The sequence below is a fragment of the Pseudomonas lini genome, assembly GCF_964063345.1.
GTDB classification, from domain to species: Bacteria; Pseudomonadota; Gammaproteobacteria; order Pseudomonadales; family Pseudomonadaceae; genus Aquipseudomonas; species Aquipseudomonas lini_B.
This window is the reverse complement of record NZ_OZ061318.1, coordinates 4,993,145-5,050,815: the sequence shown is the minus strand read 5'-3', so window position 1 is coordinate 5,050,815 and position 57,671 is coordinate 4,993,145. Positions and strand designations below refer to the sequence as shown.

The 57,671-nt window shown below is 58.9% G+C and carries 52 protein-coding genes (2 of these 52 running past the window's edge); 8 read left to right on the top strand and 44 right to left on the bottom strand.

All coding sequences use genetic code 11. The features are described 5' to 3' along the window. The 38 genes from AB3226_RS22840 to AB3226_RS22655 all read right to left on the bottom strand — a co-directional run. Positions 1 to 67, bottom strand: the beginning of a protein-coding gene (locus tag AB3226_RS22840; RefSeq protein WP_367374719.1) for a PAS domain-containing sensor histidine kinase. Its footprint begins 1,139 nt before the window's first position; only the first 67 of its 1,206 coding nucleotides appear in the window; it begins with the start codon at positions 65 to 67; its stop codon lies off the left edge, out of view. A gap of 129 nt (positions 68 to 196) precedes the next feature. Further along, positions 197 to 1,672 (bottom strand): sigma-54 dependent transcriptional regulator, encoded by a 1,476-nt coding sequence (locus tag AB3226_RS22835; protein ID WP_367374718.1) that lies wholly within the window; start codon positions 1,670 to 1,672, stop codon positions 197 to 199. Positions 1,673 to 1,844: 172 nt separating this feature from the next. Then, positions 1,845 to 2,141, bottom strand: coding sequence for a flagellar protein FliT (locus AB3226_RS22830; RefSeq protein WP_367374717.1), 297 nt, complete (start codon positions 2,139 to 2,141; stop codon positions 1,845 to 1,847). 11 nt (positions 2,142 to 2,152) lie between these two features. Then, positions 2,153 to 2,548, bottom strand: coding sequence for a flagellar export chaperone FliS (gene fliS, locus AB3226_RS22825; protein ID WP_367374716.1), 396 nt, complete (start codon positions 2,546 to 2,548; stop codon positions 2,153 to 2,155). Between the two features lie 127 nt (positions 2,549 to 2,675). Beyond that, positions 2,676 to 4,118, bottom strand: coding sequence for a flagellar filament capping protein FliD (gene fliD / locus AB3226_RS22820; RefSeq protein WP_367374715.1), 1,443 nt, complete (start codon positions 4,116 to 4,118; stop codon positions 2,676 to 2,678). Positions 4,119 to 4,200: 82 nt separating this feature from the next. Then, positions 4,201 to 4,569 (bottom strand): flagellar protein FlaG, encoded by a 369-nt coding sequence (locus AB3226_RS22815; RefSeq protein WP_367374714.1) that lies wholly within the window; start codon positions 4,567 to 4,569, stop codon positions 4,201 to 4,203. Positions 4,570 to 4,640: 71 nt separating this feature from the next. Next, positions 4,641 to 5,486 (bottom strand): flagellin domain-containing protein, encoded by an 846-nt coding sequence (locus AB3226_RS22810; protein ID WP_367374713.1) that lies wholly within the window; start codon positions 5,484 to 5,486, stop codon positions 4,641 to 4,643. A 249-nt stretch (positions 5,487 to 5,735) separates the two neighbouring features. Continuing rightward, positions 5,736 to 6,002 carry a hypothetical protein gene (locus AB3226_RS22805; RefSeq protein ID WP_367374712.1) on the bottom strand — a complete coding sequence of 89 codons (267 nt, stop codon included), beginning with the start codon at positions 6,000 to 6,002 and terminating at the stop codon, positions 5,736 to 5,738. Then, positions 5,999 to 7,291, bottom strand: coding sequence for a motility associated factor glycosyltransferase family protein (locus AB3226_RS22800; protein ID WP_367374711.1), 1,293 nt, complete (start codon positions 7,289 to 7,291; stop codon positions 5,999 to 6,001). The genes AB3226_RS22805 and AB3226_RS22800 overlap by 4 nt, the downstream gene beginning before the upstream one ends. An 82-nt stretch (positions 7,292 to 7,373) precedes the next feature. Continuing rightward, positions 7,374 to 8,300, bottom strand: coding sequence for a ketoacyl-ACP synthase III (locus AB3226_RS22795; RefSeq protein ID WP_007894181.1), 927 nt, complete (start codon positions 8,298 to 8,300; stop codon positions 7,374 to 7,376). Between the two features lie 229 nt (positions 8,301 to 8,529). Next, positions 8,530 to 9,582 carry a pseudaminic acid synthase gene (gene pseI / locus AB3226_RS22790; protein WP_367374710.1) on the bottom strand — a complete coding sequence of 351 codons (1,053 nt, stop codon included), beginning with the start codon at positions 9,580 to 9,582 and terminating at the stop codon, positions 8,530 to 8,532. Next, positions 9,579 to 11,078 carry a UDP-2,4-diacetamido-2,4,6-trideoxy-beta-L-altropyranose hydrolase gene (gene pseG, locus AB3226_RS22785; protein ID WP_367374709.1) on the bottom strand — a complete coding sequence of 500 codons (1,500 nt, stop codon included), beginning with the start codon at positions 11,076 to 11,078 and terminating at the stop codon, positions 9,579 to 9,581. The genes pseI and pseG overlap by 4 nt, the downstream gene beginning before the upstream one ends. Beyond that, positions 11,075 to 11,770, bottom strand: coding sequence for a pseudaminic acid cytidylyltransferase (gene pseF / locus AB3226_RS22780; RefSeq protein ID WP_367374708.1), 696 nt, complete (start codon positions 11,768 to 11,770; stop codon positions 11,075 to 11,077). The genes pseG and pseF overlap by 4 nt, the downstream gene beginning before the upstream one ends. Before the next feature lie 6 nt (positions 11,771 to 11,776). Continuing rightward, positions 11,777 to 12,940 (bottom strand): UDP-4-amino-4,6-dideoxy-N-acetyl-beta-L-altrosamine transaminase, encoded by a 1,164-nt coding sequence (gene pseC, locus AB3226_RS22775; RefSeq protein ID WP_367374707.1) that lies wholly within the window; start codon positions 12,938 to 12,940, stop codon positions 11,777 to 11,779. Beyond that, complete coding sequence (gene pseB / locus AB3226_RS22770) at positions 12,937 to 13,938, bottom strand: UDP-N-acetylglucosamine 4,6-dehydratase (inverting) (RefSeq protein WP_367374706.1); 1,002 nt, start codon at positions 13,936 to 13,938, stop codon at positions 12,937 to 12,939. The genes pseC and pseB overlap by 4 nt, the downstream gene beginning before the upstream one ends. Before the next feature lie 30 nt (positions 13,939 to 13,968). After that, on the bottom strand, positions 13,969 to 16,905 hold the full coding sequence (locus tag AB3226_RS22765) for a TIGR00180 family glycosyltransferase (RefSeq protein WP_367374705.1): 2,937 nt from the start codon (positions 16,903 to 16,905) through the stop codon (positions 13,969 to 13,971). 52 nt (positions 16,906 to 16,957) lie between these two features. Beyond that, complete coding sequence (locus tag AB3226_RS22760) at positions 16,958 to 17,695, bottom strand: cephalosporin hydroxylase family protein (RefSeq protein ID WP_367374704.1); 738 nt, start codon at positions 17,693 to 17,695, stop codon at positions 16,958 to 16,960. Positions 17,696 to 17,712: 17 nt separating this feature from the next. After that, positions 17,713 to 18,783: a class I SAM-dependent methyltransferase gene (locus AB3226_RS22755; protein ID WP_367374703.1), complete on the bottom strand. Its 1,071-nt coding sequence runs from the start codon at positions 18,781 to 18,783 to the stop codon at positions 17,713 to 17,715. Next, complete coding sequence (locus AB3226_RS22750) at positions 18,773 to 19,630, bottom strand: NAD-dependent epimerase/dehydratase family protein (RefSeq protein ID WP_367374702.1); 858 nt, start codon at positions 19,628 to 19,630, stop codon at positions 18,773 to 18,775. Before AB3226_RS22750 ends, AB3226_RS22755 begins: the two co-directional genes overlap by 11 nt. After that, positions 19,627 to 20,853 (bottom strand): methyltransferase domain-containing protein, encoded by a 1,227-nt coding sequence (locus AB3226_RS22745; protein WP_367374701.1) that lies wholly within the window; start codon positions 20,851 to 20,853, stop codon positions 19,627 to 19,629. The genes AB3226_RS22750 and AB3226_RS22745 overlap by 4 nt, the downstream gene beginning before the upstream one ends. Next, positions 20,850 to 21,410 (bottom strand): dTDP-4-dehydrorhamnose 3,5-epimerase family protein, encoded by a 561-nt coding sequence (locus tag AB3226_RS22740; RefSeq protein ID WP_367374700.1) that lies wholly within the window; start codon positions 21,408 to 21,410, stop codon positions 20,850 to 20,852. The genes AB3226_RS22745 and AB3226_RS22740 overlap by 4 nt, the downstream gene beginning before the upstream one ends. After that, the gene (gene rfbG / locus AB3226_RS22735; protein ID WP_367374699.1) at positions 21,407 to 22,489 is read right to left on the bottom strand and encodes a CDP-glucose 4,6-dehydratase; all 1,083 of its coding nucleotides are present in this window, start codon (positions 22,487 to 22,489) and stop codon (positions 21,407 to 21,409) included. The genes AB3226_RS22740 and rfbG overlap by 4 nt, the downstream gene beginning before the upstream one ends. Beyond that, positions 22,471 to 23,244, bottom strand: coding sequence for a glucose-1-phosphate cytidylyltransferase (gene rfbF / locus AB3226_RS22730; RefSeq protein ID WP_367374698.1), 774 nt, complete (start codon positions 23,242 to 23,244; stop codon positions 22,471 to 22,473). Before rfbF ends, rfbG begins: the two co-directional genes overlap by 19 nt. Before the next feature lie 294 nt (positions 23,245 to 23,538). Continuing rightward, entirely contained in the window at positions 23,539 to 26,652 is a 3,114-nt protein-coding gene (locus tag AB3226_RS22725) for a beta strand repeat-containing protein (RefSeq protein ID WP_367374697.1), read from the bottom strand. Between the two features lie 222 nt (positions 26,653 to 26,874). Next, entirely contained in the window at positions 26,875 to 30,447 is a 3,573-nt protein-coding gene (locus AB3226_RS22720; RefSeq protein WP_367374696.1) for a glycosyltransferase, read from the bottom strand. A gap of 124 nt (positions 30,448 to 30,571) precedes the next feature. Then, a complete protein-coding gene (locus tag AB3226_RS22715) occupies positions 30,572 to 32,140 on the bottom strand; it encodes a flagellar hook-associated protein 3 (RefSeq protein ID WP_367374695.1) in 1,569 nt (522 codons plus the stop codon). Positions 32,141 to 32,153: 13 nt separating this feature from the next. Then, positions 32,154 to 34,214 carry a flagellar hook-associated protein FlgK gene (gene flgK, locus AB3226_RS22710; protein WP_367374694.1) on the bottom strand — a complete coding sequence of 687 codons (2,061 nt, stop codon included), beginning with the start codon at positions 34,212 to 34,214 and terminating at the stop codon, positions 32,154 to 32,156. Positions 34,215 to 34,237: 23 nt separating this feature from the next. After that, positions 34,238 to 35,548 carry a flagellar assembly peptidoglycan hydrolase FlgJ gene (gene flgJ, locus AB3226_RS22705; RefSeq protein WP_367374693.1) on the bottom strand — a complete coding sequence of 437 codons (1,311 nt, stop codon included), beginning with the start codon at positions 35,546 to 35,548 and terminating at the stop codon, positions 34,238 to 34,240. A gap of 11 nt (positions 35,549 to 35,559) precedes the next feature. After that, positions 35,560 to 36,669 carry a flagellar basal body P-ring protein FlgI gene (locus tag AB3226_RS22700; RefSeq protein WP_367374692.1) on the bottom strand — a complete coding sequence of 370 codons (1,110 nt, stop codon included), beginning with the start codon at positions 36,667 to 36,669 and terminating at the stop codon, positions 35,560 to 35,562. 6 nt (positions 36,670 to 36,675) lie between these two features. After that, positions 36,676 to 37,371 (bottom strand): flagellar basal body L-ring protein FlgH, encoded by a 696-nt coding sequence (gene flgH, locus AB3226_RS22695; RefSeq protein WP_367374691.1) that lies wholly within the window; start codon positions 37,369 to 37,371, stop codon positions 36,676 to 36,678. A gap of 52 nt (positions 37,372 to 37,423) precedes the next feature. Next, positions 37,424 to 38,209, bottom strand: a complete 786-nt coding sequence (flgG, locus tag AB3226_RS22690; protein ID WP_008011001.1) for a flagellar basal-body rod protein FlgG — start codon at positions 38,207 to 38,209, stop codon at positions 37,424 to 37,426. A 45-nt stretch (positions 38,210 to 38,254) separates the two neighbouring features. Next, positions 38,255 to 38,995: a flagellar basal body rod protein FlgF gene (locus AB3226_RS22685; protein WP_367374690.1), complete on the bottom strand. Its 741-nt coding sequence runs from the start codon at positions 38,993 to 38,995 to the stop codon at positions 38,255 to 38,257. 211 nt (positions 38,996 to 39,206) lie between these two features. Beyond that, positions 39,207 to 39,803, bottom strand: a complete 597-nt coding sequence (locus tag AB3226_RS22680; RefSeq protein WP_367374689.1) for a cytochrome c3 family protein — start codon at positions 39,801 to 39,803, stop codon at positions 39,207 to 39,209. Between the two features lie 9 nt (positions 39,804 to 39,812). Continuing rightward, the gene (locus tag AB3226_RS22675; RefSeq protein ID WP_367374688.1) at positions 39,813 to 40,304 is read right to left on the bottom strand and encodes a nitrate reductase cytochrome c-type subunit; all 492 of its coding nucleotides are present in this window, start codon (positions 40,302 to 40,304) and stop codon (positions 39,813 to 39,815) included. Between the two features lie 11 nt (positions 40,305 to 40,315). Next, positions 40,316 to 42,820 (bottom strand): nitrate reductase catalytic subunit NapA, encoded by a 2,505-nt coding sequence (napA, locus tag AB3226_RS22670; protein ID WP_367375834.1) that lies wholly within the window; start codon positions 42,818 to 42,820, stop codon positions 40,316 to 40,318. Next, a complete protein-coding gene (locus tag AB3226_RS22665; protein ID WP_367374687.1) occupies positions 42,811 to 43,077 on the bottom strand; it encodes a chaperone NapD in 267 nt (88 codons plus the stop codon). The genes napA and AB3226_RS22665 overlap by 10 nt, the downstream gene beginning before the upstream one ends. 39 nt (positions 43,078 to 43,116) lie before the next feature. After that, positions 43,117 to 43,284: a periplasmic nitrate reductase, NapE protein gene (locus AB3226_RS22660; protein WP_367374686.1), complete on the bottom strand. Its 168-nt coding sequence runs from the start codon at positions 43,282 to 43,284 to the stop codon at positions 43,117 to 43,119. Between the two features lie 171 nt (positions 43,285 to 43,455). Then, positions 43,456 to 45,009 (bottom strand): sigma-54-dependent transcriptional regulator, encoded by a 1,554-nt coding sequence (locus tag AB3226_RS22655; RefSeq protein ID WP_367374685.1) that lies wholly within the window; start codon positions 45,007 to 45,009, stop codon positions 43,456 to 43,458. A 317-nt stretch (positions 45,010 to 45,326) separates the two neighbouring features. Between AB3226_RS22655 and phhA the strand changes: the two genes are divergently transcribed. From phhA to AB3226_RS22625, 6 genes are all read left to right on the top strand, one after another. Next, positions 45,327 to 46,118, top strand: coding sequence for a phenylalanine 4-monooxygenase (gene phhA, locus AB3226_RS22650; protein ID WP_367374684.1), 792 nt, complete (start codon positions 45,327 to 45,329; stop codon positions 46,116 to 46,118). Positions 46,119 to 46,187: 69 nt separating this feature from the next. Then, positions 46,188 to 46,544 (top strand): 4a-hydroxytetrahydrobiopterin dehydratase, encoded by a 357-nt coding sequence (locus AB3226_RS22645; protein WP_007902503.1) that lies wholly within the window; start codon positions 46,188 to 46,190, stop codon positions 46,542 to 46,544. Beyond that, positions 46,541 to 47,737 (top strand): amino acid aminotransferase, encoded by a 1,197-nt coding sequence (locus AB3226_RS22640; RefSeq protein ID WP_367375833.1) that lies wholly within the window; start codon positions 46,541 to 46,543, stop codon positions 47,735 to 47,737. Before AB3226_RS22645 ends, AB3226_RS22640 begins: the two co-directional genes overlap by 4 nt. Before the next feature lie 314 nt (positions 47,738 to 48,051). Continuing rightward, positions 48,052 to 48,183, top strand: a complete 132-nt coding sequence (locus AB3226_RS22635) for a hypothetical protein (RefSeq protein WP_007902501.1) — start codon at positions 48,052 to 48,054, stop codon at positions 48,181 to 48,183. A gap of 72 nt (positions 48,184 to 48,255) precedes the next feature. Beyond that, on the top strand, positions 48,256 to 48,450 hold the full coding sequence (locus tag AB3226_RS22630; RefSeq protein ID WP_217858386.1) for a hypothetical protein: 195 nt from the start codon (positions 48,256 to 48,258) through the stop codon (positions 48,448 to 48,450). Positions 48,451 to 48,554: 104 nt separating this feature from the next. Continuing rightward, positions 48,555 to 49,754 (top strand): MFS transporter, encoded by a 1,200-nt coding sequence (locus AB3226_RS22625; protein WP_367374683.1) that lies wholly within the window; start codon positions 48,555 to 48,557, stop codon positions 49,752 to 49,754. Here AB3226_RS22625 and arfB read toward each other — a convergent pair. Continuing rightward, on the bottom strand, positions 49,751 to 50,164 hold the full coding sequence (gene arfB / locus AB3226_RS22620; protein WP_367374682.1) for an alternative ribosome rescue aminoacyl-tRNA hydrolase ArfB: 414 nt from the start codon (positions 50,162 to 50,164) through the stop codon (positions 49,751 to 49,753). The genes AB3226_RS22625 and arfB overlap by 4 nt on opposite strands. 222 nt (positions 50,165 to 50,386) lie before the next feature. Beyond that, a complete protein-coding gene (locus AB3226_RS22615) occupies positions 50,387 to 51,808 on the bottom strand; it encodes an amino acid permease (protein WP_367374681.1) in 1,422 nt (473 codons plus the stop codon). 947 nt (positions 51,809 to 52,755) lie between these two features. Between AB3226_RS22615 and AB3226_RS22610 the strand changes: the two genes are divergently transcribed. Next, positions 52,756 to 52,893: a hypothetical protein gene (locus AB3226_RS22610; RefSeq protein ID WP_038979531.1), complete on the top strand. Its 138-nt coding sequence runs from the start codon at positions 52,756 to 52,758 to the stop codon at positions 52,891 to 52,893. Positions 52,894 to 52,960: 67 nt separating this feature from the next. Beyond that, positions 52,961 to 53,926 (top strand): leucyl aminopeptidase, encoded by a 966-nt coding sequence (locus tag AB3226_RS22605; protein ID WP_367374680.1) that lies wholly within the window; start codon positions 52,961 to 52,963, stop codon positions 53,924 to 53,926. Between the two features lie 232 nt (positions 53,927 to 54,158). On the opposite strand, the gene rluB is transcribed toward AB3226_RS22605, so the two are convergent. The 4 genes from rluB to AB3226_RS22585 form a co-directional block, all read right to left on the bottom strand. After that, entirely contained in the window at positions 54,159 to 55,427 is a 1,269-nt protein-coding gene (gene rluB / locus AB3226_RS22600; RefSeq protein ID WP_367374679.1) for a 23S rRNA pseudouridine(2605) synthase RluB, read from the bottom strand. Positions 55,428 to 55,794: 367 nt separating this feature from the next. After that, positions 55,795 to 56,811, bottom strand: a complete 1,017-nt coding sequence (gene scpB, locus AB3226_RS22595; RefSeq protein WP_367374678.1) for an SMC-Scp complex subunit ScpB — start codon at positions 56,809 to 56,811, stop codon at positions 55,795 to 55,797. An 11-nt stretch (positions 56,812 to 56,822) separates the two neighbouring features. After that, entirely contained in the window at positions 56,823 to 57,581 is a 759-nt protein-coding gene (locus AB3226_RS22590) for a ScpA family protein (RefSeq protein ID WP_258700775.1), read from the bottom strand. A gap of 60 nt (positions 57,582 to 57,641) precedes the next feature. Continuing rightward, positions 57,642 to 57,671, bottom strand: partial view of an L-threonylcarbamoyladenylate synthase gene (locus AB3226_RS22585; RefSeq protein ID WP_367374677.1) — the 3' end only. Its footprint extends 600 nt past the window's final position; only the last 30 of its 630 coding nucleotides appear in the window; its start codon lies off the right edge, out of view; its stop codon occupies positions 57,642 to 57,644.

The window sequence follows — 57,671 nt, the reverse complement described above, 5'->3', positions numbered from 1 at the left end:
CAAGGCCAAGCCGGCTTGCCTGCTCTACGGACGACGGTTGCCCCGAAGCATCTGGGACAGGAGACATCTGGGCGGCTTGGGGCATTGTGCTCTCTCGCGTGGTTGACCGTCAGTTAAACGGAACGTTGCGAGGGATGTAGCAATACCCGTGCCTAAAAAAAAAATGCCTATAAATGAAGGAGTTGAAAAACAGGCGTCAATCATCCGCCTGTTCATCACCGTCACGACGGCTCATGCCGTACTTGCGCATCTTCTCCACCAGCGTGGTGCGACGAATCCGCAGCCGTTCGGCCGCCCGCGCCACGATGCCATTGGCATCATCCAGCGCCTGCTGAATCAGCCCTTGTTCCAGACCGCCGAGGTAGTCTTTCAGGTCCAGGCCTTCCGGTGGCAGCAGGGCACTGGCGGTGAAGTCCGGGGTATGACCGTTGATGGCCACCCGCTCTTCAAGATCGCTGCGCAGGCTGTCGACCAGTTGTTCGTCTTCGTCATCGACGTAGCGGAATTTCTTCGGCAACTCGACCACGCCGATCACCCCGTACGGGTGCATGATCGCCATGCGTTCCACCAGGTTGGCGAGCTCACGAACGTTGCCCGGCCAGCCGTGACGGCACAGCGACATGATTGCCGCCGAGTTGAAACGGATCGAACCGCGCTTCTCGTGCTCCATGCGCGAGATCAACTCGTTCATCAGCAGCGGGATGTCTTCGACGCGTTCACGCAATGGCGCCATCTCGATCGGGAACACGTTCAAGCGATAGTAGAGGTCTTCGCGGAAAGTGCCGATCTCGATCATGCTTTCGAGATTCTTGTGGGTCGCCGCAATGATCCGCACATCGACGCTTTGGGTCTTGTTGCTGCCCACGCGCTCGAAGGTGCGTTCCTGCAAGACGCGCAGCAGTTTGACCTGCATCGGCAGCGGCATGTCGCCGATTTCGTCGAGGAACAGCGTACCGCCGTTGGCCAACTCGAAACGCCCGGCGCGGCTGGTAATCGCTCCAGTGAAGGCGCCCTTCTCGTGGCCGAACAATTCGCTTTCCAGCAACTCGGCCGGGATCGCCCCGCAGTTGACCGGCACGAACGGCGCGTCACGACGCTTGGAGTGGTAGTGCAGGTTACGCGCGACCACTTCCTTGCCGGTCCCGGACTCGCCGAGGATCAGCACGCTGGCGTCGGTGTCGGCGACTTGCTGCATCATTTGACGGACGTGTTGAATCGCCCGGCTGGTGCCGACAAGGCTGCGGAAAAGATTGGGTTCACGGTGACGACCGCGCTCACGGGCCTGGTCATACATCTCGCGATAGACCTGGGCACGGTGCAACGAATCGAGCAATTTGCTGTAGCTGGGTGGCATTTCGAGAGTCGAAAGCACTCGGCGACGCTGGTCTTCCGGCAAGTCAATGGAAGAATTATCGCCCATTAACAAAACTGGAAGGAACTCATCCCAGGTTGAGAGTGTCTTTAACAAGCCCAAAAGTGCACCAGGAGCATTTACCGTCCCGATGAGGACACAGATTACTTCACGACTTGATGACAGAGAGCCGACCGCCTGCTGCCAGTCATGGCTGCCACAGGGTAAATTTTCTTCGCCGAGAAAATTTAAAATCACCGCCAAATCGCGGCGACGGACGCTATCGTCATCAATCAGCAGAATTTTGGTTTCACGCCACATGCAATAGCAACTTCCCTAGTCAACTCAATGCCCAAAATGAGGGGCAAGCTAGACGCTTGCAGACACGTTATGCCTGTAGACGCCTGAAATCTGGAACCAGCCACTAGTTAAGTCAAAAAACCGTGCACAGTCAAATTTATGGCGCACTATGTTTGGATTAACTGGGGATTAACTAACCAAACAGATGGTAAACCTTTGCCGCGCTCTGTGCTTGGTGGATCTGCGACATCTCGTCGACTATCGCCTGCCGCTCTCCCGTCGCCGCCTCCAGAAGCTGTTTATACACTCCCAGCAACTCCTCAAGGTTGTCGCGCAACGCGACCTCGTCCACCGTAGCTTCACTCAAGACGTCTTCCATGCAGGAACGGCAAGCCAGGTCCAATTCACCAATGGCTTCCCAGTTGCGCTCGGCCAATGCACCGACGAGGGCATCGCGGGTTTGTTCGATTCGCTGCAAGACAAGACTCATGAGTGATCTCCTTAAAACTGGGGAGCAGGTGCGCCAATGGCGTCCCAACCGTCTTTGACCGTACGGAGCAGGTCGGCGACTTCGTCGAGGATTTTCGGATCGGTCTTGAGGTTGGCTTCCACCAGGCGTTTCATCATGTAAGCGTAGAGACTATCCAGCTCACTGACCGACTCCGCCTGCTTTTCCAGATCCAGCCCCTCTCGCAAACCACCGACAATGCCGATGGCCTTGCTGATCAGAACACCCTTGTTGGCGATATCCTTGCGCTCCATGGCACCTTTGGCCTGAGCGATGCGATCCAGAGCGCCTTCCATAAGCATTTGCACCAGACGATGAGGACTGGCCTCGGAAGTCTGGGCTTGCGCACCAATCTTCTGGTACTGCCGAAGGGCTAACATCGGGTTCATGTTTTACCTCATCCAAAACTCTGTGATTCGTATAATCAGGCTATCGACACGGCGTCAAAAATCTTTAGACCAAACCAAAAAAAGCCCGACAAGCGGAATCCGCTGCCGGGCTTTTGGCGTTTATGTGTTACGAGGCGTTTTTCTGCGCGTTCATCGCCTCGAACATCGAGGTGATGTTGCTGGCAGTTGCCTTGAGTTTGCCAACCAGAGAATCCATGTCGTTGTACTTCTTGGTCAGCACAGCAGTCAGCGTCTCGATACGGCGATCCAGGGCTGCCTGCTGGTTGGCCAGATTCGACTTGGCCTTGGCCAGGTTGGTCGAGCGGGTGTCGAGGATCCCCTCACTGCCTGTGACCGTGTAAGGGGTGATTGCATCATTCATGCGCGTCAACAGGCCCTTGGCGGCATCGCCAGTGGCCGTCGGATCACCCAGGAACAACTTCTGAACCTCACCACCGAGCTTCTGGGTATCCATCGCGGTCGTGAACTTGGTGCTATTGAAATCCAGCGCACCGGTTTTCTGATTGGTGGTGATACCCAATTGCGACAGGACAGTAAGCTTGTCACCCGCGCCGGTAGTGACCAACGGCGAACGAATCGATGCCATGATACCGCGCGCCAACGGGTCACCGGTCAGTGCTGCAGCACCGGTCAGCTTGCCGTCGCCATCCAGGGAAGGCTTGGTCAACGTATTAACACTGGTCACAACCTGGTTATAAGCGTCAACGAAAGCTTGAATGGACTTTTTCAGACCATCACTGTTCGGACCGACCGTCACCGTCGTGGTTGCATCACCACCGGCGACCAGATTCAGGGTCAAGCCGGAAACGGCCGCGTCAACCTTGTTGCTTTTGCTGGTCAGCGCGAGCCCGTCCACGGTGAACTTGGCGTCTACCGCGAATTCGCCGATGGCACCCGCCGAAGTAGCTGTCGGTGTTGCGCCCAGTTGCTGGCCGGCATTGATCTCCAGACCCGCGATACCGCTGAGGGTGATATCGGAACCGGCACCTGTCACCGTGGAACCCAACACCAGACGCGAGCCAAACGAGTCGGTCACGATGTTGGCACTGAAGCCGTTCGCGCCTTGCTGGGTGTTGATCGCATCCCGAACCGACTGCAACGTCGCGCCCGCCGGAATGGTGACAGAACTGGAAACGCCGTTTTGCGTAATATCGAGTGTGCCGCTTGGAATGGCACTGCTGGTACCGCCGGCAAACGCTGCGGTGGCTACTTTGGACGAGGTCGCAAGGTTAGTGACCTTGACCACGTAAGTGCCGTTCACGGCCGTGTTGCTGGCCACTGCGGTCAGTACTTTCGCGTCAGCGGAGGTGGCGTTGTAGCCCAGGAATTGCGGAGCCTGCGTATCTTGCAGCTTCTTGATTGCAGCCTGGAAGTTCGCCAGGACACTTTTGAGAGTACCAATACCGGAAATTTGCGCAGTGTTGGTGGTCGTCTGACGGTCGATCTGGTTCTGCTTGGCTGCTTTGTCGGCATTGACCAAGGCTTTGACAATAGCACCGGTATCAAGGCCAGAGCCTAAACCCGTGCCCGGTAGAATTGGACTTGCCATGCATATCTCCCTTCAGTGTGTCGCCGGTCTTTTGACCACTACAACGTCCAAAAGAACATAGCAACAATATTCATGCCAGCTGTCAGACTTTCGCGCTGAACAACAGGCTGCTTGCATCATTCAAACTATTGGCCAGTTTCAGGACTTCTTCATTGGGGATTTGGCGAACCACCTCACCCGAGTCACTGGCAATAACCTTGACGACTACTTTGCCTGAAGGCTCGTCAATCGAGAACTCCAGATTGCGCTTGACCGACTGAACAAACTTTTCAATTTCCTGAACGGCCATCTTGAGTTTGTCCTGCTCGGATACCGCGTCTTTCTTTTGTTCATCCTTGACCGGCGCCACCACAAGGGCATCGGTTCGAGGCTTCTCCACCGGCTTGTCAGCAACAGTCGTCGCCGGCTTCGCAGCTGGATAAGACAAGTTCAGCTTCACGCTCATATCCATGTCCATCACCTCTTAAAGTAAAAAGCGAGAGAGTGCGACAAGCGCACTCCCCCGCCAAAACTCATCAACTATTACTGAAGCAGTTTCAGTACAGCGGATGGCAGTTGGTTGGCCTGGGCCAGAACTGCGGTGGAAGCTTGTTGCAGAGTTTGTTGCTTGGTCAGCTGTGCAGTTTCAGCAGCGAAGTCGGTATCTTGTACGCGGCTCAGTGCAGCACTGGCGTTTTCGTTGATGTTTTGCAGGTTGGAAATGGTAGTCGAGAAACGGTTCTGAGCAGCACCCAGGTCAGCGCGAGTGGCGTTGATGTTTGCCAGAGCAGCGTCGATAGCCGAGATAGAAGCATCAACAGAGCTGTGGTTAGCTGTGTTGGAAACGCCGGAAATGGTGGTACCGGTCATGCCCAAGGCGCTGGCGTCGAAGCTGGTCGACAGGGTCAGAGTGATCTGGTTGTCGGAAGTGGTGTTCGAACCTACCTGGAACTCCATCGCACCAGCAGTGCCGTCGATCAGCGCCTTACCGTTCAGGTTGGTCGACTCAGCGATACGGGTCAGTTCAGCGATCGACTGTTGGTATTCTTTGTCCAGAGCGGTACGGTCAGCAGTGCCGTTGGAGTCGTTACGCGATTGCACTGCGATTTCACGCATACGCTGCAGAATGTTGGTCGATTCTTGCAGAGCGCCTTCAGCAGTCTGAGCGATCGAAACACCGTCGTTGGCGTTTTTGATAGCCATGGTCTGGCCACGGATCTGCGAAGTCATACGGGTAGCAATCTGCAGGCCGGCGGCGTCGTCTTTGGCGCTGTTGATTTTCAGGCCGGAGGACAGGCGGGTCATCGAAGTCGACAGTGCGTCGGACGCACGGTTCAGGTTCTTCTGAACACTCAGGGAAGTAGTGTTAGTGTTTACTGTTAAAGCCATGACGAATTCCTCGTTGGTTGGGTACTGCGGCTTCCGGCCCTGGCAACCGCCCGGTATGGCCTAGAGAACCTTCGTAATAGTTATCGTCGCCAATGCAGGTTGCTTGAGGGGATTTTTGAAATTTTTTGCCATCACCCTGCCACCCCCTGTAAAACCGAGGCTTAGCGACGATCCAACCACCAAAAAATGACGCCAGAGAACTGCCACAACCCTTTCTTACAGCCACGCCCCCGCTGATCCGCCACGGTATTACGCAGAATTGACAGCCATCAGCAGATCGACCAGTTCGTATTCAAGGTAGTCCGCGAGCGCCAGCCAGTCCTGTCGCTCCTGGCTATCCAGCATGCCTGCCAGCAATGCCATCCACCGAGCCGCGATCTGGCTGCCTGCCCCGCCGACCCGCGACTGCACCCACTCCGCTACCTCGACCATGACCAGCGCAGCCTCGACATCCCTTCCCAAGCGAAACAACGCTGAACATTGCCGGGCCTGATCAACGAGTGGCACTTCGGTCATCGACTGAACTCCGGATGAAATGTCGTACCGGCAATCATCGCCCCGGCCCGACTGCTGTTATAGAAGACGACTTGTGACTGCGCAGCGATATAGCGCTCCAGCTCACACAGGTAGCTGCGGAAATTGAGCTGTGTCTTGACCCGCTGCCCATTCCCGTCCAGCACCCAATGGCGAGCCGCGCCCAATTGGGGGCCGAGGTCGCCATCACCCCAGCCAGCATGGGTCTTGTTGTTGGGGAACGCGAAGTCAGCCCCGAACAGCGTGATCTGACTGGCGCCCATTTTCACCGCCAGGTCCACCGCCGGATGAATCACGCTACCGCCTGCAAACAGCCCGGCCCGTGGGAGCTGTTCGCGCAGATCCCGAAAAACCGGGCTTGCCGAGTAGGCGACATAACGTTTGCCCTGCCAGGCCTGCAATACGACAGGGTCCACCAGCGGCATGTAAACCAGCGTGGTATTGGCGCTGTCCTCGGGTGGCAAGTGGCGCTGCGAGATACGCTGATCAATCGTGACGACCACATCCGGCCTGATGCCGTGCTCGATCAACGGCCGGTAAGCGGTATCGACACAAACGAACAGTGGTCGCGGGGTCTGGCCGCGAATTGATCGCAAGGTCATGAAGTGTTGTTCCAGGCTCGGCCCGGTGGCGATGACAAACATCGGCTGGCCAGCCTGTGTTGCGAACAATTGTGCGGCGTCGCTATCAATGCGGATCTGCTCGACACTTTCCAGCAGGCGCGCCGCTATTTCCGGATTGTCCGGATCGAACTCACGGTTGTTGAACGTCAGGTGGGTTTCGCTGATCAGGCGATCGCGGATCTTGGCATTGAAGTCATCGGCCAGCACCAGCTCGGACGGCAAGGCAAAGAACGGCAAACAAATTTCAGCTAAGTCACCGGCGTAGTGCAGCTGGACACGCGAATCGCTGAGCCACGGCTGTTGATCGAGCAATTGCAAAACCAGCGCAAACACGGCGCCGTTGAGGATATGTACATGCAGCTGAATCAGCTCCGAACGTTGCAGCAGTTCCAGCTGCAGATCACCCAGCCCTGTGCCGTAAACGTGCAGCACCGGACTGTCGACCGGCAGGCTTTCGGCTTGAAGTTGCGCTTCTCGGGTGCGGTCATGGCGACTGGTCAGCTGAATGCCGTTGATGCTCAGGGTCGAACCAAGCCCTTCCACCAGATCGGCCTGCAACGGTCCCGGATCTTCAACCAGAAGACGCTCAGCCACGGCCGGCCAGCGACGCTGGATGAGTTCGGCATTGGGTTGAAAAAACTCGCTCATGGCGCCTCGCTGTGATTCGGGCAAAAAAATAGCGCTCAAGGTTACACCTTGAGCGCTTTTTTTGTGTCTGGCTTTTAGATGTTCAAGGGCGATAGATGATCGCCGAACCCCAAGACAAACCAACACCGAAACCGCTGAGCGCCACACGCTTCCACTTGGAATCGAGCACATGTTTTTCCAGCAGCAACGGAATGCTCGACGACACGGTATTACCGGTTTCGACCATGTCCTTGATGAACTTCTCGGGCTCGCCCTCGAAGCGTCGTGCCACGGCATCGACAATTGCCGCACTGCCCTGGTGAATGCAGAAGGCATCGATATCGTCAGCCGTCAGCCCCGAGTCAGCGAGCAACTCATGCAAATGCGCCGGCACTTTGAGCAATGCAAAGTTGAAGACCTGACGGCCGTTCATGAAGAACACTCCGTCGGAAACCTTCAGGTGTGGCGCGCCAGAACCGTCGGTGCCGAACTTGGCCTTGCCCAACTGCCATGGCGCGTCTTCGCCCATCCAGGTGGCGGTGGCGGCATCGCCAAAGAGCATGGTGGTATTGCGGTCTTCCGGGTCGACGATCTTGGAGTACGGATCGGCGGTCACCAGCAAGCCATTCTTCAGGCCCGCGGCTTCCATGAAACCCTTGATGGCGTAGATGCCGTAGACGTAACCGGAGCAGCCCAGGGAAATGTCGAACGCTGCCACGGTCGTCGGCAGGCCCAGTTTGTCCTGAACGATGGCGGCGGTGTGCGGCAGGCCTTCTTCGTCGCCGTTCTGGGTAACGACGATCAGCACGTCGATGGCTTCACGCTTCAATTCGGGATTGTTGGCGAACAGCGCGTTGACTGCTTCGACACACAGGTCCGAGGTTTCTTGCCCGGCGTCTTTGCGCGGCAGGAAGGCGGAACCGATCTTGCCCAGGATGAACTCTTCATCCTTTTCGAATTTTGCACCTTGTGCGTAATTGTCCACGCCGGCTACAGGAACGTAGCTCGCAATGCTCTTTATGCCAATCATTACGGCTTCCCAATAATAAACAGCCCAATACCACCGCTCGCAAGGAATCGAGGGGCGCCGACAAACAACGAATAACGTCGCCCTCAAGGGGTGACAGCGGGAAGAATAAAAGGCCAACACTGGGCTAAAAACAGTCCAGGCGCCATCTGCCCCTTTTTATACAATACAGTGAAGATGCGCGTTATGACTCGCAGGTCACGCTATTTTGCCGAATCAGCCACACAAGGAGTTATTCGACCAGCGACCAGTCCAGCGGGGTTCCGCGCTTGATGGCCTGGCGGGCACGGCGGCCCAGAAGGGTTTCAGCGTGTTTGGGGGCGAGCCCCAGGCCTGGCCGGATGGCCCGCAGATTGGCGGCGGTGAAAGGCTCTCCAGCGACCATGTCCCGGGTGACATACAGCGACCGGCGGTACACCAGGGACTTGCGCTCGGCTTCAGTCACGCCGTAATGCACCTGGCCCATGGCTTGCCAGGCACGTTCGGTTTCGATCACCAGGCTGGCGAGTTCGGCCGGTTCCAGGGAGAAACTGGCGTCCACGCCACCGGCGGCACGGTCGAGGGTGAAATGTTTTTCCACCACCGTCGCCCCCAACGCCACTGCGGCGACGGACACTCCGACGCCCATCGAATGGTCGGACAAACCGACTTCACAGCCAAACAACTCCCGCAGATGAGGAATCGTGCGCACATTGCTGTTGGCCGGCGTTGCCGGGTAGGTGCTGGTGCATTTGAGCAACACCAGATCCTTGCAACCGGCCTCACGGGCGGCGCGCACGGTTTCATCGAGCTCGGCGATGCTGGCCATACCGGTGGAGATGATCAGCGGCTTGCCGGTGGCAGCGACCCGCCGGATCAACGGCAGATCGGTGTTCTCGAAACTGGCGATCTTGTAGGCCGGCACATCCAGGCTTTCGAGGAAGTCCACCGCGGTGTCATCGAACGGTGTGGAGAACGCCAGCATGCCCAGCTCTTTGGCCCGAGCAAAGATCGGCGCGTGCCATTCCCACGGCGTATGGGCCTTCTCGTACAACGCGTACAACGAAGAACCGGCCCACAGGCTGTTGGGGTCCTTGATGAAGAACTCGCCTTCGGACAGGTCCAGGGTCATGGTCTCGGCGGTGTAGGTTTGCAGCTTCAAGGCATGCGCGCCGGCCTTGGCCGCGGCTTCGACGATTTGCAGTGCTACGTCCAGCGACTGGTTATGGTTGCCGCTCATCTCGGCAATGATGAACGGCGGCGCATCGGCACCGATCGAGCGGTTGCCGATCTTGAAACTGGTCATGGGTGATCCTTTAAAACGCGTGTGAACGCGCAAGCACTCTGAGTGAAACCTGCCTCGCGGAAAACTTTCAGCGACGCTTGGTTGGCCGGCAGCACCTGAGCGGTGATGGCTTGCAGTGACGGCCAGTAAGCGGTGACAAAGGCTTCGCCCCGCGCCAGCAACGCCCTGCCCCAACCCAGGCCGATTCGGCTTTCGAACAAATAAATCGAGACTTCGGCACGAGCATCGTCGAGGTCATAACGCAGCACACCGACCGGGCCGTCATCCGCCTCGGCGATCAACAGCAACCGCCGCGGGTTGCTCAGGCTCACGGCCAGCCAGGCCTGATGGCGTTGCCAGTCGATGACGTGGGTGTCCAGCGACCAGCGCCGTACCGCCTCGGCATTGCGCCCGTCGAACAACAGTTGCGCATCGTCCTGAGTGGCCTGGCGAACCTGCAACACCGCCCCCGCCAGCGCTGCCGCCACCCGCTGCGCCCCACGGCCATCGACCAACTGCCGCGAACGTTCGGCCAGGCTCTGACGAATCCCCTGATTGCCCACGACAAAACCGATGGTCTGATGCAACTGCTCGACGCTGACCCGCTCGCGATTGCCCAGGAACACATGAGCCCCCGAGGTCGCCATCACCTCGCCGTTGGCCTGCTGATTATTCGAGACCGCAATGCAGATCGTCGGCAGCCCCATGGCCGCCCGCTCCCAGCTGGTACCGCCACCGGCACCGATGAACAGATCAGCCTCAGTCATCAGCCGGTAGAAGTCGCTGACAAAACTGTGCAAGCGCCAGTTCGGACGATACGCCGCCAGAGCCTGCATCTGCTCCCAGGCTGGATTGTCGGCACCCGCCACGAAATCGACTTCCAGCTCATGGAGGTCCGCCAGTGCCAACATCGCGTGGTGGGTCTGCATGGCCGCATCGAAACCGCCGAAGTTCACCAGCACTCGCCTGGCTCGAGGTTTGATTTCGATTGCCGAGCAGCAGAATTCATCGCGCAACAGGGCAAATCGTGGGCCGAGCAGGGTCTGGCAATCGGGCGTCAGCAGTGAGGCATAAGCCTCTGGCGTGCCAGACAGATTTTGATTGAGTAGCAGATCGACGCTGTATTGCCGAGTGGCCAAATCGTCCACCGCCGCGATTCGTGGAGCCCAACGGCGGGCTGCGGTCTGCCAATGGTGATCGAGCCCATAGTGGTCGACGATGATCCAGTCGAAGGCTGGATGACTTTCCAATGCTTGCCCCAGCGCAGCGATGTCCGCTTGCCACGGCAGCATCGACTCGATGGCCTGCTGCGGGTCTTCATCGGGATAGCGCTCCGGCAGCGCGAAAGTCTCGAAATCCTCGGCCTGCAGACTGTCTAGCCGATGACCCGGCAACACACGACACGCGAAAGCAACGTGCGTGCCCTGCTTGCGTAATACCCTGGCCAGGGTCAGGCAGCGGGCGATATGGCCACTGCCAATGGTCGGCGATGCATCAGCGCGGATCAGTACCCTCATTGCAATTCACCCCCAGCCTTCAAGGCGGCATAGAGGTATTCGGCACGTGTCCAGTCCTCAAGCGTGTCGATATCCTGCACCAGATGCCGCGGCAGAATTACCGGCAGACTTGCCGGCGAGAACAGCACATCGCCGCGCAACCAGGCCTCGCTGCGCCCCCAGTAGAACTGGCCGGCATCTTGAAAGGCCTCGGGCAAATCCTGCGAACGGGTCTCGCGAAATTCCGGGTAGAGCGAGGTCAAGGCGCCCTGCTCGTCGAGGGTCAAGGCCCGTTGTACCGGGAAGCCAAAACCGGCGACTGAAAACGCGAAAGACTTGTCCGGATGCTGCACCAGCAACTCATGCCCCTGACGCAGATAACGCGCCTGCAACAACGGCGCCGTCGCGTAGACGCAGCATGCATAGTCGAACGCTGGCAATTGCTTCAAGGCATGCACGATCACCGCTGCGGTCCCGGTGAAATCGTCGGCAAGCGTCGCGGGCCGCATGAACGGCACTTGAGCCCCATGGGCCCGTGCGACCTCGGCGATCTCTTCATCGTCGGTGCTGACGACTACTTGGTCGAACAGGTTCGACTCCAGCGCCGTGCGAATCGAACGGACGATCATCGGCACGCCGTCGAACGGCTTGAGGTTCTTGCGCGGGATTCGCTTGCTGCCACCACGGGCCGGAATGATCGCAACGCAGCTCAAGAGTCACTACTCCTCAAGGATCAGTCGTCGCAATTGCTCGACTACATAATCCTGTTGTTCATCGCTCAGCAGAGGAAACAGCGGCAGGCTGATGGCCTCGGCGTAATAACGTTCGGCCTCTGGGAAATCCCCCTCGGCAAAACCCAGGTCGCGATAATACGGCTGCAAGTGCAGCGGAATATAGTGCAGGTTCACACCCACCCCGGCCGCTCGCAAGCCTTCGAACACCTGTCGATGGCTGAGGTTGATCCGCTCCGGCTGCAAGCGCACCACGTACAAATGCCATGCCGACTCGGCCTCCGGCTGCGTGCAGGGCAAGGTCAGCGGCAAGGACGCCAGCAACCGCTCATAACGCGCCGCCAGTTCACGCCGACGCTCGATGAAACCATCGAGCTTGTTCAGCTGCGACAGACCGAGGGCCGCTTGCAGGTCGGTGATCCGGTAATTAAAGCCCAGCTCTACTTGCTGGTAGTACCAGGGGCCATGGCTGGGTTCGGTCATCTGCGCAGGGTCACGGGTCATGCCGTGGCTGCGCAGGCGCTGCAAACGCTCGGCCAGTTCCGGGCGATTGGTCAGCACCATGCCGCCTTCGGCGCTGGTGATGATCTTCACCGGGTGGAAACTGAACACCGTCATCGCCGCGAATTCGCCGCAACCCACCGCACGCCCGGCATAAGACGCACCGACCGCGTGGGAGGCATCCTCGATCACCGTAAAACCATAGCGCTCGGCCAGTTCGGCGAGCATGCGCATGTCGCAGCTCTGTCCGGAGAACGCCACCGCCACCAGCACTTTCGGCAGTTTGCCGTCGCGCTCGGCGATCTCAAGCTTCGACGCCAAAGTGTAGGCGTCGAGGTTCCAGGTCAGCGGATCAATGTCGACAAAATCGACCTCGGCGCCGCAGTAGCGACCGCAGTTGGCCGAGGCCAGAAAGGTGTTCGGCGTGGTCCACAAGCGATCGCCTGGCCCGAGTCCGGCGGCGAGGCAGGCAATGTGCAACGCCGCCGTGGCATTGCACACCGCCACCGCGAAATCGGCCTGGCAACGCTCGGCCATGGCCTGTTCGAAACGCTCGATGGTCGGCCCTTGCGTCAGCCAGTCGGACTGCAACACGGCAACCACCGCATCGATGTCCGCCTGATCGAGACTTTGCCGACCATACGGAATCATGCTGGCAGCTCCGCGTGCAGGTCAGCGATCTGGCCGACCGACAGGAAGTGCGGGTTGGTGTCGGAACGGTACTCGAAATCTTCGCTCACCGGCCGGCCCTGCTCGCCCAGTTTGTCGACGGCAAAATCCACGTCGACGCTGGTGAAACGAATCGACGGCTGAATGGTGTAGTGATCATCGAACTCCAGGGTCATGCGCGCGTCGTCCAGCGGCACCATCAGTTCATGGAGTTTTTCCCCCGGACGAATGCCGACGTGTTTGTGCGGCAAATGCTCAGCCATGCCCAGCGCCAGATCGACGATGCGAATCGACGGGATCTTCGGCACAAACACTTCACCGCCGTGCATGCGGGCGAAGCTGTCGAGCACAAACTTCACACCGTGATCGAGGGTGATCCAGAACCGCGTCATGCGCTCGTCGGTGATCGGCAGTTCTTTGGCGCCCTCGGCAATCAGTTTGCTGAAGAACGGCACTACCGATCCACGTGAGCCTGCAACGTTGCCATAGCGCACCACGGAAAAGCGGGTCTGCTGTTCGCCAGCAATGTTGTTGGCGGCCACGAACAGTTTGTCCGATAGCAACTTGGTCGCGCCGTACAGATTGATCGGGCTGGCGGCCTTGTCGGTGGACAGCGCGACGACTTTTTTCACGCCGTTGTCGATGGCCGCGGCAATGATGTTTTCGGCGCCGTTGACGTTGGTACGGATGCATTCGGTAGGGTTGTATTCCGCCGCCGGCACTTGTTTCAGGGCCGCGGCATGCACCACGTAATCGATGCCGCGCATGGCCTGACGCAAACGCTCGGCGTCGCGCACATCGCCGATGAAGTACCGCATGCACGGTGCGTTGAATGTCTGTTGCATCTCGTATTGCTTGAGCTCATCGCGGGAAAACACCACCACGCGCTTGGGCTGGTATTGCTCCAGCAGCCGGCGGATGAAATTGCGCCCGAACGAGCCGGTGCCTCCGGAGATGAAAATCGATTTACCGTTGAACATGCCTTGAGTCCTTTTACCTGTCAGCCAGGCTTATGCGAGCAATTGCGCCCAGTTCACGCTGGTCGGTTCGCCGAGAGTAAAGCCCTTGCCGGTCAAGGCCAGGTTCTGGTTGCAGGCTGAATCCTGTTCGAAGCGGGCGTGCCACTTGTCACGCAGGGCAGCTGCCGCCTGCGGGTGATCCGGCAAAGTGCCGGGATGGACGATTTGCACTTGCGGCGTCCATACGGTCAGTAACCCGGCATCGGCGACTTTCAGGCACAAGTCGACATCGGCATAGGCTTGCTCGAAATGCTCTTCATCCAGCCCGCCCAGTGCATCGAACACCTCTTTGCGCACCATCAGGCAAGCGTCGGAAACCGCCGAATAATTCTGCTCGACCAACAGTCGATGCATATGACCCGGTGCGTCTTTTTTCTCGCCGACGAACGCAGATACCACGCCGTCTCCCAGCCCCAGAATCAAACCCGCGCCGGTCACGCTGCCTTCGCGATCAACCAGTTTGGCACCCACCACACCCACTTCCGGACGCTGAGCCTGGTTGAGCAAGGTTTCGATCCAATTGGCATTAACCACCTCGGCGTCAGCCGCGAGCAGTATCAGGTACTCACCTTGCGCCTGCGCGGCGGCCTGGTTGAGCAGTGCCGACGGGCTCACGCGCTGCTGGTTCTTGATCAGGCGAATCCGCCCGCGGCCGTTTTGCTCCAGACTGTCGAGCCACGTCAGCAGTTCGGCTGACTGGCTGTGGTTGTCGGTGATGATAATTTCGTTGTTCTGATAGCGCGTGCGCTGCAATACGCTCACCAGGCAGCGCTGCAATTGCTCCTGACAGTCTTCGCTGCGCACGATAATCGACACCTTCGGACGCTGCGCGTGGCGGTAGTCGACCCGCAAGCCACCGAACGCTTCGGCACTGACCTGCGCCTGATAACCACGGGTTGCCAGGTGGCGTACCAGCGTTTGTCGTTGGTGCTCGTTCGGCGCCAACTCCACCGCTGGGGTGATAAGCAATGGCTCGGCCAAATGCGCCAGTCCCGCCAGCCCGCCAGCTTCGATCAGACGCAGCAGCAGGTCGAATTCCAGTGCATCGCTGAACTCGCGGGCATAACCACCGACATCCACCAGCACCTCGCGGCGGATCAGCCAATGCCGGGCGGTCAACGTCGGCAGACTTTGCAGCAAGTCGAGGTTGAAGGCCGGACGGAAAACCTCGGTCAATGTGCCGTTACTACGGCGATGAATCTCATCCATCGCCACCGCACGGCAACCTTCGGCGTTCTGCAATTCAAGGCTTGCGCGCAGCAAGCCCGCAGCCGTGAATTCGTCACCGGCCTCGGCCAACAGCAACCAGTCCGAGGTCGAGCGCTGGGCAATCTGGTTCAGTCTATCGACGTAGTTGCTTGCGCTGACCTTTACAAAATGCACGGTATTTTGTTCGGTGGTGACGTCGGGTAAATCACCGGTGGTGAAGACCACCACCTTAAAGGCGCGGAAAGCGCTTTCCATCAGACTGTCGAAGGTGACCTGCAACTTGTCCATGTCGGCTTCAAGGTCCAGCAACAGAATACCGAACTGAGGTCCACCCTTGTTGGCCGCCAGGTGTTGATTGATTTTCCGTACCGCTGTCTCGTTCGGCTGGCGTGCCTGCAACCAGTTCAACAACCGGCCGGAGGGCATGCTGTCCAGCAACTGACGGCTGTCATAGGTCGGTAGGCTGCCCAGGCGGACAATCCAGTCGGTCAATATTTTCGCATCGGCGCTCTCGCCCATGTCCAGCAGCTGCTGCGCCAGTTTTTGCACGACCTGACGGTTGAATGCGCCCAACTGCACGGCATGCAGCAAACGGTTCTGGATGGTCTCGGACGTGTCATTGGAATAGATGCGCTGCAACGTGTGCTGCTGCAGTAACGCACCTTCCATTTCTTCCAGCTGCAAACGTCCGGCAGGCATCGCATGGAGCAGGAATTCGCACTCGGTCAGCTGATCGAAAAACGCCTGGTTGTAGAACGGCATCTCGACATACTGCTGAGGCCCGAATGCGCGTTTCGGGCCGACGGTGGGATCTTTCCAGTAGGACTCGAAGATCGGCTCGATCGTCAATGCATTGCGCGTGGCCAGGCTGCCCGCCAGCGCCTGAAAGCTTTGCAGGGCGAACTCTGCGGTTTGCGTCTGGTTCAGGCCACTGATGCCGGTCGGCAGCGTGGCGAGGAAATCGGCAAAGCGCTCGCGATCGGCGACAGAGCGGGCGTCCTTGAAACTCAAGGTCGTCATGATTTCGGTGTTGTGATCCGAACGACCGTAATTGACTTCACGTACCACATAAGGTGCCGGGAGAATTCGCGCCTTGGCCCGTGCGAGCATGTAATACGCATGGCCGATTTCCTGCCACTCGAAAATCGTGCCCTCCGGCATGGCCGCGTACCAGTCCTGCAACAGCGAAGTGCGGTGCACCGCATAGAACGGCGGAATGTACTGGCCCATGTAGTCGAGTACACGATCCTGCGCACGCTCGGCGTTGTAATCCTCTTTCACCTTTTTGTCGCGACGGTAGTACTGCACATAGTTGGAGTGCGTCAGGTACATCAGGCAGTAGCCGTGGCACATACCGTAATCGGGGTTGGCCTCGAGGAAGTTCACCGACTCGGTCAATGCATCGTGCAGCAGGAAATCATCGTCGGAAGCCAACACCATGTACGGCGTGGTGACCTGGCTGACGCCATACGCGAGCTTTTGCTGAAACCCCGTATAGGTGAACTGCGGCAAATGGCGATAGTCGACCGACGGAAAGTCAGATGCGATGCGCTCATCACTCTGCACGGACGAATCCAGCACCAGCACCTTGGCGGAGTAACGGCTGTAGTACTGCAAGGCGCGTCGCAGGAACGCCCTGCGGTTGTGGGTGATGACCACTACCGTGAACAGCTCGTTCAGCGGTGTCACGTTGATTTGAGTGCTGCTTTGAACCTGCATTATTCCTATCCCCACAACCGGCCGATCGCCAAGTACCTGAAGCTGCTTTTGATTAACGAACGCGACGCAGATAGCCGTCCGGCGCCACGGTGATTAGCAGTTTGTTCTGCAACTGCTGGTCAATCTCGAAGTCCTTGTTTTCTTCCAGGTACTTCCACACGGCAGTTTTCGGGTTGTCGCCCGGCCCCCATGGACGATCCGGGAAGAAGTCGGCTGGCATGTCTTCAACGACGGTGTCCATCACCACGCAGTAGCTGTCCACCGACACCAGCGGTGCGTACAGACGCAGCTCTTCGAGCACGTGATCGTGAGTGTGGTTGGAATCCAGCACCAGAATGACTTTCTTGCCTTCGGCGGCGGCGCACACTTGTGCGGCGATGGCCGGGTCGATGCTCGAACCTTCGATCATCTTGATGCGTTTGCTCATCGGGTGGCTTTCGATGGCTTCGCGGTTGTGCGGACGAATGTCGAGATCAATGCCCAGAACTTCACCGTGACCTTGCAGCTCCAGCAACGATGCGTAGTAGATGATCGAACCGCCGTGTGCGATGCCGCACTCGATGACCAGATCCGGTTTGACCTGCCAGATGATTTCCTGCATCGCCATCATGTCTTGCGGCAACTGGATGATCGGACGGCCCATCCACGAGAAGTGGTAGCTGTATTTGTGCTTGGCCGATTCGTTGAAGAACTCTTGGGCCAGGCCGGTGAGTTTCTGGTCATCACCTTGCTGGGCGATCTGTTCCCGGCATTCGGCTTCGAAGGCTTTGTTGATGCTGTTGTCGGTCATTTCAAAATTCTCAATGGTCACAGGAACGAAGCGCTATCGACGGCGTGATAGACGTAGCGTCCACCGGTCATCCGCTTGATTTCTTCGAGGTAATTGGAGTTCATCACAAACAGGTTGGCGCCTTCGGGCAAGGCATCCATGGCCTCTTGCGGGGAGGACACCCGCGCGCCGCTCAGGGGCAGATAGCGGCCCTGTTTGGCCGGGTTGATATCCACCACGCGATCCACCGCCACGCCCGCTCGTTGCAGGAACAGCGAATAAATCACGCCTTTGGACGACGCGCCCCAGATCGCCGAACCCTGCTCGGGCGCGGCCTGGATGATCTGCACGGCGCGGTCGAGGCTGGCGGTGAAACCCTCGGGCAGCGTCAGGCGCGACACCGGTTGCTCCGGGGTCAGGCGCAACGTCGACAGGTCGGCGACGATGTACAGGTATTGGCCACCGAACAGGTGACCGGCCTCGTGCACGGTGCCGAACATCCGGCGCAGGTCATCGAGGCGGAAATAGTTGACGTGTTCGTAGAACAGGTCGAACCAGGCACGGTGCTCAAGGATCCAGTCCAGGCATGGCACTTCGATGTAGATCTGCCCGCCCTGATTGGCCTCGGCGATCTCGGCGAGAAAACTCACTGGGTTCTGGATATGTTCCAGTACATGCCGCAGCACGATGGCATCCGCCGACAGACCCAGGCCCCGAGTAAACGGAGCCTTGATCACATCGCGATTGTCGCCTTCGTAAGCCGGGTCGATACCGGTGATGGCGTAGCCCAAGCCTTTGAGTAGCTCAAGAAAGTAGCCTTTGCCGCAGCCGACTTCGATCAGCTCCTGGCCCTTGAAGTGACGGGCAATGATCCCTTCGACATCGCTCAGGTGCTTCTGGAACTGGCCGGAGTGCGCCTGCTCATTCTGATAGTCGGCGTCGTAGCTGAGCTTGTCGGCATCGAAGGCTTGATTGAAGATCAGCCCGCTCGTTTCGTCTTGCACCAACACCATGTCGGCGCAGGCCGAAGCTTTCGCCGATTGCGCATCGGCAAAGGTACGGTTCTGCAACACCGGCAGGTCGGCGACCCGATACAACTCATGCCTCATGCTCTGCTCCCAGTAGCTGTTGCAAGCGGTCCGCCACACCCCAGAACGCCATCGGCTCATGGGTCGGGTATGGGTAATGGCCCAAGTTCAAACAAATCGACGCGTCACGTTCACGCAGCCGTTGTTCGACCAGCGCTCTGACCGATATCGGCCGGCCACTGGAACAGTTGATCACGCCGTCAAATTCGCGCTGTTGCAGGATCGCGGCGAGGTAACTGGCGGCCGTGTCGATCGCCAGGTAATCGCGCAACTGCTCGCCGGCCGACATGTTGAAACTGTCGTCCCCGGCCTCGATTGCCCGGTCCAGTGCCGCCAGTAAACTGTTGGGGTTTTGCCCGGCACCGTGCAGGTAAAACAGCCGCGCCCATTGCAGGGTGAAGGGCTGTTGGCGCTGCAGGTTTTCAAGGAACAGACGCAAGGTGTTCTTGGCCAGCCCATAAGGGTTACTCGGCCGCGCCTCGGTCTGCTCGTTGAGTGGCCCGCTTTGCAGGCCATATTCGAAACAGGTGCCCGTCACCAACACCTGCGACACGCCCGCCTCGACCGCGCCCTTGATGAACCGGTAATCGGCCATCAGGTTGTGTTCGAAGTGAAACAGTGCCTGATAGTTTGGTAATCCTGGCCAGGCGAGATGCGCCAAGGCATCGACGCCATCGGTCAGCGCGGCGAGGTCCACATCGGCGGCATGAATATCCGCTGCCACGAACTCCACGGCATTGATCCACGGAAGTTGCGCAGCGGTCTCGGCGTTACGCGCCACCGCCCGGACCTCGCAGCCACGGGCGAGCAAAGCCGCAACCAGATGTCGGCCGACAAACCCGGTGGCACCGGTCACCAACACTTTCACAGTACGGTCAACTCAGGCACGGCGATCACGAAACGGCCGTCCCACTGGCGTACCTGCGCCAGTTGCTGACTGACTTCATGCAACAGATTCCACGGCAACACCAGGATGTAATCCGGTTTCTCCAGATCGATCTGCGCCGGCGAAACGATTGGAATGCGACTGCCCGGCAGGTACTTTCCCTGTTTGTGTGGATTGGCATCGGCAACCCAGGCCAGCAGGTCCGGTTTGACCCCGGCGTAGTTGAGCAACGTGTTGCCCTTGGCCGCAGCGCCATAACCGACCACACGCTTGCCATCGGCCTTGGCCTGCAGCAGGAAACGCAGCAGTTCGTGCTTGATGCGTTCAGCGGCGGGCGCGAGGGTCGCGTAGTACTCGGGCGTCTTCACCCCGGCCTCCAGCTCGGCCTGCAACTGTTGCTGCACGGTCGGTTGTACGGCGCGGCGTTCACCGTCCTTGCGCTGGACGAACACCCGCAGCGAACCGCCATGAGTCGACAGCTGACTGACATCGAAAACTTCCAGCCCATTGCGCTCGCACAATGCCTGCACGGCGGTCAGGGACAAGTAGGAATAGTGCTCGTGATACAGCGTGTCGAACTGCTGCCCCGCCATCAGCGTCAGCAGTTGTGGAAACTCGAACGTCGCCACACCGGTCGGCTTGAGCAAGGAGGCAAAACCACCGAGGAAATCATTGATGTCCGGGACGTGGGCCAACACGTTGTTGGCGGCCATCAGGTCGGCGGCCCAGCCTTCGCTGTTCAGCTGCGCGGCGGTGTCGCGACCGAAGAACAGTTCGCGAATCTCCAGGCCTTTTTCCCGCGCCGCTTGCGCGGTGCTGCGGGTCGGTTCGACGCCCAGGCAAGGGATGCCGCGCCCGGCAACGTACTGCAACAGGTAACCGTCGTTGGCGGCGATTTCCACCACACGGCTGTCGGCGGTCAGGCCGAAGCGCTCGACCATCTCTGCCACATAGCGCTCGGCATGGGCCAGCCAGGTGCTGGAGAACGAGCTGAAATAGGCATACTCGGCGTCGAACAGGCTGTCGGCGCGGGTGTAATCCTCGGTCTGCACCAACCAGCACTGCTGACACACTGCAACCTTCAATGGCACCCATTGCTCGGCTTGTTCCAGCTGATCGGCGCGCACGTAGGCGTTGGATGGCGGCGAAGTGCCGAGATCGATCAGCGGCAGGCTCAGCGGTGCAGCGCACCCACGGCAGTTCATAGACGCACTCCAGCGAAGTGTTGATCGAGCGCGGGATGGCTGGAATCCCTGGCCGACAGATTATTGACAGGCAGCGGCCAGGCGATGGCCAGCCGTGGATCGTTCACGCTCAAACCGCCCTCGTGCGCAGGCGTGTAATCGGCGCTGTGCAGGTAGAGCAATTCGGCGTCGTCGGTGAGGGTCTGGAAGCCGTGGGCGAACCCGGCCGGAATCAGCAAGCTGCGGCCATCCCCGGCCTTCAGGTGCTCGGCGTGCCAAGACAGGAAGGTCTCGGAGTCGGGCCGCAAATCCACTGCCACATCCCAGACCTCACCGCGCAGGCAGGTAATCAACTTGGCTTCCGGCGCATTGGCATTTTGATAATGCAGACCGCGCACACTCCCCCGCTCGCGGGTGCAGGAATGGTTGATCTGGCGGATATGAAACGGCTGGCCGAAAGCGCTCAGGCTGCCTTCGCAAAACAGCCGTGCGAAGTGCCCGCGATCATCTTCGAAGCGTTTGTGCTGCACGCTGAACAGACCGGCCAGCGGCAAGGCTTTCAACAGAAATTCGCTCACAGCGCGCCTCGGTACAGGTTCAACTGACCCAAGGTGACTTCACGCATGTCATCGCCGTTCTGCCAGGCCAAGTGCCAATCGAGGGTCTGGGTCAGGCACTGCTGCAACGACCAGCGTGGTTGCCAGGCCAACAGTTGCCGGGCGCGGCTGCTGTCCAGGCGCAACAAACCGGCTTCATGCAAATCACTCGGCTCGATGCGCAAGCCGCGCGCTTGCGGCCAGCGGCTGGCGAGCAACTCGACCACTTCGCCGACGCTGCACATGTCCGCTTCGCTCGGGCCAAAGTTCCACGCACCGGCAAACGCCGGGCCTTGCTCATAGAGGCCAGCGGCCAATTGCAGATAACCGGCCAGCGGTTCCAGCGCGTGCTGCCACGGGCGCACGGCTTGCGGGTAGCGCAGGGTCACGGGCTGGTCTGCGGACCAGGCCTTGAGCACGTCAGGAATCAAGCGTTCCGGAGCGAAGTCCCCGCCGCCCAGCACATTACCGGCGCGCGCGGTGGCCAACGCCAGACCGTGTTCGGCGTACTTGTCAGCCGGAAAAAACGACGCGGCGTAGGACTGGGCGAGCAATTCGCAACAGGCCTTACTGCTGCTGTAAGGGTCGTGACCGCCGAGGGCTTCGTCCTCGCGGTATGGCCACAGCCATTCCTTGTTCGCATAAACCTTGTCGGTGGTCACCAATACGCAGGCGCGCACACCGCCGACCTGGCGGATCGCTTCGAGCAGGTTGAGAGTGCCCATGACATTGCTGGAATAGGTGCCGAGCGGATCGCGATAGCCTTCGCGCACCAGCGGTTGGGCCGCCAGGTGCAGGACGATTTCCGGCTGCACGTCGGCGATCAGTTCCAGCAAGGCGCCGAGGTCACGCAGGTCGCCGCGCTGATCGTTAATGCCCTCATGCACACGGGCCAGTTCGAACAGGCTCGGTTCGGTGGATGGATCGAGCGAAAACCCGCTGACCTCGGCACCGAGACTTTGCAACCACAACGTCAGCCAGCTGCCCTTGAAACCGGTGTGGCCGGTCAGCAGGACACGCTTGCCGCGCCAGAATTCCGGACTCAGGCCCATTGCTTCCATGGGGCCTCCCCGCTCTGCCACAACGCTTCGAGGTGGTTCTTGTCACGCAGGGTGTCCATCGGATGCCAGAAGCCTTCGTGCTCGAAGGCCTTCAACTGTTCTTCCTGGGCCAGACGGGCCAAGGGCTCGGCTTCCCAGGTGGTGTCATCACCGCCGATGTACGGCAGCACTTTCGGCGAAAGCACAAAGAAACCGCCATTGATCCAGCCACCGTCGCCACGAGGCTTCTCGGTGAAACCGAGCACCTGATCGCCGTGACGCTCCAGGGCACCGTAACGGCCCGGCGGTTGTACGGCAGTGACGGTCGCCAGACGACCGTGGGCGCTGTGGTAGTCGACCAGTTGACGGATATTGATATCGGAGACGCCGTCGCCGTAGGTAAAGCAGAAGGCGTCTTCATCCTTAAGGTAACGACCGGCGCGCAGCAAGCGGCCACCGGTCATGGTTTCCTCGCCGGTGTCGATGAGGGTGACGCTCCACGGCTCGCTGTAGTTCTGATGCACGTCCATGCGGTTGTTGCGCATGTCGAAGGTGACGTCGGAAGTGTGCAGGAAGTAATTGGCGAAGAAGTCCTTGATCGCATAGCCCTTGTAGCCAAGGCAAATCACGAAGTCATGAATCCCGTGGGCGGAGTACTGTTTCATGATGTGCCAAAGAATTGGCTTGCCGCCGATCTCGATCATCGGCTTGGGCTTGAGGTGCGACTCTTCGCTGATGCGCGTGCCCAGGCCACCCGCCAGAATTACTGCCTTCATCGTCTCCCCTCTTGTTCTTCACAGAGCTCGGCCAAGCTATTTCAGGCTTTTGCGGGCTGTCTGGCTAAAACGCTCTGCCGTGTCAGGCGCTGGCGTACCGGCCGCAAGCGCTCGTTTTATGGCGATTTGAGGGGGACTTGCAGGAAACGCGCCAGCTCGGTGGGCCCCGCGTCGTCGGCGTAATCAGGCATGAAAAAGGGGCTGAGCCCGGTCAACAGCAACCGGAGTCATCCCCTTCAGCGGAGTATCAAGCCTTCAATCTGGATTCAGAATTGAGGGCATTGAATTCCAGGATCATCCAAACATGGCAAATGCATCGCCGTTGGCTGGCAAGCTGAAGAGCTGTCCATCCGCGGTCTGGATTTGCTCGATGGTATCGGAACCGGCAAACCAGTCCTTGAGCTGTACACCTTCCTGCGGAACCTCTCCTGGACTAACACTCGATCGGTGCAGGTAGAGGTCATTACCGACTCGATCAACCAGCAGTTCGGCACTGCTGATGTACGACAGCACTATTTTGTCGGAGACGCTGACACCATCGTCCTGGATCGTCACCAATGCCGAGGTGTCGACGTTGTAGGTATCGTCACCCTCGCCACCAAAGGCCGAGCCACTGGCTTGCAGAACCAGATTGTCATCGCCAGCACCACCAAACAGCGAAAAGCCCGAGCCCGTGCCGGTCAGCAGATCGTTACCGTCACCACCGTCGGCCATGCCATGCACCACCGTGATGACGTCGCCCCCAGCCTCACCATAGGCCTGGCTGCCCTCGTCGTTGCCAGCGGTGACAATGGTGTCGTTGCCATTGCCGCCATACAAGGTGTCAGCCTGCGGCCCATTGATCAGACCATCAAGCGTGAATGGCCCGATCTGGGACACCAGCCCGCCGTAGAGGTAATCGTTGCCGTCGCCACCATAGATGACGTCGTTACCCAACCCGCCTTCAAGGTAGTTGACGTTGGCATCACCGGTCAGGGTGTCATTGAAGTGACTGCCCACTACGCGCTCGATGTTGCTCAATACATCACCTTGCGCATCGCCACCCTGATTGACGCCAGTCAACAGGTTGATGTTCACGGCGCTGGCACTGGTGATGTACATGGCGCTGTCCTGACCGTCGCGGCCGTCAATCACATCCGCACCTGCACCACCGATAAAGACGTCACCGAACCGCGACCCCAACAACGTGTCATCAAAGTTGCTGCCCTGAAAGAACTCGATGTTGGTGAAGGTGTCACCCTCGGCATCACCGGCGTTGGCATTGGTGGTCAGGTCGATGGTCACCGCGGCGTCCGAAAGCTCGTAACTGACCAGATCCTGCCCAACGGCACCGTCCAGGCCCATGGCGGTGGTACCACCATAGAAAATGTCGTTGTAGCTCGACCCCTTGATCGCTTCGATGTCGGTGAAGGTATCGCCCGCCCCGATCCCGGAGTACACCCCGGTCTTCAGGTTGATGGTCATCGCCACGGTGCTGTCGGTATAACCCGCCGTGTCATAACCGGCGCCGCCGATGAACTGGTCAGCACCCACGCCACCGTACAGCGTATCGTTGCCCGAACCACCGTACAGTATGTCGTTACCCGAACCACCGGCGATGATGTTGTTATTGGCATTGCCCCAACCGGTGAAGTCCTCGCTGCCGACATAGGTCAGACGCTCGATGTTCTCCGCCATGTAGGTGTTGCTGGGGTTGATCACCGACACGCGCACTTCATCATTGCCGCCATCGGCCAATTCGACGATGGACGCTGTAGCGCCGTTGTTGATGTAGTAGATATCGTCGCCGGCACCGCCTTCCAGTGTGATCGTCGGTGCGGTGTGATCCGGGCCGACGGCGAAGGTGTCGTTGAACGCCGAACCGATGACGTTCTCGATGTTGGCCAGGGTGCTGCCTTCGGCATCCCCGCCGCTACCCACCACGCCCGTACCAAAGCGGACCTCAACGTTGACGCCGGTGGCCGAGGTAGAGTAATCGACCGTGTCGTTACCGGCCCCGCCATCGAAATCCATGCCCTGACCATCGCCGACAAAGGTGTCGTCGTAGTTCGAACCCTTGATCGCTTCGATGTCGGTAAAGGTATCGCCCGCCCCGATTCCGGAGTACACCCCGGTCTTCAGGTTGATGTTCATCGCCACGCTGCTGTCGGTATAACCGACGGTGTCATAACCGGCACCGCCGATGAACTGGTCCGCGCCCGCGCCGCCGTACAGCGTGTCGTTGCCCGAATTACCGACGATGACGTTGTCGTTGGCATTGCCCCAGCCGGTGAAGTCTTCACTGCCGACATAGGTCAGACGCTCGATGTTCTCCGCCATGTAGGTGTTGCTGGGGTTGATCACCGACACGCGCACTTCGTCATTGCCGCCATCGGCCTGCTCGACGATGGACGCGGTAGCGCCGTTGTTGATGTAGTAGATGTCGTCGCCGGCACCGCCTTCCAGTGTGATCGTGGGGGCGGTGTGATCCGGGCCGACGGCGAAGGTGTCGTTGAACGCCGAACCGATGACGTTCTCGATGTTGGCCAGGGTGCTGCCTTCGGCATCCCCGCCGCTGCCAGCGATGCCCGTGCCAAAACGGACCTCAACGTTGACGCCGGTGGCCGAGGTAGAGTAATCGACCGTGTCGTTACCGGCCCCGCCATCGAAATCCATGCCCAGTCCATCGCCGACAAGGATGTCGTCGTAGTTCGAACCCTTGATCGCTTCGATGTCGGTAAAGGTATCGCCCGCCCCGATTCCGGAGTACACCCCGGTCTTCAGGTTGATGTTCATCGCCACGCTGCTGTCGGTATAACCGACGGTGTCATAACCGGCACCGCCGATGAACTGGTCCGCGCCCGCGCCGCCGTACAGCGTGTCGTTGCCCGAATTACCGACGATGACGTTGTCGTTGGCATTGCCCCAGCCGGTGAAGTCCTCGCTGCCGACATAGGTCAGACGCTCGATGTTCTCCGCCATGTAGGTGTTGCTGGGGTTGATCACCGACACGCGCACTTCATCATTGCCGCCATCGGCCAATTCGACGATGGACGCTGTAGCGCCGTTGTTGATGTAGTAGATATCGTCGCCGGCACCGCCTTCCAGTGTGATCGTCGGTGCGGTGTGATCCGGGCCGACGGCGAAGGTGTCGTTGAACGCCGAACCGATGACGTTCTCGATGTTGGCCAGGGTATCCCCCTCCGCATCCCCGCCCCACCCGGCCACGCCCGTACCAAAACGGACCTCAACGTTTACTCCGGCGGCCGACGTCGAATAATCGACCGTATCGGCACCGGTACCGCCATCCAGCGCATCCGCACCGGCACTCCCCATGATCACATCATCGCCACCCAGCGCATTGATCTCGTCATCACCGCTGGTACCTGTCAGCGTATCCACGCCGTTTGTCCCGTCTATCACTGTCATTGCGACATCTTCCTTGCCATGTTGTTGAACCAGATACCTGCCGCCACAACGACCTGCAAACGCAGGTCACTGACGAATCTTTCAATAAACGAAGCCTTGGCGATTTATCGACACAAACGACACTAAGCTTGAGACCACCACTGCAAAATCTTTAACGCCACCGACACAAACAAAACAGGCGACCGAAGGCCGCCTGAATAGAAAGTGAACGTCAATGCTGGATCAGTTTGGCAACCAGCCCTCGACCCAGTAGTTGAGGTTGTTGCCCTTGAGCATGTAATCGCGCAGCACTTCTTCGCGCAGCGCATCGCCCATGCGGTAGCTCGCATCAGGGTCGGACAGGTGCATGCGGATTGCCTCGAGCCATTCCTCGGTGCTGTTGCTCACGACCTTGGTGCAGGGCAAATAGCCGCGATAGGCTTCAGTGTCGGTGCAGATCACCGGATAACCGCAGGCGCCGTACTCCAGCAGACGCAGGTTGCTCTTGCAGTCGTTGAAGATGTGAAATTCCAGCGGCGCCAGTGCCAGATCGAGGTTCAGGCTGGCCAATTTGGCCGGATAGGCCTGCAGGCCGATGCTGGGATGGAACTCATGGACAAATGGACGCAAAGCCGGCGGACACATGCCGAAGAACACCCATTCGACTTCGTTGGCCAGCAGGCGTACCACGTCCGCAATGATCGCCAGGTCTCCATCATGACTCGTCCCGCCGCCCCAACCCACGCGAGGTTTGCGAGAGGTGCGGCGCTGACTGGTGAGCCCGGTCCAGAGGTGCGGCGCAAGCATGTTCGGGACGACCCGGATATCGTGATGCATGTCCCGCAATGCATCGGCCAAAGGCTGGGTCGAGACCACAACCCGATCACACAGCCCTATGCCACGGCGCACTATTTTATCGACCCCGACCTCGGCCTTGCGCAGGTGCGCGTTTTTTTTCGGGACATCAATCACATAATCGTCAAGTTCGAAGATGCGCAAAGCGTTCGAACAGTTTTTGACTCGCTCAACCTCATCGACCGCATTCTGGCTATAACGCCCCTGCAACACGATCACGTCGGGGGAGCACCGTTCAAGGTCAATGTCTGTCGGCGTGTGATAACTCAGGTGCCCCACCACGCGCCCGGCCGCCTCCAATTCACGGAACGGCTGGGCAACCCGGTAATGGCCCACTGCAGTGGTATTGATTGGAATCGCCAGAATCTTTGGCAAAAGCTGACGCGAGAACGGGTCCCAACCCTCCTTGAACCCCGGCTCCAGACTGAAGTTGCTGGTGCCCAGACTCAGATTGGGATTGTAGGCCGGGTCCCTGGCTATCACCGGCAACCATCGCTGGTAAAAACTGTGTTGCTCTGCCTGCAATACCCTGGGAGCTGGATTGAAGGCAGAGGATGGAACCACTCGCATCAATTCGGCGTAGGGAGTCCACACCACCAGGTATCCGTTTTGCTTCACACGCAGGCAAAAGTCAGCGCCATTAAGTGTTTGCGCCAGATTTTGCTCGTCCAGGCCGTGCAGATCATCAAAAACCTTCTTGCGCACCAGCAGGCAATCGATGCCCACGGCACTGAAGTTCTGCACGGCCTGCTGGCGCTGCATGTAACCCGACGTATTGAGTGGCTCGCCACGATTGGGAACACCAATGACACCCCGCAACCCCAGTACCTGGGCCGTTCCCTCGATACGCCCTTGCGGACTCACCAGCCGACCGCCGACCACGCCGACTTCCGGACGCTGAGCGTGGTTGAGCAACTCGTCGAGCCAGTCAGGATTGACGACGATGCTGTAGGGACTGAGAAACAACAAATAGTCACCACGGGCGTGGCCGGTAGCGAAGTTCTGCACTGCCGCCAGATTGTCGCCATGATCACAGTGCAACACCCGAAGTTTGTCACTGCCCATTTGCTCCATGGCCGACAGCCAGTTGCAGGCATCAACAGCAGTGCTGCCATTGTCGACAATGAGAACTTCATAGCGTTGGCAGGCGGTTTTCTCCAACAGACTTTCGATGCAACGCTCCAGGGAACTCAGTTCATCGCGGGTCGCAATGACGATCGAGACCATGGCCGGCTCATCATGCAGGTAGTCCACACGATTGATCATCGGCTGGCTGCCGGAGCGAATCCGGTGCGGTGCGCCGAGCCGCTGCAAATGCGCCGCCAACACGCGAGGGTTCTGCTCGATAATCTGCGGCTGCGTGAGCCACTGGGAGAGACGCAGAGCAGACTCCACGAGAATTTCAGCAATGTGCCCGATCGCGTGCGGCCCGTTGCTCTCCACCAGCCGCCAGACCAGATCATGCACACCCAGCTCGCCAAAACCGTGTTGCACGCCACCCAGTTCGATCATCCGTTGCCGCTGCAAGGCCAGCACGCGGCCGACATAGGGATAGCTGCGCATCAGATCGAGGTTGAAGTCCGGCTTGAACACCGGCTCGACCGAGACGTCATCACGCAATCCGCCCTCATCACTGTAGAGGCAGCGCACGTCAGGCATTTCCACCATGCGCTCTGCCAGCAACAGTAAAGCCAGTTCATTCAAGCGATCGCCCGCGCGAACCAGATAGATCCAGTCTGCATTGTCCAACTGGGCCAGCAGGCGATTGAACTGGGCAACCGGCTCATCATCCAGGTGCATGTAACGCACACCGTCGCATGGCTCGTGCTGCAATTGGGACAGCACTACCACTTGCTCGGCGGCGTAGGTCTGATGACGAATGCTCTTGAGTGTCTCTTCCAGTGCCGGAACATCGCCGTCGCTGTCGAGAACAATCGGCACGATGCGCGGACGCCAGCTCCAACCCTGCAAACGGGCGTCGAGCAAACGTTGCTGGGCCGGTTTCAAACGACGGCACGACAGCCATTCCCGGTACATGTCGGCAAAGCTGTCGCACTCGACGCCTACCCGGGTATGCACCATCGTTTGAATGAAGCCCAGTTGCCGGCCCAGCGCGGTTTCTTCCCAGGCATAGGCGTGCCCTTCAACCGCATCGGCCAGCGCCATATAACGCACCCAACCCGGCGCAGGCGCAGGCTCACCACTGCGCAAGGCAAGCATCTGCTTGAGCCAGTCGAGCTCTGTCATGACCGCAGCCTTGACTGGCGACTGATTGCTTAGCCGCGCCGGATGCAAACGCTCAAGGCTCGACACCTGACTCACCACCACCAGATTGCCACGCCGTAGCAGACAGGCGAACAAGGCGAAGTCCAGACGAGCAATAAAACCTTCGCCTATCTGGGTCAGGGCCGGCAAATATTCCAGTGCATGCTGGGTTCGCAACAACGCCCCGCTGAGGCCACTGAGAAAATTGACCAGACTGCTTTCCAGAATGCCCAGCAGATCCTCCCCCTTGAACAAGGTGACACCCGTGGAAAAACAGCAATTTTCCACACGGTCGGAAAGCAGGATGTAATCACCGTCGTAAAACTGCCGCTGGCCGATCACCAGGTTGACGTCGTCGTGGTCGATGAAGCCGACGATCTGCTGAGTGATGCATTCAGGGAGTAGCTGGTCGTCGTCGCACAGCAACTTCAGATAATCACCGCTGGCCTCTTGCGCACAGGCCATGAGGTTGGCCTGAAAACCCAGGCGCTGCGGATTGCGCACATAGCGCAGGCGAATCGAGACAGGCACCTCACAGGCATCGACGATCTCGCGGATCTCGTCGCCGCTGCTGTCATCGCAGACGATCACTTCAAGATTGGCGTAGGTCTGACTCAGCGCGCTTTGCAGTGCCGTCTGGAAGAACTGCGGGTTGAACGCGGGGATGGCGATGGTGACAAGAGGTGCTGGTTTCACGGCGGGAGAACTCGCGAGCGGCGGGAGCTTACTTCAACGAAGTGAAACTCCCCGAACCGCTGAATAAAGACGGTTTGCACTCGGCAGTCGCAAGCCTTCGCGAGATCATCGCGAAGGCCCTGACTCAGACTTTGTTGAACAGCCCCAACTGAGCAATCTTGCTGAACGCCAGTTGCGAGGCCTGCAGCATGGTCTGCTGCAGAGTCAGGCGGGTCATCACTTCGGCCGGATCGGAATCGCGAATGGCCGATTGGGTCTGGGTGTTGGCGAGTGCCAGACTCTGGTTGATATCAGTCTGTGTATCCAATGACGCACCGCGACCGCCTACAGAACTGATACCTGAGGCCAGTTGATCCATGCCGCTGGACAGGTTGCCAATACCGGCAGCGACGGCAGCGTTCATTTGTTGAATGGCAATCGGATTATTATTGGTTGGCGTCGACAGCGCTGATCTCAGCTGGCTGACGGTGTCCAGAATGTTTTGGGTCTGGTGCGTGTTCACCGCCACCGAGAACTGATCGCCTGCACCTGGTGTACCGGCCATGGTGAACGAGACACCTGACGCTGTCGCGGTCGTACCAGCCATGGTGCCGGTGGACACCGGTTTACTGTTGGCGGTCAATGGCGCGGCATAGAGTTCGAAGTTCGTGGCACTGGTGAACTTGAGAATCGCCCCGCCGCCCGGGAAGCTGGCATGGTAGTCGGTGTTGTTGGTCACAGAGGCTCCCGTCACCAGTGCGGCCGACGGGTTGCCCGGGCTGCGCGAAGTGTTAAAGCTGTCCGGCGTGGCTGCCAGCGTGAAGCTGTGCCCGGTGATCACAGTCCCCGGGACATCCCCCGCTTGCAGGTTGATGTTCAACTTCAGATCAATGCCACGAAAACTGACCGTCTGTGTGGCCGCACCACTGGTGGAACTGAACACGCCGTTCTGACTGGCCTCGGCGGTGACATCATTGCCTAACGAGTCAGTAATCTGCAGCTGCGTGCCACTGACGAAATTCACGGTGTAAGGCTCGCCGCTGCGGAACTTGGCATTGTAGGTGACATCGGATTCAACCTGACCGTTGGACAACACCACACGACCGTCATCGACCGCAGGCGCGGTGAGCGTGGCCTGAGTCCGGGTGGTGTTGATCGCTTGCTGGAACACATCCCAACCGGTGCTGTTGGTGGCCATCGACTGGGTATCGCCGATCGGCAGATCCAGCGTGACCTGATCACCGTTGTAGGTGTAGCTGCCATCAGTGTTACGGGTGAACGGCACCACATCGCCCTTGGATCCGGCGAAGATGTACTTGCCGTTTTCATCCTTGGTGTTCATCAGGCTGAGCAATTGCTCTTCGATCTGCCCCAGTTCGGAAGCGTTGGCCTGACGGTCGCCATCGGTATAACCAGCGTTACCGGCGCCCAGCGCCAGCTCTTTGGCGCGTTGCAGTACGTTGCCGATGCTGGTCATCACCGCTTCGGTCTGGCCGAGAGTGCCTTTGATGGTGGTCATGTTGGCCGAGTACTGATCAAGCATCGAAGCCTGTTGACCCAATTGCAGCAGACGCGAAGCGCCGACCGGATCATCCGCCGCGGTATTCACGCGAACCAGGCTGCTGGCCTCTTCGCTGCTCTTGACCACGTTGGAAAAGTTCTTCTGATAGTTGGCAGCAGAGGACTCGTAAAACTGGGCGGTAGAAATGCGCATGGGCTACGACTCCTTAAAGACTGTTGATCAGTGTGCTGAAGATTTCCTGCGCAGCCTTGATGATCTGCGAAGACGCGGTGTAGTACTGCTGATACTTGACCAGGTTGCCGGTTTCCTCATCGAGGTCGACACCCGACAGCGAATCGCGAGCCCCTTTGGCGTTAGCCAGAATCGCTTCGGTGGCAGCGCTGTCGAGCTTGCCCTGAGCAGCCTTGGCGCCAACACCCTCGACCAGTTTGCCGTAGGCGTCGTTCAGGGAAATACCGTTGCTGGCCGAACCCGTGTCCACAGTCTGCCTGGTCTGAAGGCCGGCCAATACGGTGCCGTTACGGTTGTCCAGAGAACCTGGCTGGCTCAGCGTCACGTTGATCGCCGTCGAGGTCGCCGGCGAGCCCGCGATGGTCATGTCGAACGTTGCAGTACGCTGCACGACTGGCGGTCCCGGATCATTGATCGCGGCACCGCTGGCATCGACCAGCGGAATGCTCAGGCTCAGCGTATTGCTCTGGCCGGGCACGATAGTGCCGCTGCTGAGCGGGTTACCCTGGGCATCGAGCATCTGGTAAGTCTGAGTCGTACCACCGGCCGCACCAAATACGATTTTGACCGGCGTCGAAGTCTTCAGGCCATTCTGGATCGTGGTGGTGGTCGCCGTGTCGTAGACATCGAATTTCGTAGTCAGGGTCGGTTGACCGCTGGCCGGAATCGTCAACGTGCCGCTGCCGCCCGGCGCAATGGCCGCGCCCAACGGTGCCGCGATGGCCAGACGCTTGGAGTCGGTCATCTCGGTCTTGATGTTGGTCGCCGCGTTGCGGGTCGGGGTGATCTTGAACGTGTCGCCGGCGGCTGCGGCGCCACCGGAAAGTGTCATGGAGAAACCGTCGATCACCGGTGGCGGCGTGGTCAGCGTGCTGAACGCGCCCATGGCGGTGCCTTCAGGCAGGCGCTGCACGGTGTAGTTCGTGGCGCTGGTGAAGGTGACCTTATAATCGTTGATAGTCAGCTTGCCGCTGTCTTCGATGCTCACGTCGAAGTTGCCTGAGCCGGCGCTGTTGCCGACCGCAGCAACGCTGCGCTGAGCCATTTGCGCGGCACTGTTGATGCTGTTGAACAGGTTCGAACCGAAGTCACCGTTCTTGTCGATGCCCTGGGCCTGGACGGTGTTCATCTGATCGGCAACGACCAGCGCCACGCGACCCAGCTCGTTCATGGCCGGGTCCAGCACGGTGCTGCGATAACGCAGCAAGCCGCCCATCTCGCCACCGGTCACCACCGAAGTGATGTCGATGGTGCTCGAACCGCGATTGAGCTGAATAGCCGAACGCGACGGGTCGTCTTTGCTCGGCACCACTTCCAGCTTGCTGGCGGTGTTGCCCATGACCAGCGGCTGACCGCTGCCCAGGTATATATCGAGGTTACCGTCACGCTCGATCACTTGCGCACCGGTGAAGGTGGACAACTGGCGCACGGTCTCGTTGCGCGCATCGAGCAAGTCGTTGGGCTGGCCGCCAGCGTTGGAAATTTCGGAGATTTTCTGGTTCAACTGGGCCACGGTGGCGGCCAGTTTATTGACCTGATCGGCCATGTCCGCCAGGTTGCCGTTGACGTTGGCGTTCTGCTGCGTCAACTGGCTGGAGATCGAGTTGAACCGGTTGCTCAGGGCTTGCGCATCGCTGAGCAGCAGTTGGCGGGAAGCATCGTCGCCCGGTTTGGCGTTGACGTTCTGTACCGAGGCGAAGAACTTGGTCAGAGCGCCATTGAGGCCAGTGCCGCTGTCCGACAGCAACTTATCGAGCGGGCTGATCTGCCCGGCGTAGGCCGCCGAGTCACTATTGAGCGACGTGGTGGTCTGCAGCTGCGCATCAATGTAGCTGTTGTACACCCGACGCACATCGGCCAGGGTCGTACCGGTGCCGATGTAGACATTGCCGAATTGATTCGAGGCCTTGGTGCCCTGCACGGTTTGCTGGCGTGAGTACCCGGAAGTGTCGGCGTTGGCAATGTTATTGCCGGTAGTCATCAGCGCGGTTTGGCTAGCAGATAAACCCGACATCCCGATATTGAGCAAACTCATGGTTCAAACCTTATACCTTGTGCCTATAAAGGCGTGGTGGAAGCGCCCGCCGCAGCGTAGTTTTGGTAACTCGTCATCTGCTTGGCTATCTGCGAAATTTTGCTTGCGTAATCCGGGTCGGTTGCATACCCGGCTTTTTGCAACTCGCGTACAAACTGTTCTGGGTTATCGGCCGACTTCAGCACATCTTGATAGCGATTATTGCTTTGCAGCAGCGTCACAAGGTCATGAAAGCTGTCCTTGTAAGAGCCGTAGGAACGGAACTCGGCCGTCTCCTTGACCTTCTCGCCATTTCTGAATTCGCTGGTGATCGCCCGGGCCGAATCGCCCTTCCAGTTACTGCTGGCCTTGATGCCGAACAGGTTGTGGCTGCTGCTACCATCCTGGGCGCGCATGACCGATTTGCCCCAACCGGTTTCCAGGGCAGCCTGAGCCACCAGATAACGCGGATCGACGCCGATGCGGTCGGCAGCTTCCTTGGCCAGCGGCAGCATGGTGTTGACGAATTCGTCGGCGGAACTGAAGGCTTTCTTCGCCGGTGCCAAGGGTATTTGAGCCATGGCACGACCATAAATCTGCAGGCGCCCGGTGGATGTCGTATCCGTTTGCGAAGTCAGCCAATCGCCGTTGTACAGGGAGCCGGAACCGGCCTTGGTGCTCTGCGGCACCTGGATATTGTTCTGCGCCGTTGTGGCGGTTGTTGCAGCGGTCGATGCCGATACCGATGCAGATGGCACCAGCCCGGCGAGCAAGCGGTCGGCCAGTTTCGGTGGCAATGCCAGACGCCGCTGATTGATCAGCGCCATGTCATTGCGATGAGCGCCCTCGCCCGCGCTTGTCGGCGTCTTCACCGAACGCGAAGCCCACAACGGGCGCTCACCATTGAGACGCGACAGCGGCCCGTTGGTGGCGACCGTACCGGCGGCAATCGGTGTTTCCACGGCGGCTTTCGCGGCAGCCTGTTTGGCGGCAGACGCTGCCGCGGCCTCACCCGGCGCCATCGGTTTGTTCTTCGACATCTGGCGCATCAGCACGTCCGCCAGGCCAATACCGCCGCCTTCGCGAGACATGGAAACGGCCAACTGCTGGTCGTACATTTCCTGGTATTGCTTGGCTGCCGGTGTGTTGAGCGGATTGTCCTCGCCCAGCGCTTCGGTGGCCGAGCGCATGGACTTGAGCATTTCACCAAGGAACAGCGATTCGAATTCCTGCGCCACTTTGCGCATGTTCGCATCGCTGTTCTTGTCGCCGACCTTGAGCTGGTTAAGACGGTTCAGGTCCGAGTAGGAACCCGAATCGCTGCTGCTGACCAGACCGCTTTTGCGCATATCCATGATCGCCGCCCTCAGATCACAATCAGGTCGGCTTGCAACGCGCCAGCCTGTTTCAGCGCTTCGAGGATCGCCATCAAGTCACCCGGTGCCGCGCCGACCTGGTTCACCGCACGGACGATTTCGTCGAGGGTGGTGCCCGGGCCGAACTTGAACATCGGCTTGGCTTCTTGCTGGGCGTTGACCCGCGAGCGCGGCACTACCGCCGTCTGCCCATTGGACAGAGGGCCGGGCTGGCTGAGGATCGGGTCTTCGGTGATGGTCACGGTCAGGCTGCCGTGGGTCACGGCGGCCGGGGAAACCTTGACGTTCTGGCCAATCACAATGGTACCGGTGCGCGAGTTGATGATGACTTTCGCCACCGCCTGACCCGGGTCGACTTCGAGGTTTTCGAGGATCGACAAATAGTCGACCCGCTGGCTCGGATCGAGTGGCGCAGTCACGCGAATCGAACCACCGTCGATGGCCTGGGCAACACCAGGGCCGAGCATGTTGTTGATCTTGTCGACGATGCGCTTGGCGGTGGTGAAGTCCGAACGGTTGAGGTTCAGGGTCAGGCTGTTGCCCTGATTGAAACCGCTTGGCACTGCACGCTCGACCGACGCACCGCCAGGGATGCGACCGGCCGACGGAACGTTGACGGTGATCTTCGAACCGTCACGACCTTCGGCATCGAAACCGCCAACCACCAGGTTGCCCTGAGCGATGGCGTAGACGTTGCCATCGATACCTTTGAGCGGCGTCAGCAGCAAGGTGCCGCCGCGCAGGCTCTTGGAGTTACCGATGGAGGCAACGGTAATATCCACCTGCTGACCCGGCTTGGCGAACGCTGGCAAGTCGGCACTGATCGAGACCGCCGCGACGTTCTTCAACTGCACGTTACCCGAACCTGCCGGCACCTTGATGCCGAACTGCGAAAGCATGTTGTTGAAGGTCTGCAGGGTGAACGGGGTCTGGGTCGTCTGGTCACCGGTACCGTTAAGCCCGACCACCAGGCCGTAGCCGATCAATTGGTTGGAACGCACGCCGGAAATACTGGCGATGTCCTTCAGCCGCTCGGCTTGAGCATCGAAGGCCACGGACAGCAACAGAGCGCCCGCTATGAGGCTTTTGAAATTCAACATAGCCACCTAGAAAGGGAACAGCGGGCTGAGGAAGAAACGGTCGAACCAGCCTGGCTGACTCGCATCGGCGAACGCACCGGTGCCCGAATAGGTGATGCGTGCATCGGCGACGCGGGTCGACGACACGGTGTTGTCGGTGGCGATGTCATCGGCGCGAACCAGGCCGGCAATCCGCACCAGCTCATCACCGGTGTTGAGGGTCAGCCACTTCTCGCCACGCACGGCGATAATGCCGTTGGGCAACACGTCGGCGACGGTCACGGTGATCGAGCCGGTCAGGCTGTTGCTCTGGCCGGACTTGCTGTCGCCCTTGGTCGCACGGTCGGCGCTATAGCCAGCGTTCAGACTCAGGTCGTTGCTACCGATCGGGTTATTGGTGGTCAGGCTGGAGCCGAACAACGAGGTCAGGCCAACACTGGTTTCACTGTTCTTGTCGATTTGCGAGTTGGCGTTTTTGCTCGCCTGGGTGCGCTCGTTCAGGGTGATGGTGATGATGTCACCGACCCGGAACGCCTTGCGGTCGCTGTACAGGTTCTGTTCGAAACCGGCCTGGTAGATCGAGCCGTTATTGGCGGCAGCCGGCAGCGGCGTGCGCGGCAACACCGGGGCGTAGTAAGGGTCATTGGGCTTGGGCGGCGGGGCGACGCAGCCCGCGAGCACGACGACCCCACTCAGTGCCAGAACAGATACAAAGCGATTCATGACCCTACCTCACGGTGTTGCAGGCGACCTCATGGCCGCCTCATAGACTTGATTACAGATTCTGCGTTACGAACGAGAGCATCTGGTCGGCGGTGGAGATCACCTTGGAGTTCATCTCGTAGGCGCGCTGAGTGGTGATCATGTTGACCATCTCTTCAACGGTGCTGACGTTGGACGTTTCCAGGGTGTTCTGCAGCGTGGTGCCGAAACCGGCGAGGCCCGGGGTGCCGACTTGCGGCGCGCCACTGGCAGCGGTTTCCAGGAACAGGTTGTTACCCACCGCTTGCAGACCGGCCGGGTTGATGAAGTCGGCGGTTTGCAGGTTGCCGATCACTTGGGAGGCCGGGTTGCCGGCAACGGTGATGGACACGGTGCCGTCACGGCCGACAGTGAAGGTCTGGGCATCGTTCGGAATGACAATCGCCGGCTCCAGGGCGAAGCCGCTGGCGTTGACGATCTGGCCGTTGGAATCCAGGTGGAACGTACCGTCACGGGTGTAGGACGTGGTGCCGTCCGGCTGCAGAATCTGAAAGAAACCGCGACCGTCGATGGCCATGTCCAACGGCTGCTCGGTGGTTTGCAGGCTACCGGCGGTGAAGTTTTTCTGGGTGCCGACGATGCGCACACCGGTACCCACTTGCAGACCCGACGGCAATTCGCTGTCCTGGGTCGACTGGGCGCCTGGCTGACGCTTGATCTGATACAGCAAGTCCTGGAACTCGGCGCGATCACGTTTGAAACCCGTGGTCGATACGTTCGCCAGGTTGTTGGAAATGGTGGTGAGGTTGGTGTCCTGGGCGGACAGACCTGTTTTGGCAACCCATAGAGCCGGAAGCATTCGATTCTCCTCGTGCGCCTGTTTTACGGCGCGACGTTCTGATAATTAGCTGATCTGCAAGACCCGAGCCATGGCCTGGTCATCGTCTTTGGCGGTGTTCATCATCTTGATGTGCAGCTCGAACTGCTTGGCCAGCGCCAGCACCGAGGTCATTTCTTCCACGGCATTGACGTTGCTCGACTCAAGAAACCCGGACACCAGCTTGACGTTGGCATCGGCCTGCGCCGGCTTGCCGTCCTTGGTGTGGATCGAACCGTCCAGGCCTTTGGTCATGTTCTTGAAGTCCGGGTTGACCAGTTTGATGCGATCGACTTCCGCCATCACGCGAGGGCCTTCGCCCATTGCACGGATGCTGATGGTGCCGTCTTCGCCGACTTCGATTTGCTGCTCGGGCGGCACGGCAATCGGCCCGCCATTGCCTACCACCGGCATACCGTTGCCGGCCCGCAGCACGCCCAGCGCGTCAACGTTGAGGCTGCCAGTGCGCACGTAGCTTTCACCGCCATCGGGGTTCTGCACGGCGATCCAGCCATTGCCTTGCACCGCGACATCGAGGTCGCGACCGGTTTCCACCAGCGAGCCCGCAGAGAAGTCGGTGGCCGGACGTTCGCTCAGGGCAAACGCACGCGCCGGAAAGCTGTCACCAAACACCGGCATCGAACGGGCCTGTTCCAGGTCCTTCTGAAAACCGTTGGTAGAGATGTTCGCCAGGTTGTTGGCATGAGCCTTCTGCGCCAGTGCATTCTGGCTGGCGCCGGTCATTGCCACATAAAGGTACTTGTCCACACTCTTTCCTCTGCATGCCGGACGTTTGCCGCCCACCGCTGTACTGCTGAGCCATAAGCAATTTGCAGACCAACTTTTTTCTGGCGGCACAGGGCCCGGCAAACAAAGGACTTGAGGGATTCAGAGAGGATTGGGGGAATGTGTCAAAGACGAAAAACCGGCGCGATCATGCCGTTTGGCGGCAACACAGAGAACGCCGAGGCCGAATCGGCTACCAGCCTTTGACCCCGCTCATGTCGGGTAACTTGTGAGCAATGCCCTTATGACAGTCGATACAGGTGGCTTGACCCGAGGCCAGTGACGTGGAATGCATATTGGCGGCGCGTTTGCCCTGACGGGTGAAATCCATGAATTCGAAGTTATGGCAATTGCGGCACTCTCGGGAGTCGTTTGCCTTGAGCCGTCCCCACTCGTGCTCGGCCAGCTCACGCCGCATACCGACAAACTTTTCGCGGCTATCAATCGTTCCGAACACCTTTCCCCACACCTCTTTGGAAGCCTGCATCTTGCGGGCAATCTTATGGGTCCACTCATGGGGGACGTGACAGTCCGGACAGGTAGCTCGTACGCCAGAGCGATTGGTGTAGTGAATGGTTTCCTGCAGTTCGACAAAAACGTTGTCGCGCATTTCATGGCAGGAAATGCAGAACTTCTCGGTATTGGTCGCTTCCAGCGCGGTGTTGAAACCACCCCAGAAAATCACCCCGGCAACAAACCCACCGAGCGTCAGAAAACCCAGGCTGTAATGCACACTGGGTCGACGCAGAATCCCCCAATAGTCTTTGAGCAGGACAAGCAAGGATTTCATGGCCTCTCCTCAAGGTTTCTGTTGGCCGTTGATTTCGTCTTGCAGCACCTGGTCAATGTTCTTGAAGCTATTGCCCACCAGTGGCTTAACGTCTTTCTGTGGCACGTGACACTGATTGCAGAAATACCGACGTGGCGAAACGGCTGCCAGCGCCTGACCATCACGGTCCATGTAGTGGGTGATACTGATCATCGGCGCCTGAGTACGTGCGCTGTTGGCGCGGCTGTGACAGGACAGACACTTGTTACTGTTCTTGTCGATGTGATACCCCCGAATACTGTGCGGGATAGTGGGCGGCTGTTCGGGATAATTGCGCTCGCGCTTGAGGTCCTTGTTCTCGTCATCAACAATCGGCGGTGCCGGCAACTCCTGGGTCAAGGTCCCTCCGGCTCGCCGGCCATCCGGTGCAGGAGCATTCAGCGGGTAAGCGGGCTCCGTCGCAAATGCCGCGGGCATCCAAACCAACAGAGCGGCAAGCAAGGACAGCGAACGACTCTTCATCTGAGCTCTCCTTATGCCGTCTTGATCAACTCAATCCTGATCGCACATTTTTTGTAATCAGTTTGTTTGGAGATGGGGTCCGTCGCATCAAGCGTGACCTTGTTGATCAGCTTGTTGGCATCGAAGAACGGTACAAAGACCAAGCCCTGTGGTGGTTTGTTGCGCCCTCGGGTTTCGATGCGCGCACGCATCTCACCGCGTCGACTGATCAGCTTCACTTCACTGCCTCGACGGGCATTCAAGGCTTGGGCATCGGCCGGGTGCATGTAGACCAACGCGTCGGGAACCGCCTTATAAAGTTCCTCGACCCGCTGAGTCATAGTCCCGGTGTGCCAATGCTCAAGTACCCGGCCGGTACTCAACCAGAATGGAAAGTCCGCGTCGGGGGATTCCGCAGGTGGCTCGTAGGGGAGCGCGAAGATGATCGCCTTCTTGTCGGGATAGCCGTAAAACTGCACACCACTCCCCTTCTCCACATAGGGGTCATACCCTTCCCGGAAACGCCAACGTGTTTCCTTGCCCTCGACGACGGGCCATCGCAACCCGCGCTCGGTGTGGTAGCGATCAAACGGGGCCAGGTCATGACCGTGCCCACGGCCGAATTGGGCATACTCTTCGAACAACCCTTTTTGCAGGTAAAAACCAAACTCCCGGGCCTCGTCGTTTTGATAGCCCGCCTCCATCTGATCAAGCGGGAATTGATCGACCTGACCGTTCTTGAACAACACCTCATACAGGGTTTTACCCTTGTACTGCGGTGAGGCGGACAACAATTCCTCGGACCAGACCTCGTCCGTTTTAAAGCGCTTGGAAAACTCGACCAGTTGCCAGAGATCAGATTTGGCGTCACCCGGCGCCGAGACCAATTGATGCCAGAACTGCGTACGACGTTCGGCATTGCCGTAAGCACCTTCTTTCTCGACCCACATCGCGGTGGGCAGAATCAGATCGGCCGCCTGGGCGGAGACGGTGGGATACACATCCGAGACCACCACAAAGTTCTCAGGATTGCGCCAACCCGGCAGCACTTCCTGCATGATGTTCGGGCCGGCCTGCATGTTGTTGCTGGCCATCGTCCAATACACATTGAGCACGCCATCTTTGAGCATGCGGCTCTGCTGCACGGCATGAAAACCGACCTTTTCGTTGATGGTGCCCGGCGGCACTTTCCAGATTTGCTCTGCCTTGGCGCGATGCACCGGGTTGGTGACCACCAGGTCGGCCGGCAGGCGATGGGAGAACGTTCCCACTTCACGCGCCGTCCCGCAGGCCGAAGGCTGGCCCGTCAGGGAGAACGGGCTGTTGCCCGGCTCGCTGATTTTTCCGGTCAGCAGGTGGATGTTGTAAATCAGGTTATTAGCCCAGACACCCCGCGTGTGCTGGTTAAAACCCATGGTCCAGAATGAGACCACCTTGCGCTTCGGGTCGGCATACAGTTCGGCTAATGCCTTGAGACGCTCGGCCGGCACGCCGGTTTCCCTGGCGGTACGCTCAAGGGTGTAAGGTTTCACGAAAGCCGCAAATTGCTCAAAGTCGATGTCGGTCCAGGTGTTCGCCTTGGCGGCATTGCGGGCCTTCATCTCCAGCGGGTTATCGGCACGCAGGCCGTATCCGATGTCATCCGTACCTTTGGCGAACCTGGTGTGTTTGCTGACAAAATCTTTGTTGACCGAGCCGCTTTCAATGATGTGGTTGGCAATGTAATTGAGAATAAACAGGTCAGTCTGTGGCTTGAACACCATGGGAATGTCGGCCAACTCAAAACTGCGATGCTCGAATGTCGACAGTACCGCAACCTTGACGCTGGGCTGACTTAATCGGCGATCCGCCACCCGGCTCCAAAGAATCGGATGCATCTCCGCCATGTTTGAACCCCACAAAACGAACGCATCGGTAACTTCGATATCGTCATAACACCCCATCGGCTCATCGATACCAAACGTACGCATAAACCCCATGACCGCAGAGGCCATGCAATGACGCGCATTGGGGTCAATGTTATTCGTGCGAAACCCCGCCTTCATCAACTTGTTGGCCGCATAGCCTTCCCAAATGGTCCACTGACCTGAACCGAACATTGCGACGGACTCGGCTCCCTTGTTTTTCAGCGCCTCCTTAAACTTCAACTCCATGACATCAAAAGCCTGATTCCAGGACACCGGTTGAAACTCGCCTTGTTTGTCATAGTGTCCGTTGGTCATGCGCAACAACGGCTGAGTCAGGCGATCAACGCCGTACATAATCTTCGATAAGAAGTAGCCTTTGACGCAGTTCAACCCGCGATTGACCTCGGCTTTCACATCACCATGAGTGGCGACCACCCGATTGTCCTTGGTCGCCACCATGACGCTGCACCCGGTGCCGCAAAAGCGGCAAGGTGCTTTATTCCAATCCAGCGCCACCCGGTCTTCTTCGGTGATCAGGTTGCTGGCAGACGTAAACACCGGGAGCCCCGCCGCCGCTGCGGCGATCCCGGCAGCGTGGGCTTTGACAAACTCTCGCCGAGTCATAGGCATGTGTTTTCTCCCGTCACATCGAGAATTTCGTGATAAACGAGGGAGGCATTGAGCACACCGGGCAAGCTGTTGATCTGACCGATGCACTGAGAAATCTCGCTTTCTTCTTCCATCTCCAGCACAACCACCAGTTTGCCGGCAGGACTTTCCTGATGCAGTTCAACGCCATTGAGCAATCGCAAGTTAGCTTTCACCGCCTCGAACAACTCAGGACGGGCAAGCACCACCAGACTGACAATATGCAGCGTCATTTCCATGACCAGTACTCCCCGTCTTGTTGCAAAGATGGACAACAATCAATGAGGTGGGCCAGGAGGGCCGAGCAGCATTTGCAGAAACCAGACAAAGAAACCGTAACCACCCACTATCGCCACCGACAGCAATGGAAAAAAAACAACAATCAGAAAAAGGAACAGACGAGTTTCTTTGCGCACTCGCTGGGTAGGGTCATCCATTGATGGCATGGTTATCGCTCCTGCCAAACGTTGAGTTCAGCCTAGATGACCAGCCTGGCAACTTCCACGAATCGGATCAACGGTAAAGAGAAAACGTTTCAAATACGATTTAGAAGCACTAGAGAATAACTACCAGCCAACAACTTATTGTATTAATTCACTATTGAACAACGTTAACGCTCACGTTTTGCCAACTTCATAGTCACGCAACTTATTGGCAATGGTGGTATGCGAAACCCCCAACCGCTTGCCCAGTTGCCGGCTGCTCGGATGCTCGGAATACAACCGCTCCAGCACCGCCTTCTCAAAGCGCCCGACAATCTCGTCCAAGCCGCCCTCAAGGGAAAAATCGCCAAGCGGCTGACGCACGCCGTAGTCCGGCAGACGAATGTGCTCGGCTTTGACGGTGCCGCCGTCGCACAGGGAAACGGCCTGGAACAGTACGTTTTCCAATTGCCGCACGTTGCCCGGCCAATGGTAATGACTGAGCCGCTCCATCGCCGCCGGCGCCAGTTTCGGCAACGGGCAACCGATCTGCCGACTGGCCTGATCGAGGAAGTGCTCCACCAACGGCGCCAATCCGTCGAGGCATTCACGCAGCGGCGGGATGTGCAGCGAGAGCACGTTCAAGCGGTGGTACAAATCCTGGCGAAATTCACCGCGAGCGCACAGCTCGGACAAGTCCACTTGCGTTGCGCAGATCACCCGCACATCCAGATAAACCTCTTCATCACTGCCGACACGACGGAAGCAACCGTCCTGCAGAAAGCGCAGCAATTTCACCTGCAAGCGCGGGCTCATTTCGCCGACGCCATCGAGGAACAACGTACCGCCCGCCGTCAGTTCCAACAGCCCAAGCTTGCCTTCGGCCCGCGCCCCTTCGAAGGCACCGGGACCGTAGCCGAACAGTTCGGTCTCGGCCATGGACTCCGGCAGACCGGCGCAGTTGAGCGCCATCAACGGTGACTGCCCACGCGGGCTCGCCAGGTGACAGGCCCGCGCCAACAACTCTTTGCCGGTGCCGGTTTCGCCTTCTATCAATAGCGGCGCATCCAGTGGCGCCATGCGTCGCGCCTCGCGCACCACCGCCGCCATCACTTTCGAACTCTGGAAAATGCTGTCGAAGCCACGCAACTCCTGCTTACGCACGTTATAAATGCGCTCGCCTACCCGATCCGCCCGGTGCAGCGTCAATACCGCACCGGCCATGGCCTCGCTTTCGTCATGCTCCGATTGCAGCGGCGCGATGTCGGCGAGAAACACGTCGCCCTTGACCTTGACCCGCAAGCCGTTGATCCGCGACTTGTTGGCGCGCACCAGCTCCGGCAAATCGAAATCCTCGGCGTACCGCGACAGTGGAATCCCCGGCACCTCGTCCACCCGCACCCCGAGCAACTGCGCCGCCGCACGGTTGGCGGCAACGATGGAGCCCCCCATGTCGATCGACAGCACCGGAAACTCCAAGGCACCGAGCAAGGCATTGAGTTCCATGTGCCGACGCTCGCTGGGCATCAGCCCTACGCGCTTGACGCCGAACACCCCGCCAATCGCCTCGAACTTCGGACGCAACGCCTGGAACTGAATATTGATCAGGTTCGGGCAATGCAGATAGATCGCATTACCGTGCTCACCGCCCACTTCGCCACGGGCGACGTTGATCCCGTACTCGACCAGCAGGTTGAGAATGTCGCGCAGGATACCGATGCGGTTCTGGCAGTGAACTTTGATACGCATATAAAGGCCCGTAACAGCGGTGAGTGAGGTTGATGCCGAGCGCATAACCTGTGGGGTATTCGCAGTGCACCCGAACGTTTTTTTTGCCGAGCGGCTCAGTTAGTCGTCAAGATTATGTGACAGGTAGAGCGCTTTTCAAACCCGGAAAACTCAATACTTGCGCCATAGCGATCAATCCGTAACGAATACTTTACGAAAAGCGCAGATTTTTCCTACATGCAACGGTATTCACCTGCTGCAACACCGCACTCCTTGGGGTATTTCTAGGTCTATAGCTGTACACACAACAAGAACGAATCCCCTAGCAGGAGAGCAGCATGAAGCAGACGCAATACGTGGCTCGTGAGCCCGATGCGCAAGGTTTTATCGACTACCCCGCCGAAGAACACGCGGTGTGGAACACGCTGATCACTCGCCAGCTGAAAGTGGTCGAGGGCCGTGCGTGCCAGGAATACCTGGACGGTATCGAAAAACTCGGTCTGCCCCACGACCGCATTCCGCAACTCGGTGAAATCAACAAGGTCCTCGGTGAAACCACCGGTTGGCAGGTTGCCCGAGTCCCCGCGCTGATTCCCTTCCAGACCTTTTTCGAATTGCTGGCGAACAAGCAGTTTCCGGTGGCGACGTTTATTCGTACCCGCGAAGAGCTGGATTACCTGCAAGAACCGGACATTTTCCACGAGATCTTTGGCCACTGTCCGTTGCTGACCAACCCCTGGTTCGCCGAATTCACCCACACCTACGGCAAACTTGGCCTACAGGCTTCCAAGGAAGAACGCGTGTACCTGGCGCGCCTGTACTGGATGACCATCGAGTTCGGCCTGGTCGACACCCCGCAAGGCCTGCGCATCTACGGTGGCGGTATTTTGTCCTCGCCAAAAGAAACCGTTTACTGCCTGTCGGACGAGCCTGAGCATCAGGCGTTCGACCCGCTGGAATGCATGCGCACGCCGTACCGCATCGACATCTTGCAACCGTTGTACTTTGTTCTGCCGAACCTCAAGCGCCTGTTCGATCTGGCCCACGAAGACATCATGGGCATGGTCAAGCAAGGTATGCAGTTGGGGTTGCGCGCACCGAAATTTCCGCCAAAGCCCAAAGCGGCCTGAGCAGATCCCGCTCGCGACTTGCGCGCAAAGATAGTAATTTCCAACAAGAATCGAATTCAGGAATACACCATGAACGCTCTGAACCAAGCCCATTGCGAAGCCTGCCGCGCCGATGCCCCTCAGGTCAGCGACGAAGAATTGCCGATCCTGATCAAGCAAATCCCTGACTGGAACATCGAAGTCCGCGACAGCGTGATGCAGCTGGAAAAAGTTTTCCTGTTCAAGAATTTCAAACACGCGCTGGCGTTCACCAACGCCGTCGGTGAAATCTCCGAGGCCGAAGGTCACCACCCGGGCCTGCTGACCGAGTGGGGCAAAGTCACCGTGACTTGGTGGAGCCACTCCATCAAAGGCCTGCACCGCAACGACTTCATCATGGCCGCGCGCACTGACGAAGTGGCGAAGAACGCCGAGGGCCGCAAATAATGCATTTCGACGCCATCGGTCGAGTACCCGGCGACCCGATTCTCGGCCTGATGGAGGCCTATGCGCTGGACCCTAACCCGCGCAAATTCGACCTCGGCGTGGGTGTCTATAAAGACGCCCAGGGCCTGACGCCAATCCCCGAAGCGGTGAAGCTCGCCGAGCAGCACTTGGTGGAGCGTCAATCCACCAAGACCTACATCGGCGGCCACGGCAATGTAGCGTTCGGCAAGGTCATCAACGAGTTGGTGCTTGGCGCTGACTCGGCGCTGATCGCCGAACAACGAGCCGGTGCCACTCAAACGCCGGGCGGCACTGGCGCATTGCGTTTGAGCGCCGACTTCATCGCCCAATGCCTGCCGGGCCGTGGCGTGTGGCTGAGCAACCCGACCTGGCCGATCCACGAAACCATTTTCGCGGCGGCCGGGGTCAAGATCAGTCATTACCCGTACGTGGGCAGCGATAACCGTCTCGATGTGGAAGCGATGCTGGCGGTGCTCAATGAAGCCCCCAAGGGCGATGTGGTTCTGCTGCATGCCTGCTGCCACAACCCGACCGGTTTCGACCTGTCCCATGACGATTGGCGTCGGGTGCTGGACGTGGTGCGCAGTCGCGATTTGCTGCCACTGATCGACTTCGCTTATCAGGGTTTCGGCGACGGCCTGGAGCAAGATGCCTGGTCGACCCGGCTGTTCGCCGCCGAGTTGCCGGAAGTGCTGATCACCAGTTCCTGCTCGAAGAACTTCGGCTTGTACTGCGACCGCACCGGCGCACTGATTGTCTGCGCACAAACCGCCGACAAACTGGTGGATATCCGCAGCCAACTGGCCAACATCGCCCGTAACCTGTGGTCGACGCCACCGGATCATGGCGCCGCCGTTGTCGCGACCATCCTCAGCGATCCAGAGCTGAAAAGCCGCTGGGCCGACGAAGTGGAAGCCATGCGTTTGCGTATCGCCCAGTTGCGCAGTGGTCTGGTCGAAGCGCTTGAACCCCATGGCTTGCGCGAGCGATTTGCGCACATCGGTGTGCAACGCGGGATGTTTTCCTACACCGGTTTGTCGCCGGAGCAGGTCAAACAACTGCGCGAGCATCACAGCGTGTACATGGTCAGTTCAGGCCGGGCGAACGTTGCCGGGATCGACGCTACGCGTCTGGACTTGCTGGCCGAGGCTATCGCTGAGGTCTGCAAGTAACCCGATGCAATGGCGAGCTCCCTGTGGCGAGGGAGCTTGCTCCCGCTCGAGCGCGTAGCGGTCGCAAAAACCGCACCGAGTTCTAACGCAAACAACTCATTGCCTGCATTGGGGCCGCTCCGCAGCCCAGCGGGAGCAAGCTCCCTCGCCACAGTAGGTCTTCGTCCCCCTTGTAGACCTGTCTAGACAATCCCATCCGTCGCAACAATTGGATATAAAAGTCTTTTTGTCATTTCTCCTGCTGTATCCTGCGCAGGCTTTTTAAAAGCGCGGATCTACCAGATCTATCAACAGACTTAGCGAGGAGCGCGAACATGCACGAGATCCCTAATCTCCCCTTCCCAAGCCTGCACGAAACTGAGCAGACAACCACGCAACAAGCCGGTGCCCAACAGCCCGAGACGAAAGAAGCACCTGAACGCCGCCAGGCCGACAGCGAAGACTGATACCTGCACGACCAGACCGTGTGGAAAGCGCTAATATGCGCTTTCCACACCGCCTGAACCTTGAGCTTTCCCATGACCGATGAATCCAGCGTCACATTCAACGAGGCTCAGGCCAGCGTCCTGATCGGCACCGCCGAGAAGATGATCGAGATCTGGAACCGCCTTTCCCCCGAGAAACAAGCCGCCCTGCTCGCCCGCTTCGGCAGCGAAGAAAACGCCTTGGCTGCCTTGGTCACGACGCAATTGGTTGCCCCCGCAAAATCCTGATTATCCCCATCCGGCAAATAGTTTTACTTTTCCACGCCCCGCGACCGTCCGCGCCGCTATCATAAGCAGCCTATCTATCCAGCTGCCCCGTGGACCTTTTACCCATGTCAGAAACCCAGCGCCCCATGGCGGTCACGCTGCAAGTCGTCTCCATTGTCCTGTTCACGTTCATCGGTTACCTGAATATCGGCATTCCCCTGGCCGTATTGCCGGGCTATGTCCACAGCGACCTCGGTTTCGGCGCCGTGATCGCCGGGCTGGTAATCAGCGTGCAATACCTCGCCACCCTGCTCAGCCGCCCTTACGCCGGGCGCATCATCGATAACAAGGGCAGCAAACTGGCGGTGATGTATGGCCTCGCCGGCTGCGGTTTGAGCGGTGTATTCATGTTGATTTCGGCCTGGACGCAAAGCCTGCCCATGTTGAGCCTGATCAGCCTGTTGATCGGCCGACTGGTGCTCGGCAGCGCGGAAAGCCTGGTCGGTTCCGGCTCGATCGGCTGGGGCATCGGCCGGGTCGGCGCGGCGAATACCGCCAAAGTCATTTCCTGGAACGGCATCGCCAGTTACGGCGCGCTGGCGGTCGGCGCGCCGCTGGGGGTGCTGCTGGTGAGTCAACTGGGTTTGTGGAGCATGGGCGTGAGCATCGTGCTGCTGGCCGTTCTGGGCTTGGCGCTGGCCTGGCCAAAAACCGCTGCACCGATCGTTGTCGGCGAACGCCTGCCGTTCATGCATGTGCTGGGGCGCGTGCTGCCTCACGGCTGCGGTCTGGCCTTGGGTTCCATCGGCTTTGGCACCATCGCCACATTCATTACCCTGTATTACGCCACTCAGCACTGGTCCAACGCGGTGCTGTGCCTGAGCCTGTTCGGCGCCAGTTTCATCGGTGCGCGATTGCTGTTCGGTAACCTGATCAACCGCCTCGGCGGCTTTCGCGTGGCGATTGCCTGCCTCTCGGTTGAAACCCTCGGGTTACTGCTGCTGTGGCTGGCACCCGATGCCCATTGGGCACTGGCCGGCGCGGCGCTGAGCGGTTTCGGCTTCTCACTGGTGTTCCCGGCGTTGGGCGTGGAAGCGGTCAACCTGGTGCCCGCCTCCAGCCGTGGCGCGGCGGTTGGGGCGTATTCACTGTTTATCGATTTGTCGCTGGGGATTACCGGACCGCTGGCGGGTGCGATTGCAGCGGGGTTCGGTTTTGCCTCGATCTTCCTGTTTGCCGCCCTCGCCGCTTTGAGCGGATTGATGCTGAGCGTTTATCTGTACCGGCAGGCACCCAAGTATCGCGAAGAAAGAGAAGCGCGTTAGAAATCCACCTTGCCACGCCCTGCCTTGATGCTGCCACGCTTGGTCTTGGATTCGAGTCGACGCTTCTTCGAACCGAGGGTCGGCTTGGTCGGGCGGCGTTTCTTTTCCACTTTGATGGCGCTGAGAATCAACTCGGTCAACCGCTCCAGCGCATCGGCGCGGTTCTGCTCCTGCGTGCGGTACTGCTGGGCCTTGATGATCAACACACCTTCGCTGGTGATGCGACTGTCACGCAGCGCCAGCAGCCGTTCCTTGTAGAACTCGGGCAAGGACGAGGCCGGAATGTCGAAGCGCAGGTGCACGGCGCTGGAGACCTTGTTGACGTTCTGCCCACCGGCGCCTTGCGCACGAATGGCCGTCAACTCGATCTCGGCATCCGGCAGATGCACATTGTTGGAAATCACCAGCATGGAAAAAAGTCCGTATTCAGAACTAGAAGGATACCGCGAATAGACAGAATGAATGCGGCCCCTGTGGGAGCGTGGCTTGCCCGCGATGAACGATAACGCGGTATGCCTGATGAACCGCGGCGCCTGAATCGCGGGCAAGCCACGCTCCCACAGGATTTTGTATGGACCCTATAAATGACAAACCCGGCACATGGCCGGGTTTGTTGTTTCTGCGCTTTGCACTTACTTGGCAGCGGAACCTGCAGCCTGCAACGCCTGCTGGGCGCTGCGCTTGTTCTTGATGCCGTAGCAGACCCACATGAACGCGACCCACACCGGGATCGCATACACCGAGATCTGGATCCCCGGGATCAGCAGCATCACGCCAAGGATGAACACCACGAACGCCAGGCAAACATAGTTGCCGTACGGGTACCACAGGGCCTTGAACAACGGCGTCTGTTTGGTCTTGTTCATGTGCTGGCGGAACTTGAAGTGCGAGAAGCTGATCATCGCCCAGTTGATTACCAGGGTGGCCACAACCAACGACATCAACAGTTCCAGCGCGTTTTGCGGGATCAGGTAGTTCAGCAACACCGCGATCAACGTCACAGCGGCCGACGCCAGGATCGAACGCACCGGCACGCCACGCTTGTCGATCTTCGACAAGGCCTTCGGCGCATCGCCCTGCTCGGCCATGCCCAGCAGCATGCGGCTGTTGCAGTAGGTGCCGCTGTTGTACACCGACAGCGCCGCGGTCAGGACCACGAAGTTGAGAATGTGCGCGGCGGTGTTGCTGCCGAGCATCGAGAACACTTGCACGAACGGGCTGCCGCTATAAGCGTCGCCGGAAGCATTCAGGGTTGCCAACAGACTGTCCCAAGGGGTCAGCGACAGCAGGACTACCAGCGCACCGATGTAGAAAATCAGGATCCGGTAGATCACCTGATTGATCGCTTTCGGGATCACGGTTTTCGGCTTGTCGGCTTCAGCGGCGGTGAAACCAAGCATTTCCAGACCGCCGAAGGAGAACATGATGATCGCCATGGCCATCACCAGACCGCTGACGCCGTTCGGGAAGAAACCGCCGTGTTCCCACAGGTTGGTCACCGAGGCTTGCGGGCCGCCATGGCCGCTGACCAGCAAATAGCTGCCCAGGGCAATCATGCCGACAATCGCCACAACCTTGATGATCGCGAACCAGAACTCGGCCTCACCGAAGACTTTGACGTTGGCCAGGTTGATCAGGTTGATCAATACGAAGAACCCGGCTGCCGATACCCAAGTCGGGATATCCGGCGCCCAGTAGTGAATGTATTTGCCGACCGCGGTCAGCTCCGACATGCCCACCAGGATGTACAGAATCCAGCAGTTCCAGCCCGACAGGAAACCGGCAAAACCGCCCCAGTATTTGTGGGCGAAGTGGCTGAACGAACCAGCGACCGGCTCTTCGACAATCATTTCGCCGAGTTGGCGCATGATCATGAAAGCAATGAAGCCGCAGATGGCGTAGCCGAGGATCATCGACGGGCCGGCGGATTTGAGCACGCCTGCCGAGCCGAGGAACAACCCGGTACCGATCGCGCCACCGAGGGCGATCAGTTGAATATGGCGATTTTTCAGGCCGCGTTTCAGCTCGCCTGAATGCGAGTTTTGTCCACTCATGAAAAAGGTCTCACGCAAGGTTTGATGATGTTCAGTAGACGTTGCTGCTCAGTTGCGATTTCAAGCAGCGCCGATCAAACCCCAGCGCAGGCACCAGGAGTTCAGCGTTTTTACGACAGTCATGCGTCACCTGTTTGTTTTTATCTGTGACGAAATCGAACCCGACACGCTCGTGACGCGGCGGAGTGAACAAGGCGGATAGCCTTGAGGTTTGCGCGATTGCGCAGAAGGTCACAGTTAAAACGCGGCGCATTGTACACCTGTAACCCCCTGCTGCCAGACACCGCTGGATCAGCGCGTCGGTTGCCGGGATTGCCTGTGTCCGCCTCGAGGGTCTCGGGCGACTGCAAAAATTGAGTCAGACCTTTGCAGGTCATCGATAAGGGCAGCGGAAAAATCGCCCTTTGGGGAGAGATGGAGATGAGTCACGGCGTTCATTGCGCCTCCTTCTTGTTATGCACCTGCACGACAGGCATGGGGCGCATCTCACCCTTCATACGCTGCTGAAACAAGCGTGCCAGAGCCCTTGAAGACCACAAACCCGGCGGTTGGCGGAAGGTTTTCCTTACAGACCTTTCCTCGGCAGCATTCCATGGGGTTTGAGACGGGTTTTCGTAACGTTTTATTTACAAGGCGTAACGCAAGTTTTCCAAATCAGATCCAAGAGGTCACTGACTGTAAATTGACGATAGGAAGCTTCCTAAGGAAATGTCCTGCTTAGTTTTCTGTTTTTTATTAAGAAAACTGGCTTTCGAAAAATGGAATAAATAGTTCAAATGAAAATTGTTCAATTATTTTTTTGCATTCTAAAACCCTGTGAACTAGGTTTTCAGCGACTTGCCGAGCCGCATCGACCGGCACGTTGACGCGCTGTTCAACGAGTGAAAAGCACGCCACTGCTCTTATCAAAAGTGTTCTTACCGAAGAAATCATCTAGGAGATTCACCATGCAAGCACTGGACAAAGACTTGGACACTGAACTGCAACTGGACGATTGGTTTGAAGCCCCAACCCATGATGCCGCCGTCGAAATGATGCAAGCCGACGCGGTTGTTCCGTTCGGCACGGCGATGTGGCCTCTGTAAGACATCCCGGCAGGCACGATCCGGCCGGTCGTGCCTGCCACTTTCTCGGTTTGTCAGGGAGGACTACATGGATAAGCAACGCGCCATCTCGCATTTCCTTTACTACCTCGAACATCACCCTGCCGTTGCCGGTATCAACCCGGCGAAGGTTTTGCTCGGCCATACCGCTGATTACGAGGCACACACCTGCGCCATCGCCGAACAGGCCGGTAACAGCCCACGGTTCAGCTTCAGCGCGATGCGCCTGGACCTCGAACCCACGCAATTGCTGACCCAGGCGATTACCGACAGCGATCTGTACATTTTCTTCTACGATTCTTCCACCCTGCCCAACCCGCGTCCCGACGGCCCGGACTTTGTCCGTGCGCTGCAAGGCGTGATGGCGCAGAACTGGAAGAAGTCATTGCTGTTCAAGGATTACGGCGATTACTTCTACGACACCTTCAGTGTCACCCCGCAGCGAATTGCCGGGTTGAACAGCCACTTGATCCAGCGCATGTCTCACGCCACCACCCTGAGTTTCAAAGATGATCATGGGTCGTGGTTCGAAACACCCTTGAGCAGTATCAAGAAGTGGACCGACATCAACGGTATCGGCAACTTCGACCTGGCGCCCGGCGAGATCGCGACTCATAGCGAGGCCATTAATGGGCGGGTGAAGTTTATGGGGACTTTCCTCAGCACGATTCCATTTGCCCGCAAGTACGGCGTATTGGCGTCACCGCTGGAGTTGTGGATAGAGAACTCGACCATCAGCAAAATCGCCACCGATGTGCCGGGGCTGGAACATGACTTCAACAAGTACCTGGACGCCAATCCGTCCAATCGGCGAATCGAGGAGTTGGGGATCGGCACCAACGAAGGCGTGAAAGATTTGTATGCGCGCAATGCCGGGTTCGAGGAGCGCCATTGCGGCTTGCACCTTGGGCTGGGCGGTGGCGCCAAGGGCAGCCATCATTTGGACCTGATCTTCTCCGGTGGCGTGTTGGCGCTGGATGATGACCCGCTGTTTGATGGACGGTTTGTGTTTTAAGCAACACCTGACCCTGTGGCGAGGGAGCTTGCTCCCGCTCGGCTGCGCAGCAGCCGCAAAACCTGCTGACGCGGTTTACCAGACAACGGGGTGAATGATTCTGGGGCCGCTTCGCGACCCAGCGGGAGCAAGCTCCCTCGCCACAGGTTCACCTGCTTTCTGAAAACCGGTTTGTCAGACCCAAAAAAAACGCCATCCCGAGGGATGGCGTTTTTCATGCAGCGCTTACCGATTACTCAGGCTTGCGACGACCAAAGCCCGGACGCTGGCCGGAGCCGGCTGGCGCACCGCGGCGCTTGCCCGATGGCGCGTCACGGTCGACCAGCACGATGCCTGGACGTTTCTTCGGCGCCGGCTTGGCCGGGCGCTTGGTATCGGCCGGGCGGTCTGCCACGGGCGTACCACGACCGGCAGGCGCGCCGCGATCGCTACGACCACCGGACGGAGCACCACGGCCTTCGCCACGTTCAGTGCGACCGTTGGCCGGACGTGGCGTGCGTGGGCCGCGCTCGCCGTCCTGACGTGGCGCTGGCTTGCGGGCCGGACGTTCGCCTTCGATCTGTGGCTCGCGGGATTCGCGCGGAGCAACAGCTGTCTGGCCACCGGCTGCTGGACGCAACGTACGCACGCGCTCGGTCTTGCCCATCGGACGCGACGATTTACGCTGCATGCGATCGAGCTTGTCTTTGCTCTTGGCGTTCATTTGCGGCATCGCCACCGGCGTCAGGCCGACCTCGGCACTCAGAACGTCGACTTCGTACTGGCTCATTTCGCGCCAGCGGCCCATCGGCAGGTCGGAGTTGAGGAACACCGGACCGAAACGCACGCGCTTCAGGCGACTGACCACCAAGCCTTGGGATTCCCACAGACGACGGACTTCGCGGTTACGACCTTCCATCACCACGCAGTGATACCAGTGGTTGAAACCTTCGCCACCCGGAGCCTGCTTGATGTCGGTGAACTTGGCCGGGCCGTCTTCGAGCACCACGCCTGCCTTCAGGCGTTCAATCATCTCGTCGTCGACTTCACCACGTACACGTACCGCGTATTCACGGTCCATTTCGTAGGATGGGTGCATCAGGCGGTTGGCCAATTCACCGTCGGTGGTGAACATCAGCAAACCGGTGGTGTTGATGTCCAGACGACCGATGTTGATCCAGCGACCTTCTTTCGGGCGCGGCATCTTGTCGAACACGGTCGGACGACCTTCAGGGTCGTTACGGGTGCAGATTTCGCCGTCGGGTTTGTTGTACATGATCACGCGGCGTACCGACTCGGCGGCTTCTTCGCGCTTGATCACCCGGCCATCGATGGTGATGGCGTCATGCAGGTCGACGCGCTGGCCGAGGGTGGCGTCTTTGCCATTGACCTTGATGCGGCCGTGGCTGATCCAGGCTTCTACGTCACGGCGCGAGCCGACGCCGATACGGGCGAGGACTTTCTGCAGCTTTTCGCCTGCTGGGCCGATTTCCTGGTCGTCTTTCTGGTCGTTGATACTCATCTGGGCACCTCCCGGTGTGGTCTGTTCAGGATGCTCTGGATTGAGGGTCCTGAAGAGTTATAAATCTGTACTTTGGCGAAGGGATCGCCGAAGGGTCGCGAATCATACGCTCATGGAGACGTTCGCGCATCAGAGACTAGCTGATCAATGGCGACTTACTTGATTTTCCGCCGACCGGTGGCACTAATTTCGACCGCCGTCGTCGATGAATTTGCAGACTCATCAAATACTCCAGTCAACACAACACCCTGTGGGAGCGGGCTTGCCCGCGATTGCGGTGGGTCAGGCAGCAATGATGTTGACTGACACTCCCTCTTCGCGGGCAAGCCCGCTCCCACAGGGATTTCCATTGCCCACCGGATTTGGGTCAATCTTCGAACTGGCGGCGCTCAGCTTCGATTGCTTCTGCCAGTGCCTTGGCTTCGGCTTCTTCGTCGGTCAGTTCGGGCTCGGGTTTCGATTGTTCGAGAGCGGCAACGGCGGCCAGGAGTTTTTCACGAGCTTCGGCGACGCCAAGAATGTCATCTTCCTGTTCTGGTTCTGGTTCTGGTTCTGGTTCTGGTTCGACTTCAGCTTCAGCTTCAGCTTCAGCTTCGACCTGAGGTTCAACTTCGACTTCAGGCTTAGGCTTAGGCTCTGCCAACTCCCCTTCGGTCTCGGTCACCGCCCCATCCCGCAGCAAATCGTCGAAGTCAGTCTTGAGCCCCTCCTCCATGGTGTCCAGTTCCAGCAACAGTGTGTGGAAACTGGTTTCTTCCTTGGGCTCCTCCGGTTCAGCGCTGGCATCGGCCAGTTCTTGCAACCCGGCCGGAACCGGTGCGTCGTCGAAATCGAGGACAGGATCAGGTTCCAGCTCACGCAGTTCAGCGAGTGGCGGCAAATCGTCGAGATTCTTCAGGTTGAAGTGATCGAGAAACGCCTTGGTGGTGGCGAACATCGCGGGTTTGCCGGGTACGTCGCGGTAACCGACGATGCGGATCCACTCACGTTCCAGCAGGGTTTTGACGATGTGGCTGTTGACGGCCACGCCGCGCACGTCTTCGATCTCGCCCCGGGTAATTGGCTGACGATAGGCAATCAGCGCCATGGTTTCGAGCATGGCGCGGGAATAGCGCTGCGGCCGCTCTTCCCACAAACGTCCGACCCACGGCGCGAACTTTTCGCGGATCTGCAGGCGATACCCGGAGGCAACTTCCTTCAATTCGAAAGCACGGCCGTCGCAGGATTTGGCCAGAATCGTCAGCGCTTTCTTGAAAACAGGGGGCTCGGGCCGCTCGCCTTCTTCGAAGAGTTCGAACAGGCGTTCAAGCGATTGCGGTTTTCCCGAGGCCAACAGAAAGGCTTCAAGCAGTGGCGCCAGCTCGCGGGGTTCAGTCAGGTTCATGATTCAACTCGTTATTCGGCTCGGGCCCGGACATGGATCGCCGCGAACGGCTCATTCTGCACCAGCTCGACCAAGGATTCCTTGACCAGTTCGAGGATCGCCATAAAGGTCACCACCACCCCCAGGCGCCCTTCTTCAGCGGTGAACAACTCGACAAAGGGCACAAAACCACCGCCCTTGAGCCGTTCCAGCACATCGCTCATGCGCTCGCGGGTGGACAGCGCTTCACGGCTGACCTGGTGGCTTTCGAACATGTCGCCACGGCGCAAGACCTCGGCCATGGACATCAGCAACTCTTCCAGACGCACATCCGGTAACAGTTTGCGCGCCCGGGCTTCCGGGGCATCGAGCTTGGGCACCACTACGTCGCGGCCGACGCGGCTCAGGCCATCGATGCCTTCGGCAGCAGCCTTGAAGCGCTCGTACTCCTGCAAACGGCGGATCAACTCGGCGCGAGGATCGTCCTCTTCGTCTTCGATCGTTTCGGCACGAGGCAACAGCATCCGCGACTTGATCTCGGCCAGCATTGCGGCCATCACCAGGTACTCGGCGGCCAGCTCCAGGCGCACCGACTGCATCAACTCGACGTAGCCCATGTACTGACGGGTGATTTCCGCCACCGGGATGTCGAGGATGTTTATGTTCTGTTTGCGGATCAGGTACAGCAGCAAGTCGAGCGGGCCTTCGAAGGCCTCAAGAAAGACCTCGAGCGCATCCGGCGGGATGTACAGGTCCAGCGGCATTTCCATGACCGCCTGGCCATAGACCATGGCGAAAGGCAGTTCTTGCTGGGCACCGGCCTGGCTGTCGACGGGTTCTACTGCAGACATCTAGGCCTCGGCCATGAAAGGCGTAGGGTC

Bases quoted from the DNA above. Each gene is read 5' to 3' on its own strand.
- flgG (WP_008011001.1), bottom strand. From the start codon at position 38,209: ATGCTTCCGGCTCTATGGGTTGCCAAAACAGGTCTGTCCGCCCAGGAC.
- AB3226_RS22760 (WP_367374704.1), bottom strand. From the start codon at position 17,695: ATGACCGACAACAGCATCAACAAAGCCTTCGAAGCCGAATGCCGGGAA.
- AB3226_RS22815 (WP_367374714.1), bottom strand. From the start codon at position 4,569: ATGGATATGAGCGTGAAGCTGAACTTGTCTTATCCAGCTGCGAAGCCG.
- AB3226_RS22675 (WP_367374688.1), bottom strand. From the start codon at position 40,304: ATGAAGAGTCGTTCGCTGTCCTTGCTTGCCGCTCTGTTGGTTTGGATG.
- fliD (WP_367374715.1), bottom strand. From the start codon at position 4,118: ATGGCAAGTCCAATTCTACCGGGCACGGGTTTAGGCTCTGGCCTTGAT.
- AB3226_RS22725 (WP_367374697.1), bottom strand. From the start codon at position 26,652: ATGACAGTGATAGACGGGACAAACGGCGTGGATACGCTGACAGGTACC.
- rluB (WP_367374679.1), bottom strand. From the start codon at position 55,427: ATGAGTATCAACGACCAGAAAGACGACCAGGAAATCGGCCCAGCAGGC.
- AB3226_RS22635 (WP_007902501.1), top strand. From the start codon at position 48,052: ATGCACGAGATCCCTAATCTCCCCTTCCCAAGCCTGCACGAAACTGAG.
- AB3226_RS22630 (WP_217858386.1), top strand. From the start codon at position 48,256: ATGACCGATGAATCCAGCGTCACATTCAACGAGGCTCAGGCCAGCGTC.
- AB3226_RS22765 (WP_367374705.1), bottom strand. From the start codon at position 16,905: ATGCAGGTTCAAAGCAGCACTCAAATCAACGTGACACCGCTGAACGAG.
- AB3226_RS22680 (WP_367374689.1), bottom strand. From the start codon at position 39,803: ATGAAATCCTTGCTTGTCCTGCTCAAAGACTATTGGGGGATTCTGCGT.
- AB3226_RS22660 (WP_367374686.1), bottom strand. From the start codon at position 43,284: ATGCCATCAATGGATGACCCTACCCAGCGAGTGCGCAAAGAAACTCGT.
- rfbF (WP_367374698.1), bottom strand. From the start codon at position 23,244: ATGAAGGCAGTAATTCTGGCGGGTGGCCTGGGCACGCGCATCAGCGAA.
- AB3226_RS22835 (WP_367374718.1), bottom strand. From the start codon at position 1,672: ATGTGGCGTGAAACCAAAATTCTGCTGATTGATGACGATAGCGTCCGT.
- pseG (WP_367374709.1), bottom strand. From the start codon at position 11,078: ATGAGGGTACTGATCCGCGCTGATGCATCGCCGACCATTGGCAGTGGC.
- flgK (WP_367374694.1), bottom strand. From the start codon at position 34,214: ATGAGTTTGCTCAATATCGGGATGTCGGGTTTATCTGCTAGCCAAACC.
- AB3226_RS22745 (WP_367374701.1), bottom strand. From the start codon at position 20,853: ATGAACTGCCGTGGGTGCGCTGCACCGCTGAGCCTGCCGCTGATCGAT.
- AB3226_RS22605 (WP_367374680.1), top strand. From the start codon at position 52,961: ATGGATAAGCAACGCGCCATCTCGCATTTCCTTTACTACCTCGAACAT.
- AB3226_RS22590 (WP_258700775.1), bottom strand. From the start codon at position 57,581: ATGGTCTATGGCCAGGCGGTCATGGAAATGCCGCTGGACCTGTACATC.
- AB3226_RS22610 (WP_038979531.1), top strand. From the start codon at position 52,756: ATGCAAGCACTGGACAAAGACTTGGACACTGAACTGCAACTGGACGAT.
- fliS (WP_367374716.1), bottom strand. From the start codon at position 2,548: ATGAACCCGATGTTAGCCCTTCGGCAGTACCAGAAGATTGGTGCGCAA.
- napA (WP_367375834.1), bottom strand. From the start codon at position 42,820: ATGCCTATGACTCGGCGAGAGTTTGTCAAAGCCCACGCTGCCGGGATC.
- AB3226_RS22625 (WP_367374683.1), top strand. From the start codon at position 48,555: ATGTCAGAAACCCAGCGCCCCATGGCGGTCACGCTGCAAGTCGTCTCC.
- rfbG (WP_367374699.1), bottom strand. From the start codon at position 22,489: ATGGAAGCAATGGGCCTGAGTCCGGAATTCTGGCGCGGCAAGCGTGTC.
- AB3226_RS22715 (WP_367374695.1), bottom strand. From the start codon at position 32,140: ATGCGCATTTCTACCGCCCAGTTTTACGAGTCCTCTGCTGCCAACTAT.
- AB3226_RS22655 (WP_367374685.1), bottom strand. From the start codon at position 45,009: ATGCGTATCAAAGTTCACTGCCAGAACCGCATCGGTATCCTGCGCGAC.
- AB3226_RS22645 (WP_007902503.1), top strand. From the start codon at position 46,188: ATGAACGCTCTGAACCAAGCCCATTGCGAAGCCTGCCGCGCCGATGCC.
- AB3226_RS22800 (WP_367374711.1), bottom strand. From the start codon at position 7,291: ATGAGCGAGTTTTTTCAACCCAATGCCGAACTCATCCAGCGTCGCTGG.
- scpB (WP_367374678.1), bottom strand. From the start codon at position 56,811: ATGAACCTGACTGAACCCCGCGAGCTGGCGCCACTGCTTGAAGCCTTT.
- AB3226_RS22805 (WP_367374712.1), bottom strand. From the start codon at position 6,002: ATGACCGAAGTGCCACTCGTTGATCAGGCCCGGCAATGTTCAGCGTTG.
- AB3226_RS22830 (WP_367374717.1), bottom strand. From the start codon at position 2,141: ATGAGTCTTGTCTTGCAGCGAATCGAACAAACCCGCGATGCCCTCGTC.
- AB3226_RS22795 (WP_007894181.1), bottom strand. From the start codon at position 8,300: ATGATTGGCATAAAGAGCATTGCGAGCTACGTTCCTGTAGCCGGCGTG.
- flgJ (WP_367374693.1), bottom strand. From the start codon at position 35,548: ATGGATATGCGCAAAAGCGGTCTGGTCAGCAGCAGCGATTCGGGTTCC.
- AB3226_RS22810 (WP_367374713.1), bottom strand. From the start codon at position 5,486: ATGGCTTTAACAGTAAACACTAACACTACTTCCCTGAGTGTTCAGAAG.
- AB3226_RS22615 (WP_367374681.1), bottom strand. From the start codon at position 51,808: ATGAGTGGACAAAACTCGCATTCAGGCGAGCTGAAACGCGGCCTGAAA.
- arfB (WP_367374682.1), bottom strand. From the start codon at position 50,164: ATGCTGGTGATTTCCAACAATGTGCATCTGCCGGATGCCGAGATCGAG.
- flgH (WP_367374691.1), bottom strand. From the start codon at position 37,371: ATGAATCGCTTTGTATCTGTTCTGGCACTGAGTGGGGTCGTCGTGCTC.
- pseB (WP_367374706.1), bottom strand. From the start codon at position 13,938: ATGTTCAACGGTAAATCGATTTTCATCTCCGGAGGCACCGGCTCGTTC.
- pseI (WP_367374710.1), bottom strand. From the start codon at position 9,582: ATGACCAGTTTCAAGATCGGCAACCGCTCGATCGGTGCCGATGCGCCG.
- pseC (WP_367374707.1), bottom strand. From the start codon at position 12,940: ATGATTCCGTATGGTCGGCAAAGTCTCGATCAGGCGGACATCGATGCG.
- AB3226_RS22665 (WP_367374687.1), bottom strand. From the start codon at position 43,077: ATGGAAATGACGCTGCATATTGTCAGTCTGGTGGTGCTTGCCCGTCCT.
- AB3226_RS22755 (WP_367374703.1), bottom strand. From the start codon at position 18,783: ATGAGGCATGAGTTGTATCGGGTCGCCGACCTGCCGGTGTTGCAGAAC.
- AB3226_RS22700 (WP_367374692.1), bottom strand. From the start codon at position 36,669: ATGTTGAATTTCAAAAGCCTCATAGCGGGCGCTCTGTTGCTGTCCGTG.
- phhA (WP_367374684.1), top strand. From the start codon at position 45,327: ATGAAGCAGACGCAATACGTGGCTCGTGAGCCCGATGCGCAAGGTTTT.